45 protein-coding genes (2 of these 45 only partly in view) are annotated in these 57,671 nt (G+C 66.0%); 27 read left to right on the forward strand and 18 right to left on the reverse strand.

Translation table 11 applies throughout. From position 1 onward, the window contains the following. The 14 genes from ACIBCN_RS20130 to ACIBCN_RS20195 all read left to right on the forward strand — a co-directional run. On the forward strand, positions 1–779 hold the 3' portion of the coding sequence (locus tag ACIBCN_RS20130; RefSeq protein WP_396993091.1) for an SDR family oxidoreductase. 238 nt of this gene lie to the left of the window's left edge; only the last 779 of its 1,017 coding nucleotides appear in the window; its start codon lies beyond the left edge, outside the window; it ends in the stop codon at positions 777–779. After that, entirely contained in the window at positions 776–1,708 is a 933-nt protein-coding gene (locus tag ACIBCN_RS20135) for an SDR family NAD(P)-dependent oxidoreductase (RefSeq protein ID WP_396993092.1), read from the forward strand. Before ACIBCN_RS20130 ends, ACIBCN_RS20135 begins: the two co-directional genes overlap by 4 nt. After that, positions 1,701–2,561: a class I SAM-dependent methyltransferase gene (locus ACIBCN_RS20140; protein WP_396993093.1), complete on the forward strand. Its 861-nt coding sequence runs from the start codon at positions 1,701–1,703 to the stop codon at positions 2,559–2,561. The genes ACIBCN_RS20135 and ACIBCN_RS20140 overlap by 8 nt, the downstream gene beginning before the upstream one ends. 10 nt (positions 2,562–2,571) lie before the next feature. Next, the gene (locus tag ACIBCN_RS20145) at positions 2,572–3,933 is read left to right on the forward strand and encodes an NAD(P)/FAD-dependent oxidoreductase (RefSeq protein ID WP_396993094.1); all 1,362 of its coding nucleotides are present in this window, start codon (positions 2,572–2,574) and stop codon (positions 3,931–3,933) included. An 84-nt stretch (positions 3,934–4,017) separates the two neighbouring features. Then, on the forward strand, positions 4,018–4,752 hold the full coding sequence (locus ACIBCN_RS20150) for an alpha/beta fold hydrolase (protein WP_396993095.1): 735 nt from the start codon (positions 4,018–4,020) through the stop codon (positions 4,750–4,752). A gap of 69 nt (positions 4,753–4,821) precedes the next feature. Next, a complete protein-coding gene (locus ACIBCN_RS20155; RefSeq protein WP_396993096.1) occupies positions 4,822–5,874 on the forward strand; it encodes an AfsA-related hotdog domain-containing protein in 1,053 nt (350 codons plus the stop codon). After that, entirely contained in the window at positions 5,871–7,499 is a 1,629-nt protein-coding gene (locus ACIBCN_RS20160; protein ID WP_396993097.1) for an FAD-dependent monooxygenase, read from the forward strand. The genes ACIBCN_RS20155 and ACIBCN_RS20160 overlap by 4 nt, the downstream gene beginning before the upstream one ends. Before the next feature lie 9 nt (positions 7,500–7,508). Then, positions 7,509–8,441 (forward strand): TIGR03621 family F420-dependent LLM class oxidoreductase, encoded by a 933-nt coding sequence (locus ACIBCN_RS20165; protein ID WP_396993098.1) that lies wholly within the window; start codon positions 7,509–7,511, stop codon positions 8,439–8,441. Between the two features lie 10 nt (positions 8,442–8,451). After that, complete coding sequence (locus ACIBCN_RS20170) at positions 8,452–9,099, forward strand: HAD-IA family hydrolase (RefSeq protein ID WP_396993099.1); 648 nt, start codon at positions 8,452–8,454, stop codon at positions 9,097–9,099. Next, complete coding sequence (locus ACIBCN_RS20175) at positions 9,096–11,264, forward strand: MMPL family transporter (protein WP_396993100.1); 2,169 nt, start codon at positions 9,096–9,098, stop codon at positions 11,262–11,264. Before ACIBCN_RS20170 ends, ACIBCN_RS20175 begins: the two co-directional genes overlap by 4 nt. Positions 11,265–11,275: 11 nt before the next feature. Further along, positions 11,276–17,083, forward strand: coding sequence for an SDR family NAD(P)-dependent oxidoreductase (locus ACIBCN_RS20180; protein WP_396993101.1), 5,808 nt, complete (start codon positions 11,276–11,278; stop codon positions 17,081–17,083). A gap of 3 nt (positions 17,084–17,086) precedes the next feature. After that, the gene (locus ACIBCN_RS20185; RefSeq protein WP_396993102.1) at positions 17,087–21,094 is read left to right on the forward strand and encodes a type I polyketide synthase; all 4,008 of its coding nucleotides are present in this window, start codon (positions 17,087–17,089) and stop codon (positions 21,092–21,094) included. 38 nt (positions 21,095–21,132) lie between these two features. Continuing rightward, a complete protein-coding gene (locus tag ACIBCN_RS20190) occupies positions 21,133–22,179 on the forward strand; it encodes a 3-oxoacyl-ACP synthase III family protein (RefSeq protein WP_396993103.1) in 1,047 nt (348 codons plus the stop codon). A 13-nt stretch (positions 22,180–22,192) separates the two neighbouring features. Then, positions 22,193–24,055: an acyl-CoA dehydrogenase gene (locus ACIBCN_RS20195; RefSeq protein ID WP_396993104.1), complete on the forward strand. Its 1,863-nt coding sequence runs from the start codon at positions 22,193–22,195 to the stop codon at positions 24,053–24,055. Positions 24,056–24,332: 277 nt separating this feature from the next. Here the strand turns inward: ACIBCN_RS20195 and ACIBCN_RS20200 are convergent, their stop codons facing one another. Further along, complete coding sequence (locus ACIBCN_RS20200) at positions 24,333–26,549, reverse strand: MMPL family transporter (RefSeq protein ID WP_396993105.1); 2,217 nt, start codon at positions 26,547–26,549, stop codon at positions 24,333–24,335. A gap of 73 nt (positions 26,550–26,622) precedes the next feature. On the opposite strand from ACIBCN_RS20200, the gene sigJ reads away from it, so the two are divergent. Next, entirely contained in the window at positions 26,623–27,552 is a 930-nt protein-coding gene (gene sigJ / locus ACIBCN_RS20205) for an RNA polymerase sigma factor SigJ (protein ID WP_396993106.1), read from the forward strand. A 221-nt stretch (positions 27,553–27,773) separates the two neighbouring features. On the opposite strand, the gene ACIBCN_RS20210 is transcribed toward sigJ, so the two are convergent. After that, positions 27,774–28,457 carry an NAD(P)-dependent oxidoreductase gene (locus tag ACIBCN_RS20210; RefSeq protein ID WP_396993107.1) on the reverse strand — a complete coding sequence of 228 codons (684 nt, stop codon included), beginning with the start codon at positions 28,455–28,457 and terminating at the stop codon, positions 27,774–27,776. 33 nt (positions 28,458–28,490) lie between these two features. Next, on the reverse strand, positions 28,491–29,099 hold the full coding sequence (locus tag ACIBCN_RS20215) for a TetR-like C-terminal domain-containing protein (RefSeq protein ID WP_396993108.1): 609 nt from the start codon (positions 29,097–29,099) through the stop codon (positions 28,491–28,493). 110 nt (positions 29,100–29,209) lie between these two features. Here ACIBCN_RS20215 and ACIBCN_RS20220 point away from each other — a divergent pair, with 110 nt between their 5' ends. Together ACIBCN_RS20220 and ACIBCN_RS20225 are read left to right on the forward strand one after the other, a co-directional pair. After that, on the forward strand, positions 29,210–30,658 hold the full coding sequence (locus tag ACIBCN_RS20220) for an FAD-binding oxidoreductase (RefSeq protein WP_396993110.1): 1,449 nt from the start codon (positions 29,210–29,212) through the stop codon (positions 30,656–30,658). Positions 30,659–30,753: 95 nt separating this feature from the next. After that, positions 30,754–32,070 (forward strand): MFS transporter, encoded by a 1,317-nt coding sequence (locus tag ACIBCN_RS20225; protein WP_396993111.1) that lies wholly within the window; start codon positions 30,754–30,756, stop codon positions 32,068–32,070. Between the two features lie 12 nt (positions 32,071–32,082). On the opposite strand, the gene ACIBCN_RS20230 is transcribed toward ACIBCN_RS20225, so the two are convergent. Further along, complete coding sequence (locus ACIBCN_RS20230) at positions 32,083–32,391, reverse strand: ArsR/SmtB family transcription factor (RefSeq protein WP_396993112.1); 309 nt, start codon at positions 32,389–32,391, stop codon at positions 32,083–32,085. Positions 32,392–32,452: 61 nt separating this feature from the next. On the opposite strand from ACIBCN_RS20230, the gene ACIBCN_RS20235 reads away from it, so the two are divergent. Continuing rightward, complete coding sequence (locus ACIBCN_RS20235; RefSeq protein WP_396993113.1) at positions 32,453–33,469, forward strand: zinc-binding dehydrogenase; 1,017 nt, start codon at positions 32,453–32,455, stop codon at positions 33,467–33,469. A gap of 3 nt (positions 33,470–33,472) precedes the next feature. On the opposite strand, the gene ACIBCN_RS20240 is transcribed toward ACIBCN_RS20235, so the two are convergent. From ACIBCN_RS20240 to ACIBCN_RS20265, 6 genes are all read right to left on the reverse strand, one after another. Then, the gene (locus tag ACIBCN_RS20240; RefSeq protein WP_396993114.1) at positions 33,473–33,883 is read right to left on the reverse strand and encodes an arsenate reductase ArsC; all 411 of its coding nucleotides are present in this window, start codon (positions 33,881–33,883) and stop codon (positions 33,473–33,475) included. A gap of 15 nt (positions 33,884–33,898) precedes the next feature. Continuing rightward, positions 33,899–34,957: an ACR3 family arsenite efflux transporter gene (gene arsB, locus ACIBCN_RS20245; protein WP_396993115.1), complete on the reverse strand. Its 1,059-nt coding sequence runs from the start codon at positions 34,955–34,957 to the stop codon at positions 33,899–33,901. Further along, entirely contained in the window at positions 34,954–35,319 is a 366-nt protein-coding gene (locus ACIBCN_RS20250) for an ArsR/SmtB family transcription factor (RefSeq protein ID WP_396993116.1), read from the reverse strand. Before ACIBCN_RS20250 ends, arsB begins: the two co-directional genes overlap by 4 nt. 60 nt (positions 35,320–35,379) lie before the next feature. Continuing rightward, positions 35,380–35,823: a MerR family transcriptional regulator gene (locus ACIBCN_RS20255; protein WP_396993117.1), complete on the reverse strand. Its 444-nt coding sequence runs from the start codon at positions 35,821–35,823 to the stop codon at positions 35,380–35,382. Further along, entirely contained in the window at positions 35,820–36,164 is a 345-nt protein-coding gene (locus ACIBCN_RS20260) for a hypothetical protein (protein WP_396993118.1), read from the reverse strand. The genes ACIBCN_RS20255 and ACIBCN_RS20260 overlap by 4 nt, the downstream gene beginning before the upstream one ends. A 110-nt stretch (positions 36,165–36,274) precedes the next feature. Next, complete coding sequence (locus ACIBCN_RS20265) at positions 36,275–37,132, reverse strand: helix-turn-helix domain-containing GNAT family N-acetyltransferase (protein WP_396993119.1); 858 nt, start codon at positions 37,130–37,132, stop codon at positions 36,275–36,277. 100 nt (positions 37,133–37,232) lie between these two features. On the opposite strand from ACIBCN_RS20265, the gene ACIBCN_RS20270 reads away from it, so the two are divergent. Further along, entirely contained in the window at positions 37,233–38,570 is a 1,338-nt protein-coding gene (locus ACIBCN_RS20270; protein ID WP_396993120.1) for an FAD-dependent oxidoreductase, read from the forward strand. Between the two features lie 103 nt (positions 38,571–38,673). Here the strand turns inward: ACIBCN_RS20270 and ACIBCN_RS20275 are convergent, their stop codons facing one another. After that, positions 38,674–39,279 carry a TetR/AcrR family transcriptional regulator gene (locus ACIBCN_RS20275; RefSeq protein WP_396993121.1) on the reverse strand — a complete coding sequence of 202 codons (606 nt, stop codon included), beginning with the start codon at positions 39,277–39,279 and terminating at the stop codon, positions 38,674–38,676. A 119-nt stretch (positions 39,280–39,398) separates the two neighbouring features. On the opposite strand from ACIBCN_RS20275, the gene ACIBCN_RS20280 reads away from it, so the two are divergent. Further along, positions 39,399–41,024, forward strand: a complete 1,626-nt coding sequence (locus tag ACIBCN_RS20280; RefSeq protein WP_396993122.1) for an amidase — start codon at positions 39,399–39,401, stop codon at positions 41,022–41,024. Further along, positions 40,928–41,371 carry a hypothetical protein gene (locus ACIBCN_RS20285; RefSeq protein WP_396993316.1) on the forward strand — a complete coding sequence of 148 codons (444 nt, stop codon included), beginning with the start codon at positions 40,928–40,930 and terminating at the stop codon, positions 41,369–41,371. Before ACIBCN_RS20280 ends, ACIBCN_RS20285 begins: the two co-directional genes overlap by 97 nt. A 36-nt stretch (positions 41,372–41,407) precedes the next feature. Here ACIBCN_RS20285 and ACIBCN_RS20290 read toward each other — a convergent pair whose 3' ends face one another. After that, positions 41,408–42,199, reverse strand: coding sequence for an SDR family oxidoreductase (locus tag ACIBCN_RS20290; protein ID WP_396993123.1), 792 nt, complete (start codon positions 42,197–42,199; stop codon positions 41,408–41,410). A 221-nt stretch (positions 42,200–42,420) separates the two neighbouring features. Here ACIBCN_RS20290 and ACIBCN_RS20295 point away from each other — a divergent pair, with 221 nt between their 5' ends. Further along, complete coding sequence (locus ACIBCN_RS20295; RefSeq protein WP_396993124.1) at positions 42,421–43,557, forward strand: epoxide hydrolase family protein; 1,137 nt, start codon at positions 42,421–42,423, stop codon at positions 43,555–43,557. A 52-nt stretch (positions 43,558–43,609) separates the two neighbouring features. Here the strand turns inward: ACIBCN_RS20295 and ACIBCN_RS20300 are convergent, their stop codons facing one another. Both ACIBCN_RS20300 and ACIBCN_RS20305 read right to left on the reverse strand, forming a co-directional pair. Beyond that, on the reverse strand, positions 43,610–44,770 hold the full coding sequence (locus ACIBCN_RS20300) for a GGDEF domain-containing protein (protein ID WP_396993125.1): 1,161 nt from the start codon (positions 44,768–44,770) through the stop codon (positions 43,610–43,612). A gap of 158 nt (positions 44,771–44,928) precedes the next feature. After that, complete coding sequence (locus ACIBCN_RS20305) at positions 44,929–46,428, reverse strand: FGGY-family carbohydrate kinase (protein WP_396993126.1); 1,500 nt, start codon at positions 46,426–46,428, stop codon at positions 44,929–44,931. Positions 46,429–46,726: 298 nt separating this feature from the next. Here ACIBCN_RS20305 and ACIBCN_RS20310 point away from each other — a divergent pair, with 298 nt between their 5' ends. The 3 genes from ACIBCN_RS20310 to ACIBCN_RS20320 all read left to right on the forward strand — a co-directional run bounded on the left by ACIBCN_RS20310 (position 46,727) and on the right by ACIBCN_RS20320 (position 50,941). After that, positions 46,727–48,301 carry a lipase family protein gene (locus tag ACIBCN_RS20310; RefSeq protein WP_396993127.1) on the forward strand — a complete coding sequence of 525 codons (1,575 nt, stop codon included), beginning with the start codon at positions 46,727–46,729 and terminating at the stop codon, positions 48,299–48,301. A gap of 86 nt (positions 48,302–48,387) precedes the next feature. Beyond that, on the forward strand, positions 48,388–48,540 hold the full coding sequence (locus tag ACIBCN_RS20315) for a hypothetical protein (RefSeq protein WP_396993128.1): 153 nt from the start codon (positions 48,388–48,390) through the stop codon (positions 48,538–48,540). A 52-nt stretch (positions 48,541–48,592) separates the two neighbouring features. After that, positions 48,593–50,941, forward strand: coding sequence for a transketolase-like TK C-terminal-containing protein (locus ACIBCN_RS20320; RefSeq protein WP_396993129.1), 2,349 nt, complete (start codon positions 48,593–48,595; stop codon positions 50,939–50,941). Between the two features lie 62 nt (positions 50,942–51,003). Here ACIBCN_RS20320 and ACIBCN_RS20325 read toward each other — a convergent pair whose 3' ends face one another. Both ACIBCN_RS20325 and ACIBCN_RS20330 read right to left on the reverse strand, forming a co-directional pair. Continuing rightward, positions 51,004–52,350: a permease prefix domain 1-containing protein gene (locus ACIBCN_RS20325; protein WP_396993130.1), complete on the reverse strand. Its 1,347-nt coding sequence runs from the start codon at positions 52,348–52,350 to the stop codon at positions 51,004–51,006. After that, positions 52,350–52,712 carry a PadR family transcriptional regulator gene (locus tag ACIBCN_RS20330; RefSeq protein WP_396993131.1) on the reverse strand — a complete coding sequence of 121 codons (363 nt, stop codon included), beginning with the start codon at positions 52,710–52,712 and terminating at the stop codon, positions 52,350–52,352. The genes ACIBCN_RS20325 and ACIBCN_RS20330 overlap by 1 nt, the downstream gene beginning before the upstream one ends. A gap of 195 nt (positions 52,713–52,907) precedes the next feature. Between ACIBCN_RS20330 and ACIBCN_RS20335 the strand changes: the two genes are divergently transcribed. Both ACIBCN_RS20335 and ACIBCN_RS20340 read left to right on the forward strand, forming a co-directional pair. Further along, positions 52,908–53,612: a DUF899 domain-containing protein gene (locus ACIBCN_RS20335; protein ID WP_396993132.1), complete on the forward strand. Its 705-nt coding sequence runs from the start codon at positions 52,908–52,910 to the stop codon at positions 53,610–53,612. An 80-nt stretch (positions 53,613–53,692) separates the two neighbouring features. After that, positions 53,693–55,162 (forward strand): aldehyde dehydrogenase family protein, encoded by a 1,470-nt coding sequence (locus ACIBCN_RS20340; RefSeq protein ID WP_396993133.1) that lies wholly within the window; start codon positions 53,693–53,695, stop codon positions 55,160–55,162. A 15-nt stretch (positions 55,163–55,177) separates the two neighbouring features. Here ACIBCN_RS20340 and ACIBCN_RS20345 read toward each other — a convergent pair whose 3' ends face one another. Together ACIBCN_RS20345 and ACIBCN_RS20350 are read right to left on the reverse strand one after the other, a co-directional pair. After that, positions 55,178–56,503: a bifunctional folylpolyglutamate synthase/dihydrofolate synthase gene (locus tag ACIBCN_RS20345; RefSeq protein WP_396993134.1), complete on the reverse strand. Its 1,326-nt coding sequence runs from the start codon at positions 56,501–56,503 to the stop codon at positions 55,178–55,180. A 50-nt stretch (positions 56,504–56,553) separates the two neighbouring features. After that, on the reverse strand, positions 56,554–57,671 hold the final stretch of the coding sequence (locus ACIBCN_RS20350; RefSeq protein WP_396993135.1) for a hypothetical protein. 2,830 nt of this gene lie beyond the right edge of the window; 1,118 of the gene's 3,948 nt are visible here — the last part of the coding sequence; its start codon lies off the right edge, out of view; its stop codon occupies positions 56,554–56,556.

The raw sequence follows: 57,671 nt of genomic DNA on the forward strand, positions 1-57,671 counted from the left end.
AGCGCTACCAGCGGATCAATATCGACGGCACCGCGCATGTCGCCGAGCTCGCGCAGGCCGCCGATGCTCCGGTGCACTACGTCGGTACCTGTTTCGTGCGGGCGATCGAACTCGGCCGGGTGAGCGAGCTTTCGGACGGCAACGTCGTTCGCCCCTACATCGCGTCGAAGCTGCGCGCCGAACAAGTACTGGCGGATAGCGGTGTTCGGTATTCGGTGTACCGCCCGACCAACCTGGTGGGCGACTCGCGGACCGGGGCCAGTTTCCGCCCGCAGATCGTTCAGATGATGTCGCAGTGGATCTGCCGGGGTAAAGCGCCGTTCTTCCCGCTGCACGCGGGCAACCCGATCGACCTGCTGGCACTGGACACCACAGCGATGGCGATCGCTCGTGCGGTCGAGGCGGATGACCTCGGGCGAATCTACTGGTTGACCAGTGGGCAGGACGCGCTGAAGGTCGACGATGCACTGAATGTCGTGCTGGCCCATGCAAGTTCGCGCGGAAAACCTATTTCCGCACCACCGGTGCTCGACCCCGGTGCTGTCGATGCCATTCCCTGGGGCCAGGTTTCGCCGACATCGAAGGCGTTCATCAAGGTGCTGATCGATGTCAGCGAGGTCACGCGTGCGTGCGGCGGTGTGCTTCCCAGCTCCTTGCCCGAGCTGACCAGACGCTACGGACTGCCGGCGGTGTCGGTGGCTGAGGCGTATCGGAAGAGCTTGGAGTTTTGGGCCGGAGAGCGTGCGTCGTCGCACAGGACAACCGAGGAGTTGGTGTGAGTTCCAAACCTATCGGCTGGGTGCCGCCGGATCTGCGCGGCACGGTCGCACTCGTTACCGGCGCGAGTCGAGGAGTGGGGCGTGGAGTCGCACTCGCCCTCGGCGAGGCCGGTGCGACGGTATACGTGACGGGTCGCAGTCGCGCCGGAAGTGTGACCGAAGACCTGCCTGGAACGGTGGCCGAGACCGCGACCGAGGTTTCCCAGCGTGGTGGCCGCGGCATCGCGCTCGTCTGTGATCATTTCGATGACGACGAGACCGCGGACGTTTTCCGGTACATCGAGAAAGAGCAAGGGCGCCTGGATGTCCTGGTGAACAACGCCTGGGCGGGCTATGAGCGCGGTGAGGACGCGAAGTTCGACGCGCCGTTCTGGCAGCAGCCGATGTGGCGGTGGGATCTGTTCGAGAAGTCGCTGCGCGGTCAGTACTACGCGGCCCGGTTGGCCGTCCCGCTGATGCAGGCCGCAGGCACGGGGCTGATCGCCAACATGTCGTTTACCAATGGGGACACCTACCTCGGCCAGGTCGCCTACGACATCTCGAAGACGAGCTCGGACCGAATGGTGGTCGGCATGGCCTACGACCTGCGAAAGACCTCGATCACCTCGGTGTCACTGCACCCCGGCCTGGTTCGTACCGAACGGGTCGATGCGGCGTGGCAAGCGCTCGGCGCCGGCCCCGCGGCCGTGGCGCATTCCCCGGAATACGTGGGCCGGGCGGTGGCGTCGTTGCTGTCGGATGCGGATCGGCACCGCTGGTCGGGCCAGAAGCTCGCGGTCGGTGATCTGGCGCAGGCCTATGCCTTCGATGATGTCGACGGCAGGCGTCCAGGTGCTTTCACGCTCGAAGGCCGGATGACCTTGGCGACGCGCATGCAGCGGCTGAACGGCATTGTCGCGTCGGCGCGGGCGGAGGCGACCGTTGACTGAATACGACGGCGCTTCGGCCACCGCGATCCAGCTCCACTACGACCTCAGCAACGATTTCTACGCTCTCTGGCTCGACAAGCTCCAGATCTACTCGTGCGCCATGTGGTCTGAGCAGGACACGCTGGAACAGGCTCAGCTGGCGAAGCTCGATTACCTGATCGCCGGCGCTCGGGCGGCGGGGGTGCGGCGGGTGCTCGACGTCGGATGCGGGTGGGGTGCACTGCTGCATCGACTCGTCGATGTCTACGGTGTTGAACAGGCGGTCGGCCTCACGCTCAGTCAGGCGCAGTACGAGCACATTTCGGCGGGATCGGAGCCTGCGGTCGAAGCTCGGCTGGAGAACTGGATCGAGCACCAGCCGGACGAGCCGTACGACGCCATCCTCTCGATCGGCGCCTTCGAGCACTTCGCCGAGTACGGGATGCCGCGCGCCGAACGTATCGCGGCTTACCAGAAGTTCTTCGCCAGGTGCCACGAATGGCTGCCGACGGGCGGCCGTCTGGCGCTCCAGACAATCGTCAAGGGCAGCAACACGAAGATGTCGCGCCAGACGGTGCGTGACCTGCTTTTCATCATCGACCGGATCTTCACCGAATCGGAATTGCCCTGGCCCTCGGAGATCTTCGAGGCTTCGGAACGACTGTTCGATGTCATCACGGTAACCAACGATGCCGATGACTATGCCCGCACCTGCGCTGCCTGGCGCGCGCGTCTGGACGCGCGCGACACCGAGGCGCGGGCGCTGGTCGGCGACGACGCGGTCGCCGACTACCAGCGCTACCTGACCGCGTCGAGCAAGGCCTTTACGGATCGCCACATCGGTTTGGCGCGAATCATTTTCGAGAAAAGGTAACGGAGTCCCGGTGGTTGCTTCAGTACCGACCCGAGCGGCCGTTGGCGAGCGGGGAATCACCTACGGTGTCTTCTGGCGCGAGACCGAGGAAGTTTCCTACAGTCCGTCGCTGTCCGGCGAGCACGCCGCGGACGTCTGCATTATCGGCGGTGGCTACACCGGGCTGTGGACGGCCCACTACCTGAAGAAGGCGGAACCCGGACTCCGGATCGTCGTCCTCGAGTCCGACTACGCGGGTTCGGGAGCCTCCGGTCACGGTGACGGGTTCATGACACCGACGATCGGGCACAACCTGACGAGTCTGCTCCAGGCATACGGGTCTGATCGCGCGAAGCTCGCCTACACGGTGGTGGGGAAGTCGATCCTCGAGGTGCAGCGGTTCGCGGCCAAGCACGGGATCGATGCCCAGATCGAGCCGACCGGGTATCTCAACGTCGCGACGAACGCGCGACAACTGCGAACGTTGGAACGTGACCTGGACCTGATCGATCGTTTGGGCGCCAGCTCGCTGCCCGAACTGTTGGACGCGCGAGGGATTCGAGCTCGCGTCGACAGCCCCGCGTTGCTGGGCGGTTTCGAAGTCGGTGGGGCGATGGTGAATCCGCATCGCCTGGTGCGCGGCTTGAGCCGGGTCGTGCGGGCCCAAGCGGTCGAGATCTTCGAGCGGTCGCCGGCGCTGAGCGTGGCGAAGGGGCCCTCCGGCTTTCGCGTTCGAACCCCGCTGGGAGCGGTATCGGCCGGCCGTGTCGTATACGCGACCAATGCCTACCAGCACCAGTTCCCGGAATTGCGAGCGATGGTGCGGCCCATGTGGAGCTACGCCATCGTCACCGAGCCGTTGACACCGACGCAGCTGGCGAGCCTGCATTGGCCAGGTCGTGAGGGCTTTGTGGAAGCCCGCAATCTGATCGCCTTCGCCCGCCTCACCGCACAGAACCGGCTGCTGGTCGGTGGTGGTCCGGTTCCGTATCACTATGGCCGCGACATGGCGGACACGCATATGCGCGCTCGCCGTCCGCAGCGATACCTGACCGGGTTGCTCGGTAAGTACTTCCCGATGCTGCGTGATCTGCGGGTCACCCACGCGTACGGAGGATGTATCGACATGACCCCGGACTTGGTGCCGCACGTGGGTCGTCTTCGCGACGGGGCGTTGTACGCGCACGGCTACTGCGGCAACGGGGTGGCCTTCACCAACACGGTCGGGAAGGTGATGCGAGATCTGGTTCTCGATCGCGAGACCACCTACACAGACCTGATGTTCGTTGGGCCGCAACATCGTTTGTATCCCGCTGAGCCGGTCGCCTGGCTGAAGGCCAGGATGCACGACGTGGAAATGCGTGTCCAGGACCGCTTGCCTGCCCGCCCATAGCACTTCTCGTCGGGAGCCCCTCCGGACGAGGCGAATTCGGCGTCGGCCGTGACGTCGGCACTCATCAGAAAGGTTCGAAACACCATGAAACCAGTGGTTGTCTACGTCCACGGTGCATTCATCTCCGACAGCACGTGGTGGTGGAGTTTCGTCGCGGAGAAGCTTCGCGCACACGGAATCGAAAGCCGCGCCGTCGATTTGCCGAGTTGCGGCCCTGCGGGCCCACTCGGGACGCTCTCCGACGATGTCGACGCGGTCCGCAAGGTCATCGCGGACGTCGCTACGCCGGTGATCCTCGTCGGGCATTCCTATGGCGGGGCGGTCATCTCGGCTGCCGCGGTCGATCAGCCCAGCGTGAACCATCTCGTCTACATCAGCGCGGTGGTGCCCGAGGGCACTTCGGTCGTGGACTGCGGGTTCATTCCCGAGGATCAAGTTCCGGAGCTCGACATCCGGGAGGACGGCACGGTCAGCGAAGGTCCGCAGCACTTCAAGAGCCGCGTGCTCGAGAGCCTGCCGACCCCGGAGATGACCGAGGAGGCGGTGAGCAGGCTGACCCGCCAGTCGGTCGCATCCTTCACCGAAATCGCGAGCGGTGCGGCGTGGCGCACCGTTGCCTCCAGCTACATCATCACGCAGTTCGACGCGGACGTGCCGGTTTCGGCGCAGCGCGCACACGCCGCCCGTACCGGCAAAGTGCACGAGGTGCCGACCAATCACTTCGCCCACCTCGAACGCCCGGACCTGGTGGCGGAAATCCTGCTCGGCATCGCCGCCGCGGATACGGAAGCCACTGCGGCCGAAGCAGCTTCGGCCTGAGCATGGCAACAAGGTAGAGCCGCGGACAGACGCGGTGCTGTCGGCGGTGACGTGAGAAACGGGGAAAGCATGGTTTCGGCAAAACTCGAGCATCGGATCCTCGATAGGTTCGGCACGGCGGATCGAGGAGTTGGCGAGCTGCGGAAGCTGGTCGATCATCGGCAGACCGTTCCCCGTGAACTGACGCACCGCCGATCAGTATCGGAAGTGTTCGTATGCGACCGCGCTCGCGTCGCACCCGAGCTGTTCGTGATCGCGGTGCAGCTGCCGCGGGCGCATTCGCTCTGGTCGGACGGGCATTACGAATATCACGACACCTTGATGGCTGCCGAAGCCGTCCGCCAGGCCGCGATCATGTCCGGGCATGATTTCTTCGAGATCGCGCCCGAAACCGTCATGGTGGCACGGTCTTTCGATATGGCCGCGCTGAGTCCCGATGCGTTCCGCGATGATCGGCGAAACCCGCTGGAAGGGATTCTGCTGTTCGCATTGACGCCGCTGAACGCGGCCGAGGGGCCGAATGGGCTGACCTTCGAGACTGTGCTGCTGATCGGTGACACACCGGCCATGACCATGTCCGGGTCGCTGATGTTCGCGGCAGAGTCCGACTTCGCCCTGGTCCGGGCGATGTCGCGAGCTCAGCTCGGCCAGCGTGCGGTCACGGTGCCAGTGGGTGAGGTTCCCGCACCCGAGCTGGTCGGGCGAGACTCGCCGCGGCACGTAGCGATCCGAGCTGTCGCCGAACTCGCTGGGATCGCCCGTATTTCGGTGCTGGTAGACCTGAATGACGCGGCGTTCTTCGATCACCCACTGGATCATGTTCCGGGGCAGCTGATAACGGAGGCGGTACGCCAAGCAGCTACCTGGAGCGTATCGCGTGCCACGGGTGTAAATAGGGCGGGCGGTGTGCCGATGGTGACCCGCGGCCGCGCGGCGTTCGACGGGTTTGCCGAGCTCGACGTACCCACCGAGCTGGAACTGACCGTCAAGGCGCTCGATGCCGCAGATACGTATCAGGTCGATGCCACGGTGGTGCAGTTGAGCAAGCAAATCGGCGCTGTCGCAATGGAAGTGGAGTTCAGGTCGGATGCCGGCCGAATCGCGAACGGAGAACGGTCATGAATGAGCGTGTCGATGTGCTGATCGTCGGGGCCGGGCCGACCGGGCTGACGCTCGCCTGCGAGCTGATCTCCCAGGGGATTTCGTTTCGAATAATCGACAAGTCGACGAGCTCGACGAAGGCCTCCCGCGCGATCGGCATTTCCGCCCGTGCGCTGGAGGTGCTGCACCATTTCGGTGCGGCGGAGCCGTTGGTGGCGCGCGGTGTCCGTTGCGGGCACGCCTACTTTCAATCCGGCGCACGGCGAACCGCGAAGATCTCGGCGGCGACCGTGCGGCACTGTCGCTTTCCGTTCATGTTGTCGGTCCCGCAATCGGCGACCGAGGAGGTGCTCGAGCACCGGTTGACCGAGCTCGGTGGCACTGTCGAGCGCGGTGCCGAGTTGGTAGCGCTCGACGTCCGCGCCGACAGCGTCATCGCGACAGCGGCCACCGCGGACGGTGCCTCCGAGGAGTCGGTGACGGCAGGGTGGGTTGTCGGCGCCGACGGATCGCACAGCGCTGTGCGGAAATTTTCCGGGATCCCGTTCGATACCAAGGAGGCACCCGAGACGTTCATGATCGTCGATGTCTTCGGTGAACGCGCGTCGACCGATGCCGGTCACTATTACTTCCATCCCGATGGCATGGCTCTCATAGCACCGCTTCCGGACGGCTCGTTCCGGTTGGCGGCGACGGTGCACGGCGAGCAGGGTCGCACCGCGACCTTGGAATATGTGCAGGAACTGTTCGATCGTCGGACCGGCTCAGGGATTCGGGTGCGTGAGCTACGCGACGCCGGTTGGGGCGTCGCCACGGTCAAGGTGCGTACCGGGATAGCTTCGCGGTACCGGTCGGGCCGGTGCCTGATCGCCGGCGATGCCGCGCACAGCTACGGCCCGCTCGGCGGGCAGGGGATGAATGGCGGCATTCAGGACGCCTGCAATCTGGCCTGGAAACTCGCCTTGGTCTGCCGAGGCGTCGCAGGCGAGTCCCTGCTGGACAGCTACGAGAAGGAACGATTGCACGGGGCATCCCTCGCGATGCAGGCCGCCACCTCCCAGACGAAGTTGGCCACCATCCGGCCGCGTGTCTTACGGCAACTCCGTGACGCGCTGCTGGGTCTCGGCACCATCACCGGCCTGTTGGACCGGCTGCTCGTACCGACATTGACACAGCTCTCGATCAGTTATCCGGTCGAGTCGTTGCCGGGCTCCGACAAGGCCACGTCCGCACAGGCCGGGCGCCGCGTGCCCGATGTGGCGATTTCCGGTGGCTCGGCGACCGTTCGGGTTCACGATCTACTGAAGCCGGGGCGGTTCACGGCACTGGTCGTCGGGGTGCGGCAGTCAGACGTTCCCGAGATCGAGCGCATCGCAAAGCATTTCGAAGCTCGGCACAAGGGTTTGGTGTCTCCCGTCGTGCTCGGTCGAGAAACAATCGCGCTGTCGCTCGCGGGCATCGAGCAGCACGTGGACGCCGGCGGCGTCGTGCACGACGAGCTGGCTGCCGACCAGCCAGCCGTCCTGCTGGTGCGCCCGGACGGACGACTCGCCGGTCGGCGAAGCCTGGCGAGGGCACCGGAATTCGATAGTGTTCTAGATCAGGTTCTCGGTTCGACGGCGCCCTTGGCTGCCGCGACTCGGTGAGGGGGGATCTTGAGCAGAACTTTTCGGTTCGGCGTGCAGGCGAGTGGGGCGTATACCGCGGGCGCGTGGCGAGACAAGGCCCGCGAGGTCGAGGCGCTCGGCTATTCGAGCCTGTTGATACCGGATCACCTTGATACCCAATGGGGTCCGCTGGTTGCGCTGACGGTCGCGGCCGAGGCGACCGAGCGCTTGACGGTCGGCACCCTGGTGCTCGCGAACGACTACCGGAATCCCGTTGTGCTCGCCAAGGAGATCGCGACCCTGGACGTCGTGTCCGGCGGCCGAGTCGAATTCGGTATCGGTGCGGGGTGGCGCGAAATGGACTACCGCGCTGCCGGAGTGGCGTTCGATCCCGCGGCCGAGCGAATCGATCGACTGGGCGAGAGCTTGGCCATCATGAAGGATATCTGGGCCACCGCCTCGGTGCGGCGTACCGGCGCGCACTACGCGGTGAGCACGAATTACGGTCATCCCCAACCAGTTTCGGCACCCTACCCGCCGATCCTGATAGGTGGTGGTGGAAAGCGGATGCTGACCCTCGCTGCCAGGGCGGCCGACATCGTTGGTGTCAATCCCAAGATGTCCTCGGGCCGAATGGATTCCGGTGCGGGCCGCGCCGCGGTCGACGATGCGTTCGACGAGCGAATCGGCTGGATCCGGGATGCGGCCGGGGATCGGTGGGGCGACATCGAGCTCCAATGCCTGGTGGTGACCTGCCGGATCACCACCGATCGCGAAGCCTCCGTGCGGACCTATGCGAAGGCCATCGGGATGACCGAGGACGAGTTCGGCGCCACGCCGATGGCGCTGGTGGGAAGTGTTGACGAGATCTGTGACCAACTGATCAAGCATCGCGAACGCTGGGGATTCACCTACTGGGTGGTCTCCGATGGCGCGGCGCGAGCCTTCGCCCCCGTCGTAGCCCGACTGACCGGAAGATAGGTCGACTTCGATGAGTAACGGCGGGAATCAGAGACCGGCGGTCTGGTGCGATTTCGCGGGCGTGCTCACCGCCCCCATCGCCGATACTTTCACTACCTTCTGTGCCAACATCCGGGTGCGCCCTGAGCATCTGATGCCATCGATGCTCGCGGTGGCCCGCGAGTTCGGTACCGACGACATCATGCTGCCCTTGGATACCCCGTTGCTCAGCGGTGTCCAGTGGGTGCGCAAGATGGAGTCATTGCTGGCGCGTGATTTCGGAACGAACGTCGACCTGTCGCGGTTCGCCGAGCTCTGGTTCGCCGAGCGACCGCCGAACGCGGCCATGATCGACTTCGTGCGGACGCTGCGCGCCGAGGGCGTATTCGTCGGCATGGTGTCGAACATGCCGCCGGACTTCGCTCCGTACTGGCGCGCGATCGTGGGGCCCGAACTGTTCGACGAGGTCGTTCTCTCCTTCGAAGTCGGGTGCCGCAAACCTGATCGCGATATCTACGAACTCTGTGCTGCGAGAGCATCGGTGCCTGCCATGTCGTGCGTGCTGATCGATGACCTCGCGGTCAATTGCCGCGGCGCCGTCGAGGTCGGCTGGCAGGCTATCGAGTTCAAAGACACCGACGACGCGATTGCGCGTGTCAGAGAGGCGGTTGGTCTGTGAATTGGGTTGACGTGGTGATGGATCGCTTACGCTCCTTTGTGGAGCGCCATGCGTGGTCCACGGTTGCCGTCTGGGTGATCCTGATAGCGCTGGCGGCCGCTGGGGCCGCGAATCAGAACGCGCACTTGACAAGTGGCGGTTTCGAAGCGCCTGGAAGTCAGTCTCAGCGTGTCGACGAGCGGATCTCGTCGGACTTTCCCGCGGCGGCGTCGGCGACACTCGCGGTGGTTCTACAGGCGGACACCGGGCAAGCGCTGATGTTGGAACCGGCTCGAGCCGAGACGGTCTCGCGTATCGGCGACCTGTCCGGTGTCTCGATCGCCCCTTCGTCTCCGGCGACAGGGCAGCAGCATCCGGATATCCGCGTCATCCCCCTGATCGTCACCGGCGGCCAGGATTCGTCGATCGACATCGCGAAGGAAATCGCGAAACGATTGGGTATTAAGCACCACAAACCCGCGCAGTTGGCCGACGGTCACGTTCAGGCCTATCTGACCGGGCAGGGCGCGCTGTACGCGGAAGTGCAATCCGAGACGACCGACGCCGTCACCAAGGGGGAACTGTTCGCTTTCCCCCTGATCGCGCTCACTCTGTTGCTGGTCTTCGGATCTCTGCTGAGCATGGCGCTTCCGGTCGGGGTCGCCATGGCAGCCGTTGTCGTCACCGGGGGGATCACCTACTTGCTCGCCCAGGTGATCAGCATGTCGATTTTCGTATCGAATGCGGTGTCGATGGTGGGTATCGGGGTCGCCGTCGACTACACGCTGTTCGTGCTCGTCCGCTTTCGCTCGGAAGTCCAGGGCGGCGCGACGATCGAGCAAGCCCGTCGAACCGCGATGCTGACTTCGGGACGTGCGGCGGTGCTCTCCGGTTGCACGGTCGTTCTCGCCCTGGCGAGTTTGTTCGTCATCGACTCGACGGCGTTGAGGTCCATCGCGATCGGCACCATCACGGTCGTCGTGGTGGCCATGACCGCCACGGTCACGCTGGTGCCCGCCATCGTGACACTGCTCGGCGCGCGATTTGCGGCAATCAAACCGCGCCGCAACCGGATTCGAATCCGACGGGATCCCGCCGGGGCCGGCGATTTCTGGATGCGATGGTCGGACACCGTGATGCGCCGTCCGGTGCTGTTCGTACTCGCCGCTTCCACGCTGTTGCTTGCACTCGCACTGCCCGCCACCAGGCTCGAGATGAGCAACAGCGTGCTGCGTCAGCTACCGGACACCAATCAAGCGCGAGAAGGTACCGAACTCGCGGGATCGGTGCTTGGTCCCGGCACGGGTAGCCCGGTTCAAGTGCTGGTGACCGCTGCGGGCGACTCGGATTCGCTGCCTGCCGACAGCCCATCGGTAGCGGAAGCCCAGCGGATCATTCAAGCCATCGACGGCGTCGATGGTGGCGTGTCGACGACCACTGGCACGAGTGGGAAGAGCGTACTGATCCAGGCCGTTCTCCCGTCGGATCCCGAATCATCCTCGGCGCGAGCCACAGTCACCGAATTGCGAGACGCGCTCGGCGACATCGCCGGGGCAACTGCCCTCGTCGGCGGGACCACCGCCACCATCATGGACTTCGACAATCTGGTGTCGCAGGCGATGTGGTGGATCGTCGCGTTCATCGTGATCGCTGGATTCGCACTGCTCATGGTGATATTGCGCTCGCCGGTCCTGGCGGCCAAGGCAATCGCCATGAACCTGTTGTCGCTGGCTGCCGCCTACGGCGTGCTGGTGATGGTGTTCGAATGGGGCTGGCTGTCCTGGCTCGGAATCCAGGCCGCGCCAACGGTGGACACGATTACGCCGCCCCTGATTCTGGCCATCACTTTCGGTCTGTCCATGGACTACGAGATCTTCCTGTTGTCGAGGATCCGTGAAGGTTGGGAGGCCACCGGGGACAACGCGCGGGCCGTCGCCGAGGGGCTCGCCGCCTCGGCGCGCTCGATCTCGAGCGCGGCCCTGCTGATGGTGCTCGTCTTCATCGCGTTCGTCCTCACGGGATTCCCGTCTGCCCAGCGCCTGGGACTCGGGTGCGCGGTTGCCGTCGCGGTCGACGCGACAGTGGTGCGTCTGGTGCTCGTTCCGGCGGCCATGCGGCTGTTCGGGCGCTGGAACTGGTGGTTCCCCGGCAAGCACGCGCCAGCCCGCGTCGAAGTCGAGATATGAAGGAGCCCAAGATGAATCGCACTTCGCTCGCCGCTCGGCTGGCAACCGTCGAACCGTCGCGGAGATTCGATGCGGTGCTCGCCGAGGTGTGCGACATCGCGGCCGAGATGCTCGACGGCGGTACCGCCGTCGAGGTGGACCGTCCCTTCCACGATTACGGCTATACGTCGCTGGCGGCGGTCGAATTCACCCGACGCCTCTCGGCTGCAGCGGGTTTCGAGATCCCCGCCGTGCTCCTCTTCGAGCATCCGACGCCTACCGCTGTGGCCTGGTACCTGTATTCGCACTTCGATTCGGACGCTGCCGGCGGCGGTGTCGGTGATCCGGCGATGCCGCAGCGGAGCCGGACCGAGGAGGTCGCCACCGCCTCGACCGATGAGCCCATCGCCATCATCGGTATGGCGTGCCGGTACCCCGGCGGGGTTGCCGCGCCCGAAGACCTGTGGCGGCTGGTGGAATCCGGTACCGATGCGATCACCGGGTTCCCGGCCGACCGAGGCTGGGATCTGGAGGCGCTGTATCACCCCGACGCGGACCATTCCGGAACCACCTACGTCCGATCCGGCGGCTTCCTGGACCGTATCGGCGAATTCGATCCAGAGTTCTTCCAGATCAGCCCCCGCGAAGCGCTCGCGATGGACCCCCAGCAGCGGCTCCTGTTGGAGGGAACATGGGAAGCCTTCGAACACGCCGGAATTCCGATGTCGTCCCGCACCGGAAGCCAAACCGGGACATTTCTGGGTCTCTGCGGATCCGACTACGCATGGGTCGCGCAATCGTCGAGAGCGGAAGTCGAAGGGTATTGGGGGACGGGCACGGCGGGTAGCGTCGCGTCCGGTCGCCTTGCGTACACATTCGGGTTCGAGGGCCCCGCGATAACGGTCGACACCGCATGTTCCTCGTCGCTGGTCGCGCTCCATCTGGCGGCCGCATCGCTCAGATCGGGTGAATGCTCGCTGGCGCTCGCCGGTGGCGTCACGGTGATGACGACGCCGAATATGTGGCTGGAGTTCACCAAGCACCGGGCGCTGTCGCCGGACGGGAGATGTCGATCGTTCGCCGCCGATGCGAACGGGACGGCCTGGTCGGAAGGCATGGGACTGGTTCTGCTCGAGCGGCTCAGTGACGCGCAACGCAACGGCCGGCGAATCCTCGGCGTGGTTCGCGGATCGGCCATCAATCAGGACGGACGCAGCAATGGCTTGACTGCCCCGCGAGGCGGAGCGCAGGAAGCCGTCATCCGGCAGGCGCTGGCCAATGCGGGCTTGACGGGTGCCGACGTCGACGTTGTCGAAGCCCACGGTACGGGCACACCGCTCGGCGATCCGATCGAGGCGCGCGCGCTTCTCGCCACGTACGGCCGCCAACGCCCGAGTGATCGTCCGCTGCTGCTCGGGTCCCTGAAGTCCAATATCGGTCACACCCAGGCGGCGGCAGGCGTCGGTGGCATCATCAAGATGCTCCTCGCGATGCGCCACCGCATGCTGCCGCGCAGTCTCTACGCCGCCGAACCGACCCCGGATGTCGATTGGTCGAGCGGCGGTGTGTCGCTGCTGCACGATGCGGTCGAGTGGGCACCCGGAGCGCAACCACGTCGGGCCGCAGTCTCCGCGTTCGGAGTGGGCGGTACCAATGCCCATCTGATTCTGGAGGAGCCACCGGCCACCCCCGACGATGCGGCAGTGCCAGCCGGTCCGGTCGCCTGGGTGCTGAGTGCGAAAACACAGGCTGCCCTGTCCGAGCGACGTCGGCTGTTGGCCGAATTCCTCAGCGACCGAGCGGAAGTAGACCCGCTCGAGATCGCGAGTGCGCTCGCGGCCCAGGAGCAGCAGCTCGAATATCGCACCGTTGTGGTCGGCACCGGTCGAGGCGAACTGCTCGCCGGACTGAGCCCGCTGGTAACCCCGTTCCGCACCGACGAGTCCAGCCGGGACGCCCGCGCCCCGCGGGGGAAGGTCGCGTTCGTATTCCCCGGCCAGGGTTCGCAGTGGCGCGGAATGGCGGTGGAGCTATTGGATTCGTCGCCGGCCTTCGCGCAGACGTTCCATGATTGTGCGGTCGCGTTGGCGCCGCACTTGGACCGCCCGCCCGCGGATTTCGAGGCGATTGTTCGCGACGGCGACGACGCCTCCTTCGAACAGGTCGATGTCGTGCAGCCGGTGTTGTTCGCCGTTCTCGTATCTCTCGCGACACTGTGGCGTTCCCATGGGGTAGCGCCCGATGTCGTCGTCGGGCACTCACAGGGCGAGATCGCGGCGGCCTATATCGCCGGTGGCCTGTCTCTCGACGATGCCGCGGCGGTGGTGGCCTTGCGTGCCAAGGCAATCGCCGAGCTGGCCCGCGGTGGCGGCATGATATCGGTCGCCGAGTCGGCCGACGCCGCGGCCGAGCGGATCGATCGGCACGCCGGGGTGTCCCTCGCCGCTGTCAACAGTCCGACTTCGGTGGTGATCTCCGGCGAGCGCTCGGCGTTGACCGCGATCCTCGACGAATGCGAGCGGGAAGGGTTGCGCGCCAGGCGGATTCCGGTGGACTATGCGTCACACTCCGCCCATGTCGAGCCGCTCAAGACCGAACTGGTACGAGCTTTGTCGGGCCTCTCGCCGCGTAGCGGCCAGGCGGCCTTCTATTCCAGTGTCACCGGGAACCTGCTGGACACAGCTGATTTGGACGAGAGGTACTGGTATCGAAACCTGCGCCGTACAGTTCGGTTCGAGTCGGCCGTCTCTCGTCTGATCGATATCGGTGTGCGCACCTTTATCGAGATCAGCCCGCATCCTGTGCTGGTTTCGGCGATCGAGGAGACGATCGAGAACGCGCCGAGTCGCGAGGGACGGATTCAGGTCACCGCAACGGTCACCAAGCACGATGGGGGTCTGACCGCATTTCTCGGATCGGTCGCGAAGCTCTACACCGATGGCGGGGCGGTCGACTGGCAACGCGCCTATCCGCGAAGATCGGATCTGGGCATCGACTTGCCGACCTATCCGTTCGATCGTGATCGATACTGGGTCCGGCCCGGCCGTGGCGCGGTGCCGTCGGAACTCGGGTTGAGTTCGGTACCGCACCCGCTGTTGACCGGTACCTTGAAATTGGCAGCCGAGCCGGGTTGTCATGTGTGGACCGGAACGTGGTCGCAGGCGGAGTATCCGTGGATCGCGGACCATCGTGTGTGCGGTGCCGCTCTCGTGCCGGGCACCGCCTTCGTCGAACTGGCCACCTATGTCACTGCCGCAGTCGGTGGCAACGAGGTCGAAGAGCTGCACCTGGAAGCTCCGTTACCACTCCCGGACTCGGGCTCCGTCCGGATTCAAGTGTGGGTGGGAGCGCCCGACTCGACCGGCAAACGAGCGCTGGCCATCCATTCCACCGAAAGTGGCGCCGCGGGCGCGAGCGGACCGAGCTGGCAGCGACACGCGACAGGCATCATCGCCGAGACCGCAGGTCTGCTCGAGGCGAACCCCGGGTCCTCGGCGGCTTGGCCGCCTGCGCAGGCGACACCGATCGATATCCGCACGATGTACGGCGACCTCGCGCGCGAGGGGCTCGGCTACGGACCGGCGTTCCAGAATGTGCGCGAGGCCTGGTCGGCGGAGGGCGATACCGGCGAATTGCTGTTCGCCGAAGTCGAGTTGTCCGGTGAACTGCTCGGCAGCTCGTATGCCGTGGCGCATCCCGCGCTGCTCGACTCCGCATTTCACGTCGCGCTCGAGCACGGCGCGGTGGATCGGAATCCGGAAGAGGTATGGATCCCCTTCTCTTGGCGCAATATTCGAGCCCTGCGGCCGTTGGAAGCACCCAGTTCGCTACGTGCCAGCATCTGCCGGACCGGTGACCGTCAGGTTTCGCTGACCGCGACCGACGAGAACGGGGTACCGGTGCTATCGGTGGGGGAAGTGGCGCTGCGACCTATTCCTGCCGCCATGTTGTCGGCGGCGGTAGCTTCGCCCGCCGAGCCCTTTCATAGCCTGCGTTGGATTCCGGTGACCCGCCCGATCGAGCCGTCTCCTGGCCGTCGCTGGGCCGTCATCGATCCGACCGGTGAATTCGAGTGTGCTGGAATCGATGTCGATCGCTGGGACGGTCTCGGCCCGTTGATCGACGCCATGGACCAGGGTGCCGCCGCACCGCAGCTGGTCCTCGTCCAGCTCGATGAACCCCGGGATCGATCCGCCGATGCGGTCGAAGCCGGACTGCTCGCCGGGCTCCACCTCGTACAGCGCTGGCTCGCTGACGAACGACTGAGCGATGCCCGATTGGTCCTGCTGACCAAGGGGGCTACCGAGTCGAGCGCGCAGGCATCACTCACCGCGGCGGCGCTGTGGGGGCTGGTCGGCAGTGCGCAATCCGAGCACCCGGGGCGGTTCACCCTGGTAGACCTCGACAATCCGGCGAGCACCCACCTGCTGCCCGCGATCGTGGAACTGCCCGAGCCCCGGATCCGAGTACGCGGCGGATCGGTCGAGGTGGCAAGGCTGTTCGCCGAGCCACGGCGCTCGACCGAAAGCGTTCAGCCGGACGCCGAGACGACGATTCTCATCACGGGCGGAACCAGCGGAATCGGCGCCGCGATCGCGCGCCATCTGGTCGATCGCGGCGCCCGCCACCTCGTCCTGGTGAGCAGGCGAGGGGAACACGCGGCGGGCGCCGAATCCCTTGCCGCCGAACTGCGTTCCGCCGGGGCGGTAGTCACGATGGCGGCCTGCGATGTCGCTGACAAGAACGCGATGAGCGAGATCATCGATGCCATCCCCGCGGCGCACCCCTTGGCCGGTCTGATCCACTCGGCGGGCGTGCTCGACGACGGCCTGATCGCGACACTGACCCAGGATCAACTGGCCAGGGTATTGCGGCCGAAGATTGCCGGAACCCTGATCCTGCACGAGTTGACCGAACATCTCGACCTGAGGTTCTTCGTGCTGATGTCATCGCTCGCCGGTGTCATCGGCGCTGCCGGACAGGCAAACTACGCCGCGGCGAACTCCTTCCTGGACGCCATGGCCCGGCTACGCCGCAGCCAGGGACTATCGGCCACGTCGATTGCCTGGGGTCTATGGGAGGACGCCTCGGCGATGACAGAGCATCTTGCCGGTGGCGGCGTCGCGCGGCTTGCCGATCGCGGCCTGGCGCCCATGCGCACGCCGGAGGCAGTACGAATGTTCGATGTCGCGGTCGGACAGCCGAACGCGACGATAATCGCGGCATCCATCGATACGCAGGCACTGCTGGCGGACCGAGCGTCGGGCGGGTTGGCGCCGATGTTCGATACCTTGCTGCCGGATCGGGGCGAGGAGCGTATCGACCGGGTGGCCAGCCCGCTCGAAAACCTGGCGGACCAACCGGATTCGGACTGGGATGCCGCGGTGACCCGGTTCGTCCGGACCGAGATCGCCGCAGTGCTGCGCTTCGGCGATGGCCCATCGCTCTCCGTTGACCGATCGTTCCAGGATCTCGGACTCGACTCGCTGGGAGCGCTGCAACTGCGCAACCGAATCAACGCGAGCGTTGGGCTGTCCATGCCGGTATCGGTGGTTTTCGATCACCCGACGGTCACTCGCCTCGCACAGCACGTGACAGCACAGCTACGGCAGCGGGATCGGGCGAATCGAGATGGCGTCGTGGCTGGGGCGCTGGCCGACCTGCGTCGCCACGTACAGGCGTTGGATGTCGACGCCAGATCGTCCGCGCTGGCCGGCCTGACAGATTTGGTCCGTGAGCTGAGTACCGCAACGTCCGCGGGCGAACCGCCATCGTCGATCGAATCGGCCTCGGTCAGTGAGCTTTTCGACATGATCGACAATGACATGGGGGTGGCTTGAGTAATGGGGGATGAGAAAGCGGGGGCAGCGGAGCAAACCCTCCAGTACCTGCGGCGGGTGACGGCCGAGCTCGATCGGACGAGACGGCAGTTGCGGGAGGTCACCGAGCGCGCTCTCGAACCCATCGCGATCGTCGGCATGGCCTGCCGTTACCCGGGTGGGGTGGCCTCGCCCGAAGAACTGTGGCGACTCGTCGTCTCAGAGACCGACGCGATCTCGGACTTCCCGGCCGACCGGGGCTGGCAGGTCGACGAACTCTACGATCCGGACCCGGATGCGCCGGGTAAGACATATACGCGCCACGGCGGGTTCCTCGGCGACGCACCGGGATTCGATGCCGAATTCTTCGGCATCGGTCCTCGGGAAGCCGCGGCGATGGACCCGCAGCAAAGAATGCTGCTGGAATCGGCGTGGGAAGCGATCGAGAACGCTGGAATCGTTCCTGGCGCCCTTCGGGATGGACCCACCGGTGTCTTCGTCGGCCTTATGCACCAGGAGTATTTCCTCGGCGCGCGCGCTGACGCCGACCGGTTCGGCGGCCTGTGGGGCGTGGGGAACGCCGGCAGCGTTGCCTCGGGACGAATCGCGTACCACCTCGGCCTCACCGGGCCCGCACTGACGGTTGACACCGCATGCTCGTCGTCGCTGGTGGCTGTGCACCTTGCCGTCCAATCGCTGCGCCGCGGCGAGTGCACCAGTGCCCTTGCCGCCGGGGTGACGGTGATGTCGAGCCCCAGCGTGTTCGTCGAGTTCAGCAGGCAAGGCGGTTGCTCGGAATCGGGGCGATGCCGATCTTTTGCCGCCGCGGCGGACGGAACGGGATGGGCGGAGGGCGTCGGCACGATCGTCCTCATGCGCCTGGCCGACGCCGAGCAGCAGGGGCATCAGGTGCTCGCGGTCATTCGGGGCACAGCCGTCAACCAAGACGGTGCGAGTTACGGGCTCACCGCACCGAATGGTGTCGCACAGCAACGGGTTATCGCTGACGCGCTGGCCGACGCTCGACTCGGGCCCGCCGATATCGATGTCATAGAGGCGCACGGTACCGGGACCGTGCTCGGCGACCCGATCGAAGCACAGGCGCTGCTCGACGTTTTCGGACCGGGACGGTCACCGGAATGGCCGCTGTACGTGGGGTCGGTGAAGTCCAACATCGGGCACACCCAGGCGGCGGCAGGCATTGCGGGGCTCATCAAAATGGTCATGGCGCTGCGCCACGACGCGATGCCGAGAAGCCTCCACATCGATAGGCCCACCCCAAAGGTCGACTGGACGACCGGTCCCGTAGCCCTGCTCGAGCAGACCCGGCCATGGCCACGCACGTCCGACCGGCCAAGGCGGTTCGGGGTGTCGGCGTTCGGGATCAGCGGAACCAACTGCCACATCATCGTCGAGGATGCCGGCGCGGCAGCACCGCTGCCGGAAACTCCTGATTCTTCCGAAAAATACTTCAGCTGGATCTTTTCGGCAAAGACCATTCCGGCTCTGCGCGACCAGCTGACGCGTCTGCATGCCCAACTCGCCGACGATTCGCCATCGACACCGGCCGAGCTCGCGCGAGCACTTGCGACGACGCGGACGCATTTCGACCAGCGAGTAGCTGTCATCGGCGCCGACCGGCAGCGCATGGCAGCCTCGGTCCTCGCTCTCACCAGGGAATTGGACTCTGCGGCAGTGCGGGCCGCACGCGAGGGCCGCATCGCCTTCATGTTCACCGGCCAGGGAGCCCAATACCCGGGCATGGGGACGGCACTCGACGACCCCGCTTTTCGCGTCTACACCGAAACACTCGAGCAGGTCTGCGCGGCCTTCGACCCGTACCTGGGCACCGCGCTGATCTCCGCGCTGTCGGACCCCGATGCGTTGGAATCGGCCAGCGTAGTGCAGCCCGCTCTGTTCGCGATGGAGGTCGCGCTGTGCCGGCTGTTCGAAAGCTGGGGGGTGCGACCGGATTACCTGATCGGCCATTCCCTCGGTGAGTTCGTCGCGGCATACCTGGCGGGCGTTTTCACACTCGATGATGCTTGTCAGGTCGTAGCCGCACGTGGTCGCCTGATGCAGTCGCTGAGCACCGACGGCGCGATGTTTTCGATCCAGGCCTCGGAGGCGGAAGTCCGCGCGTCCCTTGCCGACGATGCTTCTCGGATCGCTATCGCCGCTGTGAACGGCCCTCGTTCCGTCGTCGTATCCGGCGAAGCCGAGTCCGTGGCCGCATGCGCTGATCTGTGGGCGGCGCGCGGCCGGCGCACCCGAAGTCTTCAGGTTTCCCACGCATTCCATTCGCACTACGTGGACGCCATCCTCGCGGACTTCGCGGCGGTCGTCGAGAGCGTGCACCTCGAACCGCCTGCGACACCGATCGTTTCCGGGATGACCGGTCGGCCGATCACAGCGGCCGAAGCGACCGACCCCGGGTACTGGGTGCGGCATCTGCGGGCAACGGTTCGCTTCCACGACGGGATTCGCTGGCTCGCGGGCGCGGGCGTCACGCATTACTTGGAGCTGGGGCCTTCCGCCATACTCACCTCGCTCGTGGACGAGTGCCTCATCGGGACCGGTGACGAGGCGAGAGCCGTCGCCGCTCTCGATCGCAAGGTTCCGGCCGCCCAACAGGTTGTCGCAGCCGCGGCAGCGCTGCACAGCAACGGTGTGCCCGTCGACTGGGACGCGTACTACGAGAACTCCACCGCGGGCCACTGTTCGCTGCCGGTCTATGCGTTTCAGCACGCCCGGTTCTGGGTTCCTGAAATCCCTTCCGGCGTGCGCACATCCGGTATCACCAGCAGCGACAACACGGAGATTCAGCGTCAGCCCGCGGCTAGCGCGCCACAGCGGTGGCGAATCCCCGCCGACGATCCGGCGCCCACCTTGCTGGAACTCGTCCGGGTGGAGTTCGCGAGGGTGCTCGGCGTGGACGACGCCGCCTCGATCGACCCGGACCGCAGCCTGCTCGAGCTCGGCATCGAGTCGATGAACGCGGTTCGCCTGCACAAGCGATTCGCTGCCCTGACCGGGGTCGAGCTGCCGCCGCAATTCCTCATCGATAATCCCACCGCAACCACGGTGTCGCAGGCGCTGCTCCCGCTGGTGGAGCGAACGGCCGCGGACATGCCTGCGCATTCGGCCGTGGCCGGACCCGTTGTCGCCCCTGGCGTCGTGCCGGTGGGGATGGACAGCGCAATGGGGACTCTGACGAAGCTGCTGTCAGCCGCGGTGGCCGGGGGCACCACAGCCGACATGATCGGTGTCCTCACCGCCGCATCCAGATTGCGTGCACCGCAACCGGCGCGCGGGCAGCGCGCCGACGGGGCGGTGCTGCTGGCAGACGGTCCGGGCGACACCGAAATCATTTGTGTCCCCTCGTTTCTGGCGGGGTCCGGGCCGCATCAATTCATCCGCTTCGCCAGTGCCATATCCGCTCTCGGCCGGGTCCGTGGATTGACGCTGCCTGGTTTCGGTACCGCGGATTCGCGTCCCGAGTCCTGGCACGGGGCGATCGCCGAGGCGGCGTCGGCAATCGCTGCGGTAACCGGCCAAGCCGATCGTGTGCTCCTGGTCGGGCATTCGATGGGCGGTCTGCTTGCCAACGACATCGCGATCGAGCTCGAATCGCGAGGCTATCCGGTGGCGGGTGTGATCATGTTGGACACCATCGAGCCAAACCAGGAACTCCTCGACGACACCTTTGCCTGGGCGATGGGGCATATCGTGCGCCGAGACCCCGACGGTGCGGTGATCAACGACAGCAACCTGCTTTCGATGGGAACCTATCTCGACCTGTTCGCGCAGTGGAAAGCCCCTGATAGAAAAGAGCTTTCGGCCGCCTCCGTGCTACTGGCCGCGGGGCGCACCGTCGAATCCGACCCGGCCTACACCTGGCGGCATTGGGATATCGCGGACGAGGCGCTCAGGGCGGATGCCGATCACTTCTCCATTTTGGAGGCCGACGCCCGCGCGACGGCCGATTCGGTACTCGATTGGCTTGCCCGGCAGAGCAACCGGCGCAACTAGCAAGGTAAGGAGGACAGGTATGGAGCTACAGCTCGGTAATGTCATCGGAGAATTCCTCGGGGCGACCCGTGCGTGACGTCGGCATCGTGGGATTCGGAAGTTATGTCCCGGAGCGAAGACTGGGCGTCGAGTTCTTCGGTGACACGTCCGCGGACCAGTCGGCCGCCCCGGCGCTGATGCGCCCGCCGCGCTTTCGACACCATGTCGCGCCGGACGAGCGAGCGGCCGACATGATCGAGCGTGCGGCGCACACCATGTTCGACCGGCTGGCGCTCTCGCCCGAAGGCAACGTCGACATCCTGCTGACCAACGTTCTCCTGCCGGACGCACTGTTCACCGGATCGGGTGCCGAGGTAGCGCACCGACTCGGGTGCAGTCCCAAGGTCATCCTCGACCTGCACAACACCGGCTGTGCCTCGTTTCCCTACCTGCTGAAGCTGGCAAAGCTGCTGATCGACAGCGGGGAAGGCGATACGGCACTGATCGCCAACGTGCAGAATTCGGCAGGCCAGATCTTCGCGCAGGACCAAGTTCGGGGGCGCGGGCATGCGGCGACGCCCGGTGACGGGTGCGGGGTTGCCTATCTGACGGCAGGCGGGCCGTCCCCCATCCTTGGTGTCTTCACCAAGAACAGTCCGGAGTATGCCCGCGACGTTCGGCCGGTGCGCCAGGACGGCAGAAAGTACTGGGAGCCCGGCGACAGCGAGGTCGATGTCGAGTTCGACAGGGAGCTCGGGGCCGACATCATTGCTCGCGGCAATCGTCTTGTGCCCGAAGTGGTTTCAGGCGTATGCGAGACGGCTGGGATAGCGCGGGACGATATCGACATCCTCGTTACCAACCAGCCGAATCGGATCTTCCTGAAGAACTGGTCGGCGGATCTCGGACTCAAGTCCCACCAGCACCTCGATACGTTCGACCTGTTCGGAAACCTGTATGGGGCAGCAGCCCCGATAACCATGGATCACGCCATCCGGGATGGCTCGATCGATCACGGCGATCTCGTGGTGATCGCCGGATTCGCCCATGCGGGCGACTTCGCGGCCGCCGGTCTCGTGCACTGGCACGGCGCGTCCCAGCACTGAGAGATGGATAAGAATGAGTCATTTCCGAAGCAATGTCAGAGATCTCGAGTTCAACCTCTTCGAGTCGTTGAACCTTGGCGGACTTCTGGATTCGGGCGCCTTCGGCGACCTGGATTCCGAAACCGTTCGCACGATGCTCGACGAGGTTCGTCGGCTGGCTGAAGGGCCCCTTGGCGCTTCGCACATCGACGCCGATCGGAACCCTCCGGTCTTCGATCCGGCAACCTTCAGCGTGCGGCTCCCCGAAAGCTTCAAGCAGAGCTTCGGCGCCCTGCAGCAGGCCGGCTGGGCCGGTGTGGGGAACTTGACAGAGCTCGGCGGTCTCGGCGCCCCCGCGGTCGTGAATTGGTCGATCGCCGAAATGATCCTCGGCGCCGCGCCCGCCGCCTATATCTACGCCACCGGGTCGGCGTTCCTGAACGCCCTGCACAAAAGCCTCACCGACGAGCAGAAGCGCTGGTCAGTATTGATGTCGGCCCAGAACTGGGGCGGGACAATGGCATTGACCGAGGCGGACGCCGGTTCCGACGTCGGGGCAGGCCGGACGAAGGCGATCGAGCAGGCGGACGGCTCCTGGCACATCGAGGGCGTCAAGCGTTTCATCACGAACGGCGACTCGGACGATCTGTTTCCCAACATCGTCCACCTGGTATTGGCCCGCCCGGAGGGCGCCGTAGCCGGAACGAAGGGCCTGTCCCTGTTTCTCGTGCCCAAGTTCGACTTCGACCACGACACCGGTGCGCTCGGCGAGCGCAACGGTGTCTTCGTGACCAACCTCGAGCACAAGATGGGCTTGAAGGTCTCGGCCACCTGCGAGGTCACCTTCGGCGGCAACGGCATCCCGGCTAAAGGCTGGCTGGTCGGTGAGACCCACAAAGGCATTGCGCAGATGTTCGAAGTCATTCGATCAGCGCGAATGATGGTGGGCGTCAAGGCAACCGCGACGCTCTCGTCGGCCTACCTGCATGCTCTCGATTACGCGAAGACCCGTGTCCAGGGGTCCGACCTCAGTCAGCTGGCGGACAAATCCGCACCGCGGGTAACGATCACGCACCATCCGGATGTACGCCGTTCGCTCATCTTACAGAAGGCGTACGCCGAGGGCTTGCGTGCCGTATACATGTATGCCGCAGCCCATGGCGATCCGGTTGTGGCCGAGCATGTTTCAGGTGCTGATGCGACATTGGCCGCCGGCGTCAACGACCTGCTGCTGCCGATCGTCAAGGGTGTCGGTTCCGAGCGGGCCTACCAGTACCTGACCGAATCGTTGCAGACCTTCGGTGGCTCCGGCTACCTGCAGGACTACCCGATCGAGCAGTACATCCGCGACGCCAAGATCGATTCGCTGTACGAGGGCACCACCGCCATCCAGGCGCAGGACTTCTTCTTCCGCAAGATCATTCGCGACCGCGGCGTGGCGCTGGCGCACGTGGCGGGCCAGGTGCAGAAGTTCATCGAGACGGAGGGGGGCAACGGCCGCCTGAAGGCCGAGCGCAAACTGCTCGCCACCGCCCTCGAAGACGTGCAGGGCATGGTGGCCACCCTGACCGGGCACCTGATGGGCGCCGAGCAGGACCCGAAGGAGCTCTACAAGATCGGCCTCGGCAGCGTTCGCTTCCTGATGTCCGTCGGCGACCTGCTCATCGGCTGGCAGCTGCTGCGGCAGGCCGAGATCGCCATCAAGGCGCTGGACGGTGCCGACCCGAGCAACCTGCGAGCAGTCACCGGCGGCGGCTCCACCGAGGCGTTCTACACCGGCAAGATCGCGACCGCGCAGTTCTTCGCACGCAATATCCTGCCCGAGCTGACCACGACCCGCACCGTGCTGGCGAACCTCGACAACGACATCATGGAGCTCGACGAGGCCGCGTTCTAGCGCCCGATTTAACAGACTCGTCAGCAATCGAATTCCGGCACGCCGAGGCGTTACGACTTTCGGTGCGCGGGTTTCGTGAAGTGCTGCGCACCGAACGCCGTAGATCGAAAGCGGGGCGCGACGACGAGCAGGGCCAGCCGCAAGAAGATGACGGCGAGGTCGGTAAACAGCCGGCAGCCGTGTGCCCGAGCTGTGGATTCGACTTGCATCAGAGCCAGTTGGCACGCTGAGGAGTACGCCGATCTCAGACCTGAACGGCAGCGGACGCCCGCTCGACCTATCCGGTCGTCGAGCGCACCGGCTCGGCCTGCTCGGTGCCCGAATAATGCAGACGGGTCCGTTCGAAGATGTTCCGCAAGAACAGCGGTGCCCACCAGGCGGCCTTGCCGCAGAGCCGCATCGTGGCAGGCAGCAAAGCCCCGCGGACCAGGGTGGCGTCCATCAGCACCGCCAACGGCAACCCGATACCGAACGCCTTGGACAGTGAGATTCCGGAAACCGTGAAGGCCAGGAAGACCACGGAGATAACCAGGGCGGCCGCGGTGACGATCCGGCCCGTTCGCTCCAGACCGACCGCGACGGCGACGGTGCCGTCACCAGACTTGTCGTATTCCTCGCGGATTCGGGCGAGCAGGAAGACCTGGTAGTCCATCGCCAGACCGAAGGAAAGCCCGAAGAGCATCGCCGGTATCGAGGCCGACAATGCGCCGGTCGCGGTGAAGTCGCCGAGCAGCCAGGACAGGTGCCCGTCCTGGAATATCCACACCAGCGCGCCGAAGGTCGCGGTCAGGCTCAGCACGCTGAGTACCAGCGAAAGGAACGGCACGAGCACGCTGCCGGTCACCAGGAACAACAGCACGACCATGAAGATCGCCACCGAACCGAGGGCGTACGGCAGCCGGTCGATGATCGCCCGGGTCGCGTCGTAGTTGACCGCCGCGATTCCCGTCACCATGGTCGGGAACGGTGCCTGCGTCTGCCGCACCGATTTGACCAGCGCGTCGGAATCGCTCAGGCCCGATGGCGTCGGCAGCACGGAAAAGTAGGTCGCCGTCCCGCTGGTGAACCTGGCGTTCTGCGGATCTGCCGCGACTTTCTGGGTTCCCGACGCGAAGGAGCCGGTGGCGGTATCGACCTGCGCGACCGCAGGCAATGCCGAGAGCCGTGTCGCGTATTCGGTGAGCGCTGCCGGATCGGTGTTCGCCTCGGGTGCGACGATCAGCAGGCTGTTCTGACCGCTGGTGTCGAAGTCGCTGCGGAGGGTGTCGGCGACCTGTCGTGCCATGGTCGAGGTCGGCAGAATCCGCTCGTCCGGCATGCCGAGTTTCATGCCGAGCGCCGGTGCGCCGAGCAGCAGCAGAAATGCCGTCACCAGGATGGCGACCGGGATCGGCCGCCGCATGACCGCCGAAGCCAGCCGGTGCCAGAAGCCTTCGGTGACATCGGTTTCGGCCGCCGCCGGGCGGTGCTTCAGCACCCGCCATTTCTCGATCCGGGGGCCGAGGGCGACGAGCAGTGCGGGCAGCACGGTGACCGACGTCGCGCCCGCGGTCAGCCCGGTGATCACGCCGACGTAGCCCATCGACCGGATCGCATCGAGCGGGAACCAAATCAGTCCGGTCAAGGCGATGGCCACGGTGATCGCGGAGAAGATCACCGTGCGACCCGCGGAGTTCATCGTGATCCGGATCGCGGCGGGAACGTCGCGCCCGGCGCGCAATTCCTCCCGATACCGGTTGACGAACAGCAGGCTGTAGTCGATCGCCAAACCGAGCCCGAGCAAGGTGACCACGCTGATGGCCAGCGTGGAGAGGGTCGAGACGTACAGCAGGGCCCACATGATCCCCATGCAGATCAGCATGGCCACGATCGCCACCGCCAGTGGCGTCAATGCCGCGACCACGCTGCCGAAGATGAGCACGAGCAAGACCAAGGTGATGGGAAAGGCCAGCGACTCACCTTTCGTCGCATCCTTCTGCCCCTGCACGTTCATCTCGTGCTGGAAGACGGCATTGCCGCCGAACGTGACCTGCAGGCTGCCGAAATCTTTCTGGTAGTCCTTTTGAATTCCGGTGATGCGCTTCTCGACGGCGGTCTCGTCGCCCGCGATGGTCGCGAGGACGAGCGCTTGCTTGCCGTCTCGACTGCGCAGTTGGGGCGCTCGGCCGCTGGTCCAGTACGAGCTGACACCGTCGATTCCCGGCTCGGTGGCCAGTTTCTCCGCCAATGCCCGTCCGTCCCGGGCGGTGTCGGTCGAGTCGATGCTGTCCGGGCTCTTCACCAGCAACGTCAGGTTCGACGCCTGGCTGCCGAACTCCGATTGCAGGAGGTCGGCACCGCGCGCCGAGTCCGAGTCCGAGTCCGCGAAACCACCCGCCGACAGCTTCGGATAGAGGGCGGAACCCGCTGCGCCACTGGCGAATACGAGCAGTACCGCGAGGATCAGGCAGATGCGCGATCGGCGCACGATCAGCGCTGAAAGACGCTCCAACATGACTTTCCTCCCGTCATAGGGTTCAGGTACTGATAGGAGATTTGGCGATCCGGAAGTGTGACATCATGACTGGGTGGTTCATGTCACACCGGGGGATGCGACGAATTCGGCGGCGCTCGACGATGCCACCACGGAGTTCGAACAGCACCGAGATCTGGTCTTCGCCGTCAGCTACAACCTGCTCGGATCGGTAGCCGAGGCCGAGGACGTCGTCCAGGAGGCCTGGCTGGCCTGGGCCTCGGCTCGGCGTGCCGACATCGGCAACGTGCGCGCCTACCTGGTCCGGATCGGCGTCAACGACGCGCTGGCCCGGCTGAACCGCGCGCGCCGCGAACGCGAGACCTACCCGGGACTCTGGCTGCCCGAGCCGTTGCCGACCGACGTGGACGGCGAGGTGAACGCGATGCAGTCCGAAGCGATCTCGTTCGCGATGATGGTCGTGCTGGAGTCGCTGACTCCGCTGGAACGCGCGGTGTTCGTGCTCAACGAGGTATTCGGCTACAGCTACCGGGAGATCGCCGACGTCGTCGAGCGCAGCCCGGATTCCGTCCGTCAGGTCGGTCACCGGGCACATCAGCACATCCGGCAGCGTCGCGGGCGCTACCAGGCCGATTTCGATGTGCGCCGGGCAGTTACCGCGCGGTTCCTGGTCGCCTCGCAGGGCGGCGACCTCAACGCACTGCTAGAACTGCTCGCCCCGGACGTGGCGATGTGGACCGACAGCGGGGGCCTCGTGAAGACCGCCCGGCGCGTCATAGTCGGACGCGAGAAGGTGCTTCGCCTGCGCGACGGCGCCGAGGCTCTGTTCATGGATCAATTGACGCCGTCGATGGTGCACATCAACGGCGGGCCCGCGATCCTGCTGTCCCGCAACGCCGCACCGTTCGCTGTCGTCGCGCTCGATATCGATCCGGACGACCACACGATCCGCGGTATCTACTCCGTGGTCAGCCCGGTCAAACTGCGTATCCTCGATCTTTCGGCGCCGCGACGACTGCCGTGACCGGCTTCGCCGCGCCGAACACCCGCGGCAAGGCCCACGGATTCCGGCCCTCCGCCCGCATCTTCCGCACCAGTGCGACGGTGTAGTAGACATCGAGTCCGATGACGATCACGCCCAAGACCGGCGTCGGCTTCAAACTTGTCAGCGACGCCTACCCCACCTCGCATCAGCCCATGGTCGACACTGGCTGAGCGCACGCTACCTCGCCTCGGCATCGCGGGCTATTTCTGGCCGCGCCGGAAGCTGTCGGTCAGGCGCGGGACGCCCTCGGTGGTCACCACGTCGACCGTGGCCTTGACATTCCGGTTCTCGGTGACCTCGCGCAGCAGTGCGTCCGCCAGATCCGCGCGTGAGGTGTAGCGGCCGGGGATGCTCGACGCGGCGATGGTGTAGTCGGTGACCCGGGTGCCGTCGAAAAGTCCCGAGGCCCGGACGATGGTCCAGTCGAGGCCGCTGTTCCGGACGATCTCCTCCATGCGGCCCATATCGAAGTACGCGGTGCGGCCCAGGGTGCGCAGAATGGGGAGGAGCGCCGCGCGGAAGAGGAATGTTTCGCCCGGTGCGGCTTTTCCCGGGACACACACCGAGCTGACGCACACCAGGCGTTCGATATTATGAGCCGCCATGGCGGGCAGGATGTTTCCCAACCCCTCGGAGAATATCGACACCGGCTTCATCGTGTATTTTCCGCCGAGGATGGATATCACGGCATCCTGGCCGGCCACCGCGTTCTCGACCGATTCGGCGTCGAGGGCGTCCACCCGCACAACCTGCAATGAGGGCGCGGTGAGCGGGAATTCATCGGGACGACGAACTGCGGCGGTGACTTCGTAACCTTTGTCTATTGCTTGCTGGATGACCTGTAATCCGGTCGGCCCGCTGGCACCGAATACAACAAACCCCATCGTGTTTCTCCCACCAGCCGGTTCATCTATTTTCTATTTCGCATATCCGGTGAGCAGCGGAAGGATCAGTGCATCGATCACCCGCTCGAAATATGCGCCCTCCATTGGTTCTTCCTTGTCGAGCAGCCGATAGAAGATCATCGCGGGAACGACGTCCGCGATGAGTTCGGTGTCGGCACCTTCGATGATCTCGCCGCGCTCGCGCGCACGCTCCACGATGGCGGCGTAGGCCGCGCGGCGCGGTTGCGAGATGACACGTTCGACGGTTTCGCGCAATTGCTGGTCGCGATTGATCACCGACGCGAGCGCGGACAGGATCGAGTCGCGCCGGCTGCTCGGATCGAGGTACATGGCCCCCACCGCGATCAGGTCGGAGCGCAGGCTGCCCGTATCGGGTATCGGCTCGTCCCAGATCAGGGCCTGGATGGCGTCCCGGACAAGTTCCGACTTGTCTTTCCAGCGTCGATAGACGGTGGCCCGGCCCGCGCCCGCTCTGGCCGCGACGGCATCCATGGTCAGCCGGTCGTAGCCCACCTCGGGCAGGATCTCGGTGACCGCGGCCAGTAGCGCGCGGTCGCGGCCCGGATCCCGGGGTCTGCCACCGGATTTGGCCTTGGCATCGCCGCCCTGTTGTGTCGACACATCGACAGCGTAGCCCCCGAGTGGTTACGAAACAAGCGTGTTCTGTATCGCATCTACAGTTACGAAATGAGTGCGTATCGTTTCGTAATGAATCCCTCGGAAGGAATGAAATGAGTGCAGGTCAGGACGGTAAGGGCGGGTCGTTCGAGCTGAGCCGCCGCCGTTTGCTAGTGGTCGGAAGTGGCCTTGCGGTGGCAGCGTGCACGACGGACGGGTTCGATTCACCGGCTGCTCCGGGCAACGATTCGACGCTGCGATCCGCCGTGCGCGGACGGGTGCTGCTACCCGGCGACGAAGGGTTCGACGTGGCTCGTAAGCCCTGGAATCTGACGGTCGACCAGTCGGTGCGCGCCGTCGTCGAACTCGCCGATGTCGAGGACGCCGCGGCGCTGGTGCGGTATGCCAAAGATGCCGGCAGTACGCTGGCGGTCCAGCCGAACGGCCACAATCCCTCGCCCGCGGTGAACGGGACGATTCTGGTACGCACCAAGGCCCTGAACGAGATTCGGGTCGATCCGGTGGCCCGCACCGCCCGAGTCGGTGCAGGCGTCTCCTGGGGGCAGGTGCAACAGATCGCGAGTTCGCACGGGCTCACCGGTGTGGCAGGTAGCGCGCCGGGTGTCGGCATCACCGGCTACACCCTCGGCGGTGGATTGAGCTGGTTCGCCCGGAAGTTCGGGTGGGCCGCCGACAGCGTCACCGCGTTCGAGATCATCGACGCAGACGGCCGGACCACACGGGTGACCGCCGCTACCGAGCCAGATCTGTTCTGGGCCTTACGTGGTGGCGGCGGCGACTACGCGCTGGTCACCACCATCGAGTTCGGACTGCACCCGATTCCGGGTCTCTACGGTGGCCGGGTGCTCTGGCCCGCGGATCGGGCCCCGCAGGTGATGGCGGCGTTCCGTGAGGTCACCGCGACGGCCCCGGACGAGCTGACGCTCTGGTGGAGCCTGCTCCAATTCGACGGCGCCCCACCGATGGTCGGCCTCGACGCCACCTACCTCGGCGATGAGGCGGCCGGACAAGCGTTGTTGCGTCCGTTCGACGGCATCGACGGCAAGATGCGCGACACCCGCCGGATGATGGCGATCGCCGAACTGGGCACCATCACCGGTGAACCCGCTGACCCCAGTCCGATCCGTTCGCAGATCGAACTGCTGAACGGGCTCACCGACGCCGATGTCGCGACCTTGCTCGCCAAGCCGATGGCACCGGTCGCCGCGATTCAGATCCGTCATCTCGGCGGCAGGCTCGCCCGCCCGTCCGACACCCCGGCGGGCGCTGTCGCCAGCCCGTACTACATCGGCTTGATCGCACCCGAGGTGACCCCGGAGATGGCCGCCGCCAACATAACCAGGATGGAGGAGTATCTGACTGCCCTGGGCTCGTCCCGTAGCCGTCGGACGCCGCTGACCCTGCTCGGTCCCGGTCAGACCGCCATGGACGCCTTCGCCCCCGAGAGCCTGGCCCGGCTGCGCGACATCAAACGCCACTCGGACACACATGGCTTGTTCCGCAGCAACTTCCCGGTCCTCGACTCGAAGTCCGGCCGCTGAACAGAGAATAAATGTCGGCCTGCTCGCACCATCCAGGGCGGGTGTTTCGGTGCAAATACCAAGGGGGACAAGCGAAGTAGGCCGTCTCTGTTGACATGCTCAATTACGCCGTGTTTCAGTCGGGCATGGACTTTCCGCGACGGCCGCGCTCCCATCGAGCCGGTCGCTTCGCCCCCTTCCGGCACGGCAGATTCGGGCTGTTTTTCGCCGCCTATTCGATCTCGTTGTTCGGTACCTCGATGGCCGCAGTCGCGTTGTCTTTCGGTGTACTGGAGAACAATGGTTCGGCGGCAGACCTCGGTTATGTCAACGCCGCACGAATCGTGCCCATGGTGTTGTTCCTGCTCGGTGGTGGGGTGGTGGGCGACTGGCTGCCGCGCCGCTGGGTGATGCTCACCGCCGACTGCGTCAGAACGGTGAGTCAGGGCGGGATCGCGGTGTTGTTCGCTGTCGGTCACGCACCGCTGTGGGCATTGCTGCTGCTGGCCGCGACGGGCGGGCTGAGCGAGGCGTTCTTCAATCCCGCACTGAGCGGCATGATCCCGGCCCTCGCCCCGAAAGACCAACTCCAAGAAGCCAACGGGCTGCTGAGTCTGTCGCGCTCTGCCACGAACGTCGTCGGGCCCGCCCTGGCCGGCGTCCTGGTCGCCGTCGCGGGAGCGCAGACGGTGTTGGCCATCGACGCCGCGAGCTATGCGATCAGCGTCGTCGGCCTGCTGCTGCTGCGGCTGCCGACTCCCGCTGTGCGCCAGCGACTCTCGATGATCACGCAACTGCGGGAGGGCTGGACGATCTTCCGCTCACACACCTGGCTGTGGGCCGTCACCGTGCAGTTCTCATTGTTCAACCTCATCGTGTGGGCCCCTTATCTGATCCTGGGCCCGGTATCGGCGTATCGGAGCTACGGCGGGGCCTCGGCGTGGGGCGCGATCATGGCCGGTTATGGCGCGGGCTCCATCATCGGCGGGCTCGCATTGCTCGGTCGGCGTCCGGCGCGGCCGCTGGTGGTCGCGATCGCGGCCACCTTTTTGTGGGCGGCGCCCTCCGCGTGCCTGCTGCTCGCCGCGCCGGTGGCGGTAGTGGTGGTCGGGGCGGTCTGCGCCGGCACGGCGAGCGCGGTTTTCAACACCTTGTGGTCGACGACCATGCAGCAGCAGGTTCCCGCCGAGGCACTCTCCCGGATCAGCTCGTATGTGTCGCTGGGGGCATATGCCGCGGGCCCGCTCGGCTTCGCCATCGCGGGCCCGCTCGCGCAGGCGGTCGGCAACGCGCCCGTGCTCGCGGTCGGCGTGGGATGGCAACTGGTCGCCAGTGCCGTGGTCCTGGCCCTGCCTGCCATCCGTGCCGTCCGCCAACCGGCGAAGCTCGGCGAGCCCATCAGCCGACCGAGGCCCCACTCACGCTCTGGCTGAACGGTATTGGATTTAAAACACGTCGCGCAGGGTCTCTAGGAGGAGGGCGATGTTGGCCTCGTCGCGGCGGTAGTAGGTCCACTTGCCTCGCCGGGTGGCGACTACCAGCCCTGCTTGCCGCAGCATCGCGAGGTACTGCGAGGTGGTGGACTGCCCTAGACCTACCCGCTGCTGGATGTCGGTCACGCAGACACCGATCTCGACGTCGTCGAGCTCCTGGCCGGGGAAACTCATCGGGTCCTTGAGCCACACCAACATCTGACGGCGGGTCGGGTTGGACAGGGCCCGGAACACAGCCAGCAACTCCGCCTCCGAGAACATTCGGTGATCGTAACGCACCTACATATTGACATTTCGCGATATTTCGATTCAAACTCATCCCATGTCGACTTCGATGCATGTGGTGGAACTCGTCCGCTTCGGTGCCGCGGACACCGCGTTCGCCACCCGAGCGCTGCCGAGACCCACTCCCGGACCTGGCCAGGTGCTGGTGCGCGTGCTTGCCACGTCCGTGAACCCGCTCGACCTGCAGACCCGGCGCGGCGACTACCGCGACCAGGTAGCGCTGCCCGCGGTGATCGGCAACGACGCATCCGGCGTGGTCGTCGAAACCGGCGCTGGGGCAGGCGACTTCGAGCCGGGCGACGAGGTCTGGTACCTGGCGCCGGTGTTCGCCGGGCAGGGCACCTACGCCGAGTTCCACGTGGTCGACCAGGCCCTGGTCGCCCGCAAGCCCGCACGGTTGTCGCACGTCGAGGCCGCCGGTCTCGCGCTCGTGGGCGTGACGGTGTGGGAGGCGCTGGTCGAACGGGCCGGGGTGCGGGCCGGAGAGCGGGTCTTGGTGCACGGCGGAGCAGGCGGGGTCGGCTCGGTCGCCGTCCAGGTCGCCAGCGCGCTGGGAGCCGAGGTGGTAACCACCGCGCGGGCAAGGGATCACGAGTTCGTCACTGCACTGGGAGCCGATGTCGCGATCGACTTCTCGGCCGGTGACTACGTGCCCCAGGTCCGCGCGCTGGGCGGGGTGGACGTCGTGCTGGACACGGTGGGTGGCGACACCCTCGCCCGCAGCCCGCAGGTCCTCGCCGACCGAGGCCGCGTGGTGTCCATCGTGGACATCCCCGAACCACAGAACCTGCTCGCCGCGTGGGGCGTGAACGCGACCTACCATTTCCTCTTCGTCAGCCCCGGCCGGGCGAAGCTCGAGGCCCTCGGCCAGCTGGTCGACCAGGGCAAACTCCAACCCGTGATCGGCGCCGTACTACCACTGGCCGACATCGCACAGGCGCACACACTGCTGGAAGGTGGCTCTGCCGGCGCGGGCCGCGGCCGCCCACGCGGCAAGATCGCCGTCGCTGTGGGCGCACCGCGAGGGGACGAGGAGTTGCCGGTGCCGCGCTAGTGATCAGGCGCGGGCCGGCCCGAGCTCCGCGATGAGCGCCTCGACGCGCGCTTTGATCTCGTCGCGGATCGGGCGCACCGACGCCACGTCTTTGCCGGCGGGATCCGCGAGGACCCAGTCGCGGTAGCTGACGCCTGGGAATACTGGGCAGGTGTCGCCGCAGCCCATCGTGATGACGACGTCGGAGGCTTCGACCGCGTCGAAGGTCAGGATTTTCGGGGACTGGTCGGCGATGTCGATACCGAGCTCTGCCATGGCTTGGACCGCGGCGGGGTTGACCGAGTTCGCGGGCGCGCTACCGGCGGAACGGACCTCGATGGCGTCACCGGCGAGATGGGTGAGAAATCCTGCGGCCATCTGGGAACGTCCCGCGTTGTGCACGCAGACGAAAAGGACGCTGGGCTTGGATGCCATGGGTGGGAACATCTTTCAGCTAATGGGGAATCGTTTGCGCAGGGCCAGCGAGACATAGACCAGGCCGACGAGGACCGGGACTTCGATCAGCGGTCCGACGACTCCGGCGAGGGCTTGTCCGGAGGTGGCGCCGTAGGTGGCGATCGCGACGGCGATGGCGAGTTCGAAGTTGTTGCCCGCGGCGGTGAAGGCCAGCGTGGTGGTGCGCTCGTAGCCCAGGCCCATGATCGCGCCGAGGAGGTAGCCGCCGCCCCACATGATCGCGAAGTAGGCCAGTAGCGGGATCGCGATGCGCACGACGTCCATGGGTTGGGAGGTGATCTGTTTGCCTTGCAGCGCAAAGAGAATGACGATGGTGAACAGCAGCCCGTAGAGCGCCAACGGCCCGATGCGGGGCAGGAACGTGGATTCGTACCAGGCGCGACCTTTGGCGCCTTCGCCGAGGCGGCGGGTGAGGAACCCCGCCAGCAATGGGATGCCGAGGAAGATCAGCACCGATTTCGCGATCTGCCACGGTGAGGTGTCGATGGTGGTTTGTGCCAGGCCGAGCCAGCCGGGCAGCACCGAGAGGTAGAACCAGCCGAGCGCGGCGAACATGATCACCTGGAAGATCGAGTTCAGCGCGACGAGCACGGCGGCGGCTTCGCGGTCACCGCACGCGAGGTCGTTCCAGATGATGACCATGGCGATGCAGCGGGCCAAACCGACGATGATCAGCCCGGTCCGGTACTCCGGCAAATCCGGCAGCAGCAGCCACGCGAGCGCGAACATCAACGCCGGGCCGAGGATCCAGTTCAGTACCAGCGAACCGATCAGCAGCTTGCGGTCGCCGGTGACGGTGTCGAGGCGGTCGTAGCGGACCTTCGCCAGGACCGGGTACATCATGATCAGCAGCCCGATCGCGATCGGCAGGGAAATGCCGTCGATTTCGACCGCGCCCACCGCGTCACCGAGTCTGGGGATCATCCGGCCGAGGAGTAGTCCGGCGGCCATCGCGACGCCGATCCACACCGGTAGAAACCGGTCGAGGGTGGACAGTTTGCCGACCACTCCGGTGCTTGTTCGCACGCTCACGCGGTGGCGCCGCTTTCGGTAAGTAGAACATCGGAGAGTCGTTGCAGGGCACCGGGAACCACTCGGTAGTACACCCAGGAGGCGCGGCGTTCGCTGTCGAGCAGCCCTGCCTCGCGCAGCACTTTGAGGTGGTGGGAGATCGTGGGCTGGGTCAGGTCGATGCCTTCGGACAGGTCGCACACGCATGCTTCCTGGCCTTCGCGGCAGGCGATCGAGCTGAGCAGCCGCAACCTGATGGGGTCCGACAACGCTTTGAACACCCCGGCGAGCTCGCCGGCGGTCTCGGCGGTCAATGGGTCGCGGACGATCGGCGCGGCCGAACACGATTGCACCGGTTCCACCACCAGCTCTGACTTTGACATTCGTCTATATTGATCGAAATCTAATCGATGGGCAAGCAAACAATCCGCGAACGTGTGGTTTCAGGACTGACAGCCGCCGCCGGCCGAAGCTGCATCGTTGGCGAAAGATATTGGGCAGCAGGGGATCGCGCTGCATTCCAGGAGGTTCTCGCAGCCGGCATCCAATGCGGCGGCCAGGGTGTTTCGCACGGCGGTGAGTTCGGCGAGTTCGGCGTCGACCTCGGCGAGTTTGGCCGTGGCATGAGCGCGTAGTCCGGTGTCGGCGCGGCGGTGGCGCCGTGAGGTTGCTTCGAGGAGGTCGGCGACTTCTTCGAGGGTGAACCCGAGCCGTTGGGCGGCCTTGATGACCCGCAGCACCGTCACGGTGTCTTCGGGGTAGCGCCTGTGCCCGCCCAGTGAGCGGTCCGGCTCGGCGAGCAGTCCGCGGCGTTCGTAGTAGCGCAGTGTCTGCACATTGACCCCGGCTGCGGCGGCGAGCTCCCCGGTGCGCAGTCCGGCGCTCACCGTGCACCCTTGACGGTGACAGCGCGCACCCGAGCCTCGAGCGCGTCGAGGACATCGACGTGCGTGGCCGGGGCTTGAACACCCATCACCGCGCCGGTGCTGGTGTCCTCGACGGTGAACGTGAAGAACGAGCAGCACCCGGATTCGCGCGCGGCCAGTTCCTGTCCGGCCTGTTGCGCACCGGGAGTCAGTCGCAGGTCCAGTCTGGTGGGTTCGGGTCGGGCGGTTTCACGCACCGAGCTCGCGAAGAACTCATCGAACTCCGCGACGCGGATCGGGCGTTCGGCGGTGGGCATCGTGCACGACTCCGGCACCCAGTCCTGCGTGAGGTTGATCGTCATAACGTCACGGTAAGGCTGTACCCCAGTACCGAATGCAACCTCGGAAACTACACGCACCACGCGTGTTTCGCGTCTCGTAACACGCACGGGCAGGCACCTCGATCGGCGGGTCAGCGGACCGGACTGCGGCGTTCGAGGAAGACCGTGTCGCGCCATACCCCGTCGCGCTGGGCGATCCGTTCCCGAACGCCGATGGTGCGGTATCCGGCGGAGTGATGCAGGGCGATGCTGGCGCGGTTCTCCGGGAAGATCGAGGTCTGCAAGGTCCACAGTCCTGCCTCGTCGGCGGCGATGACCTGTTTGTGCAGCAGGGTTTTGCCGACGCCACGACCACGCATACTCTCGGCGACGTAGACGGAGTTCTCAGCCACGCCCTGGTAGCAGTCGCGACTCGAAACCGGGCTCAGTGCCGCCCAGCCGACTACGGTGCCGTCGATCTCAGCGACCCACCGGTGCTCCGGAAGCCATTGCCCGTCAAGGGATTTACGGCTCGGGACCGCGGTGGCGAAGGTGGCGTTTCCGGTGGCGATACCTTCCGCGTAGATGCGCAGCACCGCCGCCCAGTCGTCGTCGGCCATCGCGCGCACCGACACATCGGCGGGCAGATCCGCTGGGCAGCACGGGCGCGGGGTGAGGACACCCATCACAGCGTCGGCGGCATGGGGCAGGCCGGTGCAGCACGCCGGGTTCACCAGCACCACCGTGGAGGTGCCGTTCTTGTGCACGCCGACGAAGCCGACATCGGTGAGTTTGCGGACGTGATGGGAGACCGTGGGCTGACCGATGTCGAGTGCCTCGGCCAGTTCCCCGACCGTGATGCCTGCCGGGTGCGAGGCCACCTGGTGCAGCAGTCGCACGCGGGTGGGGTCGGCCAGGCAGGCGAACCATGCCGAGTAGGTGGTCGCGTCGGTGGTCGACAACGCGTCCTCGCGCTCGTTCCGTAGTACCGGCATCTCCAGGTCAGTCACACCCCTACTGTATCGACATCCATCGATGGTTGCATTCATCGACGGCTGTCGATACAGTTCGGGCAGTTAATCGATGGACATCGATGAAAGGATTGTGATCATGACCGAGTTGCCCGTAGTCGTGGTAGGTGCTGGGCCGATTGGCCTGGCCGCCGCCGCTGAGCTGCGCGAACGTGGCTTGACCCCGCTGGTTTTCGAACGCGGCGACACTGCCGGTGCGGCGGTCGCACAGTGGAACCACGTGCGCGTGTTCTCCCGCTGGGCCGAACTGGTCGCCCCAGCCGCCCGACGCCTCCTGGAAACCACCGACTGGTCCGCACCCGATGCCGACACCTATCCGACGGGACGGGAATGGGTCGGCGCCTACCTGAGCCCGCTGGCCAACGCCCTCGGCGACATCGTCCAGCTCAACAGCGAGGTTGTCGGCATCGCGCGTCGTGGCCGTGATCGAGTCGTCGACGCCGGGCGTGACTCCGAACCTGTGTCGGTGCACATTCGCCGTGCGGACGGGACCGAAGCCCGGTTCCTGGCTCGGGCGGTCATCGACGCCTCCGGCACCTGGGGCACCCCGAACCCGCTCGGCGGGGAGGGATTGCCCGCGCTGGGGGAGTCCGCGTCGGTGGCGGTGATCGCCTACCGGGTGCCCGACCTCGGCGACGAGACGGTGCGCGCCCGCTACGCCGGTAAGCACACCGTGATTGCCGGAAGTGGCCACTCCGCGCTCACCGCGATCATCGCCCTGGCGGAGCTGGCCAAGTCGACGCCGGGTACCCGCATCAGCTGGGTGTTGCGCCGTGGCGAGGTCGGCTCCACCTTCGGCGGCGGAGACGCCGACGAACTGCCCGCACGCGGTGCACTCGGCCTGCGCGCCGGCCACGCCCTGGACGCCGGGCTGCTCGATGTCGCCACCGGATTCCGCACCGCCGCAATCGAATCCAGCGGTGCGCACTACGCGCTGGTCTCCGATGCCGGAGCGCGCATCGAGGACGTGGACCAGGTCGTGGTGCTGACCGGGTTCCGCCCGGAGCTGTCCTGGCTGTCGGAGATCCGCTTGGCATTGGACCCGGTGCTGCAGGCTCCGGTCGAGCTGGCACCGTTGATCGACCCGAACGTGCATTCCTGTGGCACCGTGTATCCGCATGGCGTGAAGGAACTTTCGCATCCGGAGCCGGGTGTGTTCCTGGCCGGGATGAAGAGCTACGGACGCGCCCCGACCTTCCTCGCGATGACCGGCTATGAACAGGTCCGCAGCATCGCGGCCGCGCTCGCCGGTGACCATGAGTCCGCCGCTCGCATCGAGCTGACCCTGCCCGAAACGGGTGTCTGCGGCGGTGCCGGTGTCTTCGATGACTCCAACGCCACTGCCGGTTCCGGTGGTTGCTGCGCCGCTCCGGAACCACAACTGATCACCCTCGGCGTGGCTTCCGCTGGCGTGTAGCGCTTTATGAGCGGCGAGTCCTGGCGGTGCGGCGCCGGTAGACTTGCCGCCGAGGGCCTGCGTGGTCCCTGCCGAGCACGCGTACGTCTCTGCCTGGCGTTGGTCAGGTCAGGTCGTCGGCGGCGCGTTCGAGCATGGCGACCATCAGTTCGAAGGCCTGGTCCACCCGATCGCGGTCGCCGGTGGTGATCAGGTCGATCTGCAACCCGCGGATCTGGGCCAGCACGAACGTCGCTGCCTGAGGGGCGATTTCGGGAGGGCAGCCGTAACGGATCAGGGATTCCGCGAGTAGCGTGACCCAATTCGTGATCAGCGTCTCGGGCAGGGTGGTGTCCCGGGTGCCCGAATAGCCTACGGCGGCGGCCAATTCGAACAACACCCGGAATTGCCGCATCTCGCGAGGCTGGCACAGTCGATGCCATATCCCGCGCAGCACACCGACTCCCGACGTGGCGTCGCTCAATTCCTCGGAGAGCAAGCGTGTTTCGAAGTCCGTCCGGATGCAGCCGAGCACCTCGGCGATGAGCCCATCCTTGGTCTGGAAGTGCCGGATGAGCGTTCCGTGGCTCACCCCGAGGGCGGTCGCCAGCGGACGCAGTGACAGATCGGCCACGCCGTGGTCGAGCACGTACTCCGTCGCCGCGGCCAGCAGCTCCGGGCGGCGGTGCTGGTAGCGGAGCTTGCGGCCGTCGATTCGAGGTTCGGTCATCGCCAGCCATCGTAGCTGGTCAGCCGCCGATTCCGAGATAGGCGGACCGATCGGTTGCGTAACCGAGTGGAACTGCTATCGTCGATGGCATAGTTGCTGATCGCGCTCCAGGAGGGCCCATGCGCTACGACGAATACCGGGCCCACGACGCGATCGGCCTCGCCCGCCTGGTCGCCGACAAGCAGGTACACCCCACCGAGCTGGTCGAGGCCGCGCTCGCCCGCTACGAACAGGTCGACCCGGCGCTCAACGCGGTGAGCCTGCTCATGGCCGAGGTCGGCCGCGCCCGCGCGGCGGAGCCTGTCGAGGGACCATTCGCCGGGGTCCCGTTCCTCATCAAGGACCTCCTGCAGGATTACGCCGGCTACCCGACGGCTTCGGGAACCCGTGTGCTGCAGACACTTCCCGCCGAGAGCCACAGCATCATGGTGCGCCGCTGGCTCGATGCCGGACTGGTGATCTTCGGCAAGACCACCGTCCCCGAGCTCGGGATCAAGCTCGTCACCGAGACCTCGGCCTACGGTGCCACCCGCAACCCGTGGAACCTGAACCGCTCAGCCGGCGGCTCGTCGGGCGGTTCGGCCGCCGCGGTGGCCGCGGGCATCGTGCCCGTGGCCGGCGGCAACGACGGCGGCGGCTCGATCCGGATCCCAGCCGCCTGGACCGGACTGTTCGGGCTCAAACCCGGTCGCGGGCTACTGCCGTGCGGTACCAAAGGGGGCGATTACCTGCACGGCCTCGCGACCGAGGGGGTCCTGTCGCACAGCGTCCGCGACACCGCCGCCATGCTCGATATCCTCGCCGGGCCCGATCCCGGCGCACGGTACCAGTACGACGGCCCCGGCTATGTCTTCGCCGAGGCAGTCTGCAACCCGCCCCGCCGACTGCGCGTCGGCGTCGCGCCCGACTCCCCGATCGGCACCACGGTGCACAGCGAGGCACTGCGCGCGACCGAACACACTGCGGCGCTGCTGGAATCACTCGGCCACCACATCGAGTACGCGGCACCCAAGTTCGACGGCGGACAGCTGGCGGCCGACTTCAGCACGGTCTGGGCCGCACACGTCGCCGCCGACGTCGACCAGATCCGGCAACGCACCGGCGCCTCCGAATGCGACTTCGCCTTCGACACAAGGGTATTGGCGGCTGCCGGGCGGACAACCCCGGCCAGCGAACTGGTCGCAGCCTACGAACGCTGGAACGACTACACCCGAGCCCTCGCCGAGTTCCACGAAGACTACGACCTGCTACTCACCCCCACCGTCGCCCGACCCGCGCCACGCATCGGTGAATTGGCGACACCGTCGGTGCTCGAGTTCCTCGCCGGTCCGCTACTGCAACTCGGCGCGGGCCGCCCGATCACCCACAACAAGATATTCCGCGATTTCGTGATCGCCAACCTCGCGGTCGTCCCGTTCACCCAGCTGGCCAACATCAGCGGACGACCTGCCATCACCGTCCCCCTCTACCGCACCCCCGACGGCCTGCCGCTCGGCACCCAGCTCGTCGGTGGTCCCGGCAGCGAGTTCCTGCTCCTGCAACTCGCGGCACAACTGGAAACCGCAAGCCCCTGGGCACATCTCGAACCACCGGAACCGGCGCTCACCGCACGGTGTCGGCGGTCAACGCGTGCGGCTTCTGTGCTTACATTCATCAAGAAACCGCGTTGGCCACCGGAGTCGACATTCGCGAGGTCGCCGAAATCTCCGGCATGGACCCCGATTCCGTCGACGAAGACCACTTGATCGCCGTCATGTGGACCCAGAGTCGTGCCGAGGCCGGGCTCGGCGCGGCGGGTGAGCATCTCGAACGCACCCTGGCGGCACGGTTCACCGATCAGCAGCGCCGAGATCTGGACACCGTGGTCCGAACGATGACGCTGTCGAACCTGGCCGGCAACACCCTCGAGGCATTCGTCCGCCGTGCCCAAGGTCGAAAAGTCCCCGGCAGCAGGCTGTTCGACGAACTGGTCATCGGTGGCGTGTACGTGGCGGGCTCGATACCGACAGGCCTGCGCACCGCCCGGATGCGAGGAAAGTCAGTGCGCGAGGCAGCACGGGAAGCCGCCGCCACGATTCGCGCAAGTGCGTAAAGGGCGTCGGCGGGGGAGCGCTCTACCACGTTTTCGCTACCGCCAATGCAGGTCACCGACCGCCGCGGCTTCCGAGCCTCCGTCGGCGAAGATGATCTGGCCGGTCACGAAACGGTTGTCCGCGCTGGACAGCCAGCAGATGAGCTCGGCGACCCATTCGGGCCGCCCCGGGAATCCGCCGAACGGTTGCGGCGCAGCGGATTCGACCGCGTTACGTATGTCGGCGTCGGCGAAGATCCAGGAGGCCGCCGGTGTGTCGACGACGCCAGGGGCAACGACGTTGAGGGCTATGCCCGAACCAGCCCACTCGGCGGTCGGGGCGACCCTGCGCACCCAGCGATTCAACGCGCGTTTCGCAATCCCGTAGCCACCGGTCGCGCCGCCGAGCAAGGGATCAGCGTCGAGACAGGCGACAGCGGCAGCCTCATTGCCATCCAGGCATGCTTGCACGACGCGATCGTCCGCCGGTGCCAGCGAGGAAGTCGACGACACAGCCACAGCGCGCGGCGCGGGGCTCTGCGCCAGCAGCGGCCGAAGCCCCTGCAGCGTCGCCACGGCACCGAAGTAGTTCGTCTCCAGCAGTCCGGTTTTGCCGCCTCCGGCGATGGCGAGTACCGCATCGATCGGTCCGTACCCGGTCACCTGATCGATCAGTGATCGTCGGCCATCGAGTGTAGACACATCGGCTCGAACCTCGGCGTTGTCCAGATCGCAGCCGATGACCTTGGCGCCGCGTTCTCGAAGCAGCGCGGCAGTCGCCGCGCCGATGCCGGATGCCGAACCAGTCACCACATACGTTCGCCCCGCGAAGCCTGCCTGCGACCCCACTGTTTCCCTCTTCCGTCAGCCCGTCCGGCACCGCTGTGCTGCCACCTCTGCTCCGCTCGAGGGTAACCAGCCCAAACTGCTTCTCGCAGAACGGAGATTCGCCGCCGGTATCACGCCCCCGACGACGACGTGGAGCAGCCGGGCGGAAGTTTCGAGCTTGCTTTCAGATTGTCGCGCCCTTAGGTCGGAACCTGACCTAAGGGGCTTTTATCGTGGAAAACATGACGAACATCGAGCCTTTCCGCATCGACATTCCGCAGGCCGACCTCGACGATCTCAATAGCCGCTTGGCGAACACCCGCTGGCCCGACGAGCTTCCGGGCGTGGAGTGGAGCTACGGCATTCCGACCTCGTATGTGCGGGAGCTCGCCGAGTACTGGCGGACCGGTTACGACTGGCGTGCCCAGGAGGTGGCTCGCAATGCCGTTCCGCAGTTCGTCACCGAAATCGACGGGCAGCGTATTCATTTCACGCATGTGTGCTCGCCGGAGGTGGATGCACTGCCGCTGGTGCTGATCCAGGGCTGGCCGTTCGAGGACTTCACCGATGTGATCGGGCCGCTCACCGATCCCCGCGCCCATGGCGGTGACCCGAATGATGCCTTCCACCTGGTGATTCCATCGCTACCCGGTATCGGGTTCTCCGGCCCGACGCGGCAGGCGGGTGCGGCCGCCACGGAGCGCAGTGCCGAACTGATCGCGAAACTTATGGCACGCCTTGGTTATTCGCGGTATGGCGCACAGGGGGGTGACGCCGGATCGTTCATCGCACCGCAGTTGGGTCGTATCGATACCGAGCATGTGACGGGTATCCATCTCAATGACCCCATCACCATTCCGTCCTGGAACGACGACGGTTCCGGCTACAGCGCCGCCGATCAGGAGAAGCTCGCCGAGCTTCAGGACTGGAGCAGCCGGGAAACCTCGGGGTATGCGGGCATGCACGCCACCCGCCCGCAGACCCTCGCCCCGGCGGTATCCGACTCACCGGCCGGAATGATGGCGTGGGTGCTGGATGTGGTGAACACCTACACGGATCCGGCGAAGTCGCTGCCCGATGAGGCCATCGCCCGCGACATGTTGCTGACGAATCTGTCGGTGCTGTGGTTCACCAACACCACCGCGTCCTCCATGCGTCTCTACAAGGAATCTCAGCAGTGGGGCGCTGAATTGGCGAACTCCGGGGTACCGACCGGGGTCGCGGTATTCCCGAGCGGCAGCGTAATTCGCGGTGTCGCCGAGAAGCAGCACACCATTGTGCACTGGTCGGAGTTCGACCGCGGCGGCCACTTCGCCGCCATGGAGACACCGGACCTGCTCGTCACCGATGTGCGGGAATTCTTCCGCAAGCTCCGCTGACCAATCTGCTGCTGGCACTTGGTCATTGACGACGTCCAGTCCGGCAACGTACCTAGTTTCGGTCGATCGTCCTGAGGCAGAAGTGATGTCGCATGTCGTGGTCGGTGTGGCCGGCGGACTCCGGCTCCGCGATCACCACGATATTGCCGCCCGCGCGTTTTGCTTCATACATCGCGGTGTCGCAGCTGTGCATGATGCGTCGCATAATCGCCGGATCGCGTAGATCGGTGGTGGGGCACAGGGCCGCGCCCACGCTGGCGGTGACGACGACCGGCAGGTCCGGCATGGTTTCGATGGCGCCGCGTAGCCGCTCGGCGATCGCGGCGACCGGCTCGTCGCGCACGCGACCCAGGACCACGAATTCCTCACCGCCGGTGCGGGCGACGACCGCGTCCGGATCGGCGGTGGAACGCAACCGCTCGGCCGCCCGCGCCAGGACCTGGTCGCCGAACGAGTGGCCGAAAGTGTCGTTCACGTCTTTGAACCGATCGAGATCCAGGTTGGCCACGTAGGCGTATTCCGTCGGGTTCGGGTGGAATACGTAGGACAGGTGGTAATCGAGTCCGCGCCGGTTCAGCAGCATGGTCAACGGGTCGAGTAGGGCGTGCTGACGCCACAGCCAGTGACAGAACTGGACGGTGGGCAGTCCGACCAGGTTGAGCGCCACCAGGATCAACATGATGGCGACAGCGAGCCGGACGTCGCCGGCCGCGACGCCGGTGTGGACCGGGTCGTCGGCCACCAGCAGCACGACGAGCAGCAAGCCCGACGCCAGCGACCAGCAGATGTGCAGGCCGAGGATCAGCGGCCCCTGGAAGATCACGAACATGCCGACGACCACCATCAGCGTCGATACGAGGGCGCCGTAGACCCGGTGCTCGGCGGCCAGCGCGCCGAAGGTGATGGCGAGATCGGCGCCGGCGCACCACATCAGCCCTTCCGCTCGGCTCGGCCAGGGCAGCAGCCACCAGCGCGCGGCCCACAGCGCGGTGAGCCCGATGATCAGCCAGCAGCCGACCTCGAAGAACGCGTTGCGCGGCCCGATGTTCGAGATCAGGGACACCGCGGTGACCAGGCACATCACCGCACCACCCGCGCCGATCATCGCCTTGACGTAGCGCACTGCGGCATGGATTTCGAGCACGTCGACCAACCAGTCGTAACCGGCGCGATCGCGCCACCAACTCCGCACCAGCGCTCGACTGTCGGACATCAGAAACCACCGCCTTGTTCCGGCAGACACATTGTCGGCCGTCTTGTGATGCACGTCCTACATGTAGGTAGCGGAATGGTAACTGTTTTGCAGTTCATTTCCAATCGGAATTATTGATTCTCGGTCGGGTCGCGGATGGCGCGGATTCTTGCGGACGCTCAGTTGCCGCGCAGCGACCGCCAACGCTCCAATTTCGTGTGTATCCCCCGAAGCGCCTGATAGGAGTCCACGTAGACCTCGTAGAGCGGGTCCAACATCTCGGTTTGTCGAGGGTCCGGCACGAACGCGCGATCGACTGCCACGGCTTCGCCCGCCGCGGTGAGCATGTCGGGATACAGTCCCGCTCCGACGCTCGCCAGCAACGCCGCGCCGAGGGCGGCGCTGTAGCCGCGGGTCGTCAAACGTTGCAGGGGTCTGCCGAGCACGTCGGCGAAGATCTGCGCCCACAGGTCGCTGTTGGCGCCGCCACCGGCGAGCGTGATCGGCGCAAGCGTTGTGCCGCAGGCGGATTCGACAGCGGTCAAGACCTGGCGACCGGACATGGCCACACCTTCGAGAACCGCTCGTGACATGTCCTGGCGGGTGGTCGACGTGCTGAGTCCGAGGAAGCTGCCGCGTACGGCCGCGTCCCACAGCGGTGCGCGTTCACCTGAGAGATGCGGAGTGAATACGAGGCCGGATCCGTCACGTGCGGACTCGGCGTCGGTCAACACCTGCGCAACCGTCAGCCCGCACGTTCGACTCCACCAGCGCAGCGCATCCCCACCTGCCTGGGTGGGGCCCGCGTGAATGCGCAGGCCATCGACCGGTGGGAAGGTGACCACGCCGGGGGTCGGGCGGGCGCGATCCGAGACGCCCGCGACCACGAGTGAGGTGCCGCAGGAGACCATGGCGCGGCCGGGTGCGGCGAGGCCGCAGCCATGTGCGTCACCGAGAGCATCCATCGTGCCCACCACGGCCGTGGCTGATCGGAGAAGGCGGTCGAGCGGAGGGAATTGCACTCGCCCCAAAGAAACGGCTGAACCCGTCGGCGGAGGTAGACGTTCGGCGAGTCCCGCTGCGAGGTCGACCGCTTCGGTGAGGTAGCCGCCCTCTGCGGCATCGACCAGGCCGATGGAGGAGTGGACATCGGTGGCGATTTCGCCCGTCAGCCGCGCGTTGAGGTAGTCCTTCGGACTGAGCACCCACCGGGTTCGCTGCCAGATATCGGGCTCGTGCCGGGCTACCCAGAGCGCACGCATGATGAGCGCGGAAGCGTCCATGGTGAATGCGTGGCCCCAGATCCGAGTCTTGTCCGCTGCGGTGAGCTTTTCATCGACTTCTCGGGCAATGTCCGCGCAGCGTTGGTCTTGCCAGGTGATGGCGGGCATCAGCGGTCGAAGATCGGCGTCCACGAATACGTGGGTATTGACCTGACTGACCACGCCGATGGCCCGAACAGCCTCGGGCTCAATGTCTTTCAAGACCGACTCGACACCGCGCACGCAGCCGAGCCACCACTGCCGAGGATCCTGCTCAGCCCAGCCGGGACGAGGACGCGCCATCGCATGCCCCTCGGTATGACGACGCAGCGCGGTACCGTGTCCGGTGAACAAGGCCACCTTGACCGCCGTTGTGCCGGCATCCACGCCGAGGACAAGATCGTTCGCGCCGTTCATTCGTCCACCGATCCATCCATCGCCACGGTCGGCCTCCTGTTCGCTGGCTCACCGCCCGCCCATGTAGATATAACTCATCGTAACGTCTAGAACTGTCGGGCCCGACACTGCGACGATTGACTCACAGCTGTCGGCTTGCCGCGAAGCACGTGAACTCGTCGGTGAATCGGAAATCCGCGCGCCGAACTCTTCTTGCCGGCTGGAAGCGGACCGCGGCTACATAATTGACGATGCCGTCGCTGGTGTATTGCCGCGGCCTGAATGCTTGATAAGCGCTCGGACCGAGGAGATGCGTGGAATGGCTGGTAGGTCGGCACAGATCGAGCAGGCACCGGGTACTTTGCTCCATCACGAGCGGTTGCCGGCGGAGTTGTGGCCGGACAGTGCCGCGGTGTCGTATCGGATCCACTACCGGAGTATCGGATACGACGGTGCCGGGCGAACCATCGGCGGATCGGTATTCGTGCCGGCGGGAGATCCACCGTCCGGCGGCTGGCCGGTGGTCGGCTACGCGCACGGCACCTGCGGACTCGCCGACGCTACCGCCCCGTCCCGGGTCGGGTTGTCCAAGCAGGAGCGACTACACGTCGGGGCCTGGCTGGCGGCCGGCTGGGTGGTCGCGGCTACCGACTACGAGGGCTTGGCGACACCGGGACCGCACCCCTACCTGAACGGGGAGGCGGTGTTCGATGACGTGATCGACGCGGTGCGGGCAGCACACGGGCTGGCGCACCCACTGAGCCCGGCGTGGATCGTCGTCGGCTTCTCCCAGGGCGGGCACGCGGCCATGTTCGCCGCGATAGCTGCCACCAAATACGCGCCGGAGCTGGACTTTCGCGGCACCATCGCACTGGCGCCGCCGGTGCACGCGACGATGATCGTCCAATTGCAGACCAGCGACGGCGCCGGCCCGCTCACCATCTTCATGCCCTTTCTGCTGGCGGGTCTGCGCACGGGCCGCCCCGATTTCGACGTGCGCGCCTTCCTGACCCCGGCCGGTCGTGAGATGGTCGACTTCGCCGCGCACGCCTCACTCGGCCAGATGTTCAAGGCGATCGCGGCGGCCACCAACGATCACATCGGCACGACGGATCTGCTGGTGGGCCGTCCGCAGATCGAATCGGTTCTCGACGCGTGCCGAGTCCCGCTCACCCGGCTGGATCGCCCGCTGTTCCTGGCCGCAGGCGGCGCGGACGAGGTGATTCCGCTAGAGGTCGTCGATCGCTTCGCCGCCGACCTGCACGACACGGGTTCGGAGATCTTCTATACCGTGCATCCGGACGCATCCCACGCGGCGATGCTCACCACCGGACTCGACGAAATCCTCACGTGGGCAGGCAATGTGCTCGAGCGTTCGCCGATCAGCGGCACGCGTCACGGATTCGATCTGCTCGACATCACCTGCGATGGTTTCCTCACCCGTGACGACTACGACGCCTTCGCGCTGCGGCTGGTTCAGGCGGCGGGCGAGCCGCCAGGTTCGGCCAAAGCCCGTGCGGTCCGCGACGGTTACCGCGCGTTGTGGCAGTCGGTCTACCTGGCGGCCGACACCGACGGCGACGATCGAGTAAGCAGCGCCGAGTTCGCCGACTGGATCCGTTCCGGCGCCGAACTCGATGCGGACATCACGCCGCTGGCCCGTGCCGTCATCGATCTGGTCGACACCGGCGACGGCGTGCTCCAACCGTGCGAGCTGGACCGGCTGCTGCTCGGCTGCAACTTTTCCCGAGACGAGGCGCGCGCGGAATTCGACCGTCTCGACCTCGACGGAAACGGCGAGGTGAGCGCCGACGAACTCGTCGCCGCCATCCACGATTTCTGCGTGGACCCGAGCCTGGACAAGCCCGGCTATTGGCTATTCGGCAGGTTCTGATTCGTTGGCTTTACGGTGGACACACCACGGATCCGCTGGCCGGTAGACGAGCGCTGTCTGCGCGACACCATCTGACGGAATTTCGCGTGCTGCCAAGGCTATTGGCGTTCCAGCGAGGTGCGCGGACGGCGAATGGCAAGATCGAGCGCAACGTGGTCGTGCGCGCGTTCGCCATACCGATCGACGCAATGCACGACGACGCCGCGTTCGCGAACCAGGTGCGCTCGAAGCCGAACTAAGCTCGGACGCATCCGACCACCCGGCGTCGATTCGCCGGAGAGGAGCAAGGCGATGACCGACGTCACCGAGCCGAAATACCAGCACGGCGACGACGCCGCGGTCGATCTCGGCGCCCTGTCGGAGATCGAGCGCCGCACGCGCTGGCTGGCGGTGGCGATGATTCATCACGCCAACCGGGTGCGGCCGAACCCGAGCGGGTTGAAGGTGGGCGGTCATCAGGCGTCGTGTGCGTCGATGACCACGATCATGACCTCGTTGTGGTTTACCGCCTTGCGATCCGGCGACCGGGTCTCGGTCAAACCGCACGCTTCGCCGGTGCTGCATGCCATCAACTATCTGCTCGGCGAGTTGGACGAGTCCTACCTGACCACCTTGCGTCAGTTCGGTGGCCTGCAGTCATATCCCAGCCGATCCAAGGACCCCGATCCGGTCGACTACTCCACCGGATCGGTCGGGATCGGTGCGACCGCCCCGATCTGGGGCGCGATCGCGCGCCGCTATCTCAACGACGCACTGGGTGCCGATATCGGCACCGGACGGCAGTACTCCCTGGTCGGCGACGCGGAACTGGACGAGGGCGCGGTGTGGGAGGCCATTGTCGATCCCGGCAACGTCGATCTCGGTGAGATCGTGTGGATCGTCGATCTGAACCGCCAGTCCCTGGACCGGGTGGTGCCCAATATGGCCGCGGGCCGGCTGGAGGCGATGTTCGCTGCCGCCGGTTGGCAGGTGCTCACCGTCAAGTTCGGACGCCTGCTGGAATCGTTGTTCGCCCGCCCCGGCGGTCCGGCGCTGCGTACCCGGGTCCTCGACATGCCCAACCCCGAGTACCAGCGATTGTTGCGCTGCGATGCCGACGAGTTGCGGCGCCGACTGCCCGGCAGTGGCGCCGATCATGCGCAGCTGGCGGAATTGATTGCTGGACTGGATGATTCGACGCTGCTGGCGGCGATCCGCAACCTCGGCGGGCACGACATGCCGGCCCTGATCGACGCCTATGCGCAGATCGACGACACCCGCCCGACGGTGATCATCGCCTACACCATCAAAGGCTATGGACTGCCGACGCAGGGGCATCCGCAGAACCATTCGTCGCTGCTGTCGGTGGCCGAGTACGAGTCCCTCGCCGCGGAACTGGGCCGGGATCCGCAGCAGCCTTGGGAGCGGTTCGGCGACGACAGTCCCGCCGCCCAGCTGTGCGCGGACACCGCGGCGCGGCTGCGTCGCGAGCCCGTCAACGTGACCGAACCGCCCACTGTGTCAGGGGATTTCGGCCGCACGCCGAAAGGTACCGCCACCACCCAGGCGGCGTTGGGGCGAACGCTGCTCGATCTGACCCGCGCGGCACCGGAACTGGCGCGACGCGTGATCACCGTCAGCCCCGACGTCAGCTCCACCACCAATCTGGCGGGCTGGATCAACAAGGTCGGCGTGTGGTCGACCGCCGAGCGGCACGACTGGTTCGCCGACGACGCCGAAACCCTGGTGCGGTGGCGCGAGCAACCCACCGGCCAGCACATGGAACTCGGTATCGCCGAGACGAATCTGGTCGGACTCATCAGCGAACTCGGCGCGACCTGGAGCCGCTGGGGCCAGCCCCTGTTCCCGATCGGAGTGCTCTACGACCCGTTCGTCGAACGCGCGCTGGAGCCGTGGACCTACGGCATCTACGCGGGCGGTCAGTCCATTCTGATCGGGACCCCGTCCGGCGTCACCCTCGCCGCCGAAGGTGGTGCCCACCAATCGATTACGACGCCGTCGATCGGCATCGAGACCCCGGGCCTGATCTGCTACGAGCCCGCGTTCGCCATCGACGTGGAATGGACGCTGCTGGCCAGTCTGGCGCGGTTGGGCCGGCCGGACGGGACCTCGGCGTATCTGCGGTTGTCGACCAGACCGGTCGAGCAGCACCTCGCCGAGGTGCCCACCGATCCCGCCGCCCGCGAACGGCGCCGCAAACAGGTTGTCGCAGGCGGATATCCGCTGCGCCGACGCGACGGCGCGGTCGTCACCATCGTTGCGATGGGTGCCGTCATGACCGAGGCGGCGGCGGCCGCCGAGCGTCTCGATTCGGCCGGAGTCGTGGCCGACGTCGTCTGCGTCACCAGCCCCGGACTGCTCTTCGAGGCGATGCAGGCCAGGCAGGGCCGCGGCCATGGCGACAGCTGGATCCTGGATCAGCTGTTCCCGGCAAGCCGGGCCACACCGATGGTCACCGTCCTGGACGGCCACCCACACACGCTGTCCTTCCTGTCCGGAATCAACCGGGTACATCACATCGACCTCGGCGTGACGCGCTACGGGCAGGTCGGCTCTCTCGACGAGGTATACCGCTACCACGGCCTCGACACCGACAGCATCGTCGCAGCCACCCTCGACATTCTGGGCGCCGCTGGCTGACCCCGACGTCGGTTGCGCGTACGAACTCGGCAGGCAGGCAAGTGCGCCAACCGGATTCGCGATCAGGCGAAGTCGAAAATCGGTGGTAGTGCGATGATTACGGCTGCGGCCCAGGCGCCGTAAACCGGCAGGTATTGGGTCTGCCAGCGTTCTACGTCGGCGAATCCGCGTCGGCCACGGACGAATCCGAAGCCGAGCCGGACCGACCATGCCAGGTTCACCAGCAGCACCAGGTTCATGCCGAGCGCCACTGTCTTGTTCGGGGTGAAGCCGAATTCCGCGATGCGCGAGAGCATTGCGGCCAGCATCACCACGTCGACGGCGAGGGCGCTGACGACCAGGATCAGTTGTAGCCAGTCGAAGGTATCGGGGGAGACGTGCGGATCGCGCGCGGAGATCGCGTACAACAGCAATCCGAGCACCACCACGAGGATCAGGTCCATCAGGATCAGCAGATTGCGGTCGATGTCGATGACGCTGCGGTTGGCCGCGAACGCCACCAGCAGCGCGAGCAACATCACGACCGTGAGCGGAGTGAACACGCGGGTGAGCACCGGGGCGATGTTCTCCACCACGTTCTGTTTGGCCTCGACCAGCCAGGCCGCGACGATCACCGCACCCGCCACGCCGAACGGCATCACCCAATCTTGAATGACCCATTCGATGTTCACGTCGAGCGTGCCGAACGCGTTGACCGTCAGCGCCATCAGTACGCCGCCGCCGAAGGCGAGCAGGGTGAGGTAGACAATCCATTCGCCGGTGAATCGGATGAAATCCATTCGGCGCCGGTCGGATCGCCATTCCCCGCCGACGTAGCCGAGGCCGACGACGAACCACAGCGCGATCGGCGCGTGGATCGCGGCGATGATCTCGGTCGATCCATCCGGGTCGAAGGGAAAAACGTTCAGCACGATGGCGGCGAGTGCGAACGGCACCAGCAACGCGGCGGCGAGGCGCGGCGTCAGCTGCCGCTTCCACGCGAAATAGCCAGCGAGGAACGGTAATACGAACAGGCTCACATTGCGCGCTGCCGTGGCACCATCGAGTACCGCGAGGCCGACCTTCAACGTCAGCGCCGCGATGACGGCCAGAGCGAGCACGACGAGCAACTCACGCTTGGGCCGGGCGTGCCCGCCTTCGGGTTCGGCGGGCAGCAGTACCAGCTGTTTCCACAGCCGATCGGAATGTTCGCGCGCGAACTCGCGGGAGATCGAGTCCACGCTGCCCATTCGTTTGACCGCGACCAGAAACGCCTCGTCGGATGCCAGTCCGGCGCCGGTCAGATCCGAAACCTGCTCGCGCAGATGATCTTCCATCTCCTCGACGTCGGCGGCCGATATCGCGTGATGCCGCCGGACATAGCCGCGCCACTGTCCGATCTGCGATTCCAGCTCGGCATCGGTACTCATCACGCCCATCCCTTCGCCGCGGTCGGCGGCTGCTCGACGCTGCGCCAGACCTGTCCGAGTGCCTCGGCCACGACGGCCCATTGGGTGCGGCGTTCCGCGAGCGCGGCCCGGCCCGAGTCGGTGATCGCATAGTGTTTGCGCCGCCGCCCACTGTCGGCGGACTGCCAGGTCGACGTCACATGGCCCAGCCGTTCCAGCCGGTGCAGCAGCGGATAGAGCATCCCGTCGGTCCATTGCATACGCCCGCCGGACAGCTCGTTGACCCGTTTGAGAATGGCGTACCCGTAGGACTCGCCGTCGGCGAGTATCCCGAGTACCAGCGGCGTCGCCGACGCCGCCACCAAGTCTTTGTCGATATGCATCGGACTCCGATACCTAGATCTGCTAGGTATCGACGCTAGCAGAGACCGCTGCGGCCGGCCACGATTCAGCACCTGCTGTGCGTCGACCACGGGTCGTCGGCAGACCGTCCGACCGATTCGGTTCGACTGCGATGATTTTCGGGGCAGTGTCGGGTCACTACATCAGAGCAGTTCGATCCGAGCCTGGAGGAAACCGTGACCGAGAAGACCACCAGCCCCTTGCCCCCCGTCGTCGATCAGCGGACCTGGCAGGCCGCGCTCGACGAACTCCGGATACGGGAGAAGGCCGCCACTCGTGAACTCGACGCCATCGCCGCCCAACGCCGCAAACTGCCGATGGTCGAGCTCCCGGACTACACACTGATCGGCCCGGACGGCCCAGTCCGGTTGGTCGATGTGTTCGATGGGCGTTCCCAACTCATCGTCTACAACCACATGTGGTCCGACGGCGCGGAGTGGCAGTGCGGCGGCTGCACAGGGCTCACGTCGCAGTACGTCCGCCTGGGCCACCTGGACAACTACGATGCTCGCTTCGTGATCGTCACCAACGGGCCTATCGACGAGGCATTGGCGTACAAGGCCAAGGTCGGCAACACAATGGACTGGTATTCGTCGTCGGAAAGCTCGTTCGGCGCCGACGTCGACGCGCCACCCGGTGCGGGCTTCGCGGTGAACGTCTTCCTCCGCGACGGCGACAAGGTCTACCGCACCTGGCACACCAACGGCCGCGGCACCGAGCAGCTCAGCTACACCTTCGCATTGATCGACATCCTCCCCTGGGGCCGCCAAGAGGAATGGCAGGATTCACCCGACGGCTGGCCGAAGTCGCCCACCTACTCCAATTGGCTCGACTCTCCCGACGTCGCCCGGCTTTACGGCCCGAACCACGAAACCCCGTAGCGGAGCGGCAGTTCGGGTGCTGGTATCCGCTGTGAGATCATTCCCACGAATCAACTTTCCAAAGCTAAGGATCTCACCTCGTGCCCACAGAATTTGATTTCCTCGACCCGGTGACCTGGACAGGCCAGATCTTCAGCGACGGCTGGCGTGCGGCGCACGTGACCGTCCCGGTGATCGAACCGGCCACCGGGTCCGAAATCGGCCGCACGGGTGCGGCCCGGGTCGATGACGTCGCCGCGGCGGCGCGATCCGCGGCCGCGAACCAACATGCGTGGGCTGCTCGTCCATTCACCGAACGGGCCGCCGTGCTGCGTCGGGCCGGCGATCTGTTTCACAAGCACGCCGCCGACCTGCGGCACTGGCTGATCCGCGAGGCGGGATCGGTGCCAGGGAAGGCCGCCGTGGAAACCGAAGCGGCGGCGCAGGAATGTTTCGAGTCGGCCGCTTTGGCCTCGACGCCGCCGGGAGTGTTGTTGCCCACCGAGTACGACCGGCTCTCGATGAGCCGGCGCGTGCCAGTGGGGGTTGTCGGGGTGATCGCGCCGTTCAACTTCCCGCTCACCCTCGCCATCCGCTCGGTCGCCCCCGCTCTCGCCCTCGGCAATGCCGTGTTGCTGAAACCGGATCCGCGTACTGCGGTCTCCGGCGGCGTGGTGCTCGCGCGGATCTTCGAGGCGGCCGGGCTGCCCGAGGGGCTGCTGCATGTGCTGCCGGGTGGTGCCGAGATCGGCGAGGCGTTGATCGTCGATCCGTTGGTGCCGGTGATCTCGTTCACGGGTTCGACAGCGGTCGGTCGCCGCGTCGGCGAGCTGGCCGCCCGCCACCTCAAGCGAGCGCATCTAGAACTCGGTGGCAATTCGGCGTTGATCGTCCTGGACGATGCCGATCTCGATGCGGCGGTTGGTCTCGGTGCATGGGGAGCGTTCCTGCACTCGGGTCAGATCTGCATGGCGACTGGCCGTCATCTAGTGCACGAAAGCCTGCTCGATGACTATGTCGAGCGACTCGCCGCCAAGGCCGACGCTCTCCCCGTAGGGGACCCGGCCACCGAACAGGTCGCACTCGGGCCGGTCATCGACGCCGGACAACGCGACAAGATTCACGAATTGGTGACCTCGGCGGTCGATGCGGGGGCGAAGCTGGTGGCCGGCGGGCAGTACCGCGACCTGTTCTATCGCCCCACCGTGCTCGCCGGGGTATCGGAGACGATGCCGGTCTACACGCAGGAAGTATTCGGCCCGGTCGCCCCCGTGCTGTCGTTCCGCGGCGTGGACGAGGCAGTGCGGCTCGCGGCAGGCAATGACTACGGACTCAGTCTCGGCATCGTCACCGCGGACGCGGCGCGCGGCCTCGAGCTCGCCGAGCGCATCCCCACCGGGATAGTGCACATCAACGATCAGACCGTCGGTGGTGAAGCGGTCGCGCCCTTCGGTGGATTCGGTGCGTCGGGCACCGGTAGCCGGTTCGGCGGCATTGCCGCGAACCTCGAGGCGTTCACCGAAACCCGATGGATCACTATGCAGCGCAGGCCCGCGACCTACCCGTTCTGAGCAGCGATCGCGCGATCAGATCAACAGGGTTCTGGCCTCGCCCGCTGTGACGATCGATCCGGTGATCAGCACGCCGCCATCGGTTGCCGGGCAAAGCTGTTGCGCGGCCGCGATCGCGCGGTCCAGTGTCGCTTCGGTGTGCACGCGCTGCTTACCGAAGATCTGCGTGGCGATGACGGCGAGGTCGGCGGCAGGCAGTGCCCTCGCGCTGGCGTTCACGCTGACGACGATGCTGTCCAACACCGGCTCCAGCGCGCGCAGAATGCCTGCGACGTCCTTGTCTCCCATGATGGAAACGACGCCGACGAAGTGGATGCCGGGAAACGCGTCGGCCAGTGCTCGCGCGGTAGTGCGCGCTCCCGCCGGGTTGTGCGCGGCGTCCAGCACGGTCAACGGTGTCGAGCCGACCACCTCCAGCCGACCGGGTGAGGTCACCGACGCTATCCCCGCCCGAACGAGGTCGAGGTCGAGTTCTGTTTTCGGCCGAAGAAAAGCCTCGGCGGCGGCCAAGGCGACCGCGGCATTCTGCGCCTGGTGCGGGCCGTGCAACGGCAGTTCTAGTTCGCCGAACGTGCTGCCTGACGGCAGCCGCACGTCGAGTACCTGCCCGAAGTCGGTGGCGGTGCGGGCTGCAACGGCGAAATCCCTGTCCTCCCACCATGCGGTCGCGCCGACTTCGGCCACCCGAGCGGACAGCACGGGCCGCACCTCATCGAGCTGGCGGGCGATCACGACGGTGCTGTCCGGTTTGATGATCCCGGCCTTCTCCGTGGCGATCTCGGCGGGGGTGGAGCCCAAAAACTTCTGGTGATCCAGATCGATCGGGGTGATGACCGAGACCACCGAATCCACGACGTTCGTAGCATCCCAGGCACCGCCGAGCCCGACCTCGATAACCCCCACGTCGATTCGCGCTTCCGCCAGAGCGGCGAACACCACGCCCATGAACGCCTCGAAATAGGACATTGTCAGCGGTTGCGTGCGATCGACCTGCTCGATGAAGGGTTGCACCCGGCGGTAGGTCCGCACGAAACGTTCGGCCGAAAGCGGCTGACCATCGATGGTGACCCGCTCGGTCAGTGATTGCAGGTGCGGGCTCGTGAAACCGCCTGTCTTCAATCCATGAGCCCGAAGCACCGCTTCGGTGATCCGGCTGGTGGACGTCTTCCCGTTCGTCCCGGTCAGATGCACGACCGGGTAGGCCCGGTGCGTGCCGCCCATCAGATCGGTGAGGGCGCTGACTCGATCGAGACTCGGTTGCGGCGCGGATTCCGGCACTCGGGACAACAGCCCGTGCTCGATGTCCAGCAGCTCTCGATACCAGTCTGTCTCGGTCGCCATATCGAACGACCATAGCGGTCCAGCGGGGGTCAGCGGTCGTGTAGTGAGGGCTAGCACACATCCGACCGGAATGGCACCGCAGGCAGGTAGTGCTCCCACCATTGCCGAGTCAACGTAGCCCGCGCCGCCGCGCACATGCCTGCCACCGCGGTATCCGGGTCCAGGTCCCAGGAGTAGGCGCCCCCGTTCTGGCCCACTGCCACCAGGCTGCGACCGTCGGGCGCGAACTGCAGGTTCCACCGGGTTGGCCGGACCGGCACGATCGAACGCCCGATGGCACTGACCTCGGCCGAATCCGCGGTGTCCCACAGCTGGATTCCGGCGTTATTGCTGGCCGCCGCCAGCATCCGACCGTCCGGGCTGAATGCCACTGAGGATATTTCCGAGGGTGCTCCTGTTGGCGCCAGCGTGGACTGCCGTAGTGGATGAGCCGGATCAGCGAGATCGAAGAGTTGAATCGAACCATCTTGACTGCCCGCGGCCAGCAGGTGGCCTTGGCGGCCGAACGCGAGGGCACTCACTGCGGGGTAACCGACCGTCAACGGTTGCCCGAGCTGCTTGGGGTGGGCCGGGTCGCTGACGTCCCACAGCCAGATTCTGCCGTCGGCCGTTCCGGCGGCCAGCATGCGGTCGTCCGCATCGAAGATCGCGGTGGTGATCCAGCTGGCGCCCTCGGCCGACACCTTGCCGAGGGGTACCGGTCGGCTCAGATCGGTGAGATCCCAGATGGTCATCGACTGATCGGTGTCCCCGGCGACGAGATGCAGGCCGTTGTTGTCGAAGGCGAGCCCGGTGAAGTACTTACTCTGGGTGGGCAGGATGGCGCCGGGCGTGCGTGCGCGTGCCGCATCGGCCAGATTCCAGAGGGTGATATTGCCGCTACCGGAAGCGGCCTCGGCCAGCACAGATCCGCGGGGGTTCACGGCCATGGTCAAGATGGGGCTGTTTCCGGGGATGGGGTACTGATCACGCCGCCATTGCGTCGACCCGTTCGGGCTGTCCCATTTCAGGACACCCGCCTCGCGAGATTTCAAGGCGAGATGCAATCCATTGGGACTGATCGCGGCCATCGCGACCCCGGCCTGCTGGTCCGCGATATGCGCCTTGGGCAGCGACCAGATACGCACCATGCCGTCTTGGTTGCCGGACGCCAGGATGCCCCGAACCG

Source organism: Nocardia sp. NPDC051052 (assembly GCF_044456045.1).
Lineage (GTDB): Bacteria > Actinomycetota > Actinomycetes > Mycobacteriales > Mycobacteriaceae > Nocardia.

Coding starts and splice junctions, on each gene's coding strand:
- ACIBCN_RS20150 (WP_396993095.1), top strand. CDS start 4,018: ATGAAACCAGTGGTTGTCTACGTCCACGGTGCATTCATCTCCGACAGC.
- ACIBCN_RS20155 (WP_396993096.1), top strand. CDS start 4,822: ATGGTTTCGGCAAAACTCGAGCATCGGATCCTCGATAGGTTCGGCACG.
- ACIBCN_RS20160 (WP_396993097.1), top strand. CDS start 5,871: ATGAATGAGCGTGTCGATGTGCTGATCGTCGGGGCCGGGCCGACCGGG.
- ACIBCN_RS20170 (WP_396993099.1), top strand. CDS start 8,452: ATGAGTAACGGCGGGAATCAGAGACCGGCGGTCTGGTGCGATTTCGCG.
- ACIBCN_RS20180 (WP_396993101.1), top strand. CDS start 11,276: ATGAATCGCACTTCGCTCGCCGCTCGGCTGGCAACCGTCGAACCGTCG.
- ACIBCN_RS20185 (WP_396993102.1), top strand. CDS start 17,087: ATGGGGGATGAGAAAGCGGGGGCAGCGGAGCAAACCCTCCAGTACCTG.
- ACIBCN_RS20190 (WP_396993103.1), top strand. CDS start 21,133: ATGTCATCGGAGAATTCCTCGGGGCGACCCGTGCGTGACGTCGGCATC.
- ACIBCN_RS20195 (WP_396993104.1), top strand. CDS start 22,193: ATGAGTCATTTCCGAAGCAATGTCAGAGATCTCGAGTTCAACCTCTTC.
- ACIBCN_RS20200 (WP_396993105.1), bottom strand. CDS start 26,549: ATGTTGGAGCGTCTTTCAGCGCTGATCGTGCGCCGATCGCGCATCTGC.
- ACIBCN_RS20210 (WP_396993107.1), bottom strand. CDS start 28,457: ATGGGGTTTGTTGTATTCGGTGCCAGCGGGCCGACCGGATTACAGGTC.
- ACIBCN_RS20220 (WP_396993110.1), top strand. CDS start 29,210: ATGAGTGCAGGTCAGGACGGTAAGGGCGGGTCGTTCGAGCTGAGCCGC.
- ACIBCN_RS20225 (WP_396993111.1), top strand. CDS start 30,754: ATGCTCAATTACGCCGTGTTTCAGTCGGGCATGGACTTTCCGCGACGG.
- ACIBCN_RS20230 (WP_396993112.1), bottom strand. CDS start 32,391: ATGTTCTCGGAGGCGGAGTTGCTGGCTGTGTTCCGGGCCCTGTCCAAC.
- ACIBCN_RS20235 (WP_396993113.1), top strand. CDS start 32,453: ATGTCGACTTCGATGCATGTGGTGGAACTCGTCCGCTTCGGTGCCGCG.
- ACIBCN_RS20240 (WP_396993114.1), bottom strand. CDS start 33,883: ATGGCATCCAAGCCCAGCGTCCTTTTCGTCTGCGTGCACAACGCGGGA.
- ACIBCN_RS20250 (WP_396993116.1), bottom strand. CDS start 35,319: ATGTCAAAGTCAGAGCTGGTGGTGGAACCGGTGCAATCGTGTTCGGCC.
- ACIBCN_RS20260 (WP_396993118.1), bottom strand. CDS start 36,164: ATGACGATCAACCTCACGCAGGACTGGGTGCCGGAGTCGTGCACGATG.
- ACIBCN_RS20270 (WP_396993120.1), top strand. CDS start 37,233: ATGACCGAGTTGCCCGTAGTCGTGGTAGGTGCTGGGCCGATTGGCCTG.
- ACIBCN_RS20275 (WP_396993121.1), bottom strand. CDS start 39,279: ATGACCGAACCTCGAATCGACGGCCGCAAGCTCCGCTACCAGCACCGC.
- ACIBCN_RS20280 (WP_396993122.1), top strand. CDS start 39,399: ATGCGCTACGACGAATACCGGGCCCACGACGCGATCGGCCTCGCCCGC.
- ACIBCN_RS20295 (WP_396993124.1), top strand. CDS start 42,421: ATGACGAACATCGAGCCTTTCCGCATCGACATTCCGCAGGCCGACCTC.
- ACIBCN_RS20300 (WP_396993125.1), bottom strand. CDS start 44,770: ATGTCCGACAGTCGAGCGCTGGTGCGGAGTTGGTGGCGCGATCGCGCC.
- ACIBCN_RS20305 (WP_396993126.1), bottom strand. CDS start 46,428: ATGAACGGCGCGAACGATCTTGTCCTCGGCGTGGATGCCGGCACAACG.
- ACIBCN_RS20310 (WP_396993127.1), top strand. CDS start 46,727: ATGGCTGGTAGGTCGGCACAGATCGAGCAGGCACCGGGTACTTTGCTC.
- ACIBCN_RS20320 (WP_396993129.1), top strand. CDS start 48,593: ATGACCGACGTCACCGAGCCGAAATACCAGCACGGCGACGACGCCGCG.
- ACIBCN_RS20325 (WP_396993130.1), bottom strand. CDS start 52,350: ATGAGTACCGATGCCGAGCTGGAATCGCAGATCGGACAGTGGCGCGGC.
- ACIBCN_RS20330 (WP_396993131.1), bottom strand. CDS start 52,712: ATGCATATCGACAAAGACTTGGTGGCGGCGTCGGCGACGCCGCTGGTA.
- ACIBCN_RS20345 (WP_396993134.1), bottom strand. CDS start 56,503: ATGGCGACCGAGACAGACTGGTATCGAGAGCTGCTGGACATCGAGCAC.